Origin of the sequence: Streptomyces sp. NPDC044984 (assembly GCF_040646935.1) — a bacterium.
In the GTDB taxonomy this organism is placed as follows: domain Bacteria; phylum Actinomycetota; class Actinomycetes; order Streptomycetales; family Streptomycetaceae; genus Streptomyces.
Genome location: NZ_JBEZBE010000009.1, coordinates 1 through 57202, shown reverse-complemented (window position 1 = coordinate 57202; position 57202 = coordinate 1). Strand labels below are relative to the sequence as shown.

At 72.1% G+C, this 57202-nt stretch carries 48 protein-coding genes and 1 pseudogene (1 of these 49 cut by a window edge); 28 read left to right on the top strand and 21 right to left on the bottom strand.

What is annotated here, in order from left to right; all coding sequences use genetic code 11:
• Positions 1–291 carry the 3' portion of an STAS domain-containing protein gene (locus AB0A94_RS12310; protein ID WP_030870057.1) on the top strand. It extends 87 nt beyond the left edge of the window, so only the last 291 of its 378 coding nucleotides appear in the window; its start codon lies beyond the left edge, outside the window; it ends in the stop codon at positions 289–291.
• A gap of 242 nt (positions 292–533) precedes the next feature.
• The gene (locus AB0A94_RS12305; protein ID WP_361742780.1) at positions 534–1118 is read left to right on the top strand and encodes an ATP-binding protein; all 585 of its coding nucleotides are present in this window, start codon (positions 534–536) and stop codon (positions 1116–1118) included.
• Positions 1119–1349: 231 nt separating this feature from the next.
• On the opposite strand, the gene AB0A94_RS12300 is transcribed toward AB0A94_RS12305, so the two are convergent.
• Positions 1350–2846 carry an oligopeptide:H+ symporter gene (locus AB0A94_RS12300; RefSeq protein ID WP_361742777.1) on the bottom strand — a complete coding sequence of 499 codons (1497 nt, stop codon included), beginning with the start codon at positions 2844–2846 and terminating at the stop codon, positions 1350–1352.
• 512 nt (positions 2847–3358) lie between these two features.
• Between AB0A94_RS12300 and AB0A94_RS12295 the strand changes: the two genes are divergently transcribed.
• Both AB0A94_RS12295 and AB0A94_RS12290 read left to right on the top strand, forming a co-directional pair.
• Positions 3359–4036, top strand: coding sequence for a response regulator transcription factor (locus AB0A94_RS12295; protein WP_217129845.1), 678 nt, complete (start codon positions 3359–3361; stop codon positions 4034–4036).
• A gap of 39 nt (positions 4037–4075) precedes the next feature.
• Positions 4076–5350 (top strand): ATP-binding protein, encoded by a 1275-nt coding sequence (locus tag AB0A94_RS12290; RefSeq protein WP_361742774.1) that lies wholly within the window; start codon positions 4076–4078, stop codon positions 5348–5350.
• Positions 5351–5371: 21 nt separating this feature from the next.
• Here AB0A94_RS12290 and AB0A94_RS12285 read toward each other — a convergent pair whose 3' ends face one another.
• Positions 5372–5911, bottom strand: coding sequence for a GtrA family protein (locus tag AB0A94_RS12285; protein ID WP_361742771.1), 540 nt, complete (start codon positions 5909–5911; stop codon positions 5372–5374).
• Positions 5912–6064: 153 nt separating this feature from the next.
• On the opposite strand from AB0A94_RS12285, the gene AB0A94_RS12280 reads away from it, so the two are divergent.
• The 4 genes from AB0A94_RS12280 to AB0A94_RS12265 all read left to right on the top strand — a co-directional run bounded on the left by AB0A94_RS12280 (position 6065) and on the right by AB0A94_RS12265 (position 10267).
• Positions 6065–7204, top strand: coding sequence for a 5-(carboxyamino)imidazole ribonucleotide synthase (locus AB0A94_RS12280; RefSeq protein WP_361742768.1), 1140 nt, complete (start codon positions 6065–6067; stop codon positions 7202–7204).
• A complete protein-coding gene (gene purE / locus AB0A94_RS12275) occupies positions 7201–7725 on the top strand; it encodes a 5-(carboxyamino)imidazole ribonucleotide mutase (protein ID WP_361742765.1) in 525 nt (174 codons plus the stop codon). The genes AB0A94_RS12280 and purE overlap by 4 nt, the downstream gene beginning before the upstream one ends.
• Before the next feature lie 5 nt (positions 7726–7730).
• Positions 7731–8921 (top strand): dipeptidase, encoded by a 1191-nt coding sequence (locus AB0A94_RS12270; RefSeq protein ID WP_361742762.1) that lies wholly within the window; start codon positions 7731–7733, stop codon positions 8919–8921.
• Between the two features lie 218 nt (positions 8922–9139).
• Positions 9140–10267, top strand: coding sequence for a dipeptidase (locus tag AB0A94_RS12265; protein ID WP_361742759.1), 1128 nt, complete (start codon positions 9140–9142; stop codon positions 10265–10267).
• 12 nt (positions 10268–10279) lie between these two features.
• Here AB0A94_RS12265 and AB0A94_RS12260 read toward each other — a convergent pair whose 3' ends face one another.
• Both AB0A94_RS12260 and AB0A94_RS12255 read right to left on the bottom strand, forming a co-directional pair.
• Positions 10280–10672 carry a VOC family protein gene (locus AB0A94_RS12260; RefSeq protein ID WP_361742756.1) on the bottom strand — a complete coding sequence of 131 codons (393 nt, stop codon included), beginning with the start codon at positions 10670–10672 and terminating at the stop codon, positions 10280–10282.
• 22 nt (positions 10673–10694) lie between these two features.
• Positions 10695–11054 (bottom strand): VOC family protein, encoded by a 360-nt coding sequence (locus tag AB0A94_RS12255; RefSeq protein WP_217129853.1) that lies wholly within the window; start codon positions 11052–11054, stop codon positions 10695–10697.
• 109 nt (positions 11055–11163) lie between these two features.
• Here AB0A94_RS12255 and AB0A94_RS12250 point away from each other — a divergent pair, with 109 nt between their 5' ends.
• Positions 11164–11670 carry a CGNR zinc finger domain-containing protein gene (locus AB0A94_RS12250; protein WP_361742753.1) on the top strand — a complete coding sequence of 169 codons (507 nt, stop codon included), beginning with the start codon at positions 11164–11166 and terminating at the stop codon, positions 11668–11670.
• Between the two features lie 208 nt (positions 11671–11878).
• On the opposite strand, the gene AB0A94_RS12245 is transcribed toward AB0A94_RS12250, so the two are convergent.
• Positions 11879–13222, bottom strand: a complete 1344-nt coding sequence (locus AB0A94_RS12245; RefSeq protein ID WP_361742750.1) for a UDP-glucose/GDP-mannose dehydrogenase family protein — start codon at positions 13220–13222, stop codon at positions 11879–11881.
• A 181-nt stretch (positions 13223–13403) separates the two neighbouring features.
• Here AB0A94_RS12245 and AB0A94_RS12240 point away from each other — a divergent pair, with 181 nt between their 5' ends.
• A complete protein-coding gene (locus AB0A94_RS12240; RefSeq protein WP_361742747.1) occupies positions 13404–14561 on the top strand; it encodes an acyl-CoA dehydrogenase in 1158 nt (385 codons plus the stop codon).
• Positions 14562–14633: 72 nt separating this feature from the next.
• Here the strand turns inward: AB0A94_RS12240 and AB0A94_RS12235 are convergent, their stop codons facing one another.
• The gene (locus AB0A94_RS12235) at positions 14634–15797 is read right to left on the bottom strand and encodes a phospholipase D-like domain-containing protein (protein ID WP_361742744.1); all 1164 of its coding nucleotides are present in this window, start codon (positions 15795–15797) and stop codon (positions 14634–14636) included.
• A gap of 168 nt (positions 15798–15965) precedes the next feature.
• Between AB0A94_RS12235 and AB0A94_RS12230 the strand changes: the two genes are divergently transcribed.
• Complete coding sequence (locus tag AB0A94_RS12230) at positions 15966–16334, top strand: four-helix bundle copper-binding protein (RefSeq protein WP_217129857.1); 369 nt, start codon at positions 15966–15968, stop codon at positions 16332–16334.
• Positions 16335–16383: 49 nt separating this feature from the next.
• On the opposite strand, the gene AB0A94_RS12225 is transcribed toward AB0A94_RS12230, so the two are convergent.
• Entirely contained in the window at positions 16384–17646 is a 1263-nt protein-coding gene (locus tag AB0A94_RS12225) for an LCP family protein (protein WP_361742740.1), read from the bottom strand.
• 119 nt (positions 17647–17765) lie between these two features.
• Between AB0A94_RS12225 and AB0A94_RS12220 the strand changes: the two genes are divergently transcribed.
• Complete coding sequence (locus AB0A94_RS12220) at positions 17766–18323, top strand: acyl-CoA thioesterase (protein ID WP_361742737.1); 558 nt, start codon at positions 17766–17768, stop codon at positions 18321–18323.
• 19 nt (positions 18324–18342) lie between these two features.
• Here the strand turns inward: AB0A94_RS12220 and AB0A94_RS12215 are convergent, their stop codons facing one another.
• Entirely contained in the window at positions 18343–19704 is a 1362-nt protein-coding gene (locus AB0A94_RS12215) for an LCP family protein (RefSeq protein WP_361742734.1), read from the bottom strand.
• Positions 19705–19926: 222 nt separating this feature from the next.
• Here AB0A94_RS12215 and AB0A94_RS12210 point away from each other — a divergent pair, with 222 nt between their 5' ends.
• Positions 19927–20964, top strand: a complete 1038-nt coding sequence (locus AB0A94_RS12210; protein ID WP_361742731.1) for a glycosyltransferase family 2 protein — start codon at positions 19927–19929, stop codon at positions 20962–20964.
• 265 nt (positions 20965–21229) lie between these two features.
• Here the strand turns inward: AB0A94_RS12210 and AB0A94_RS12205 are convergent, their stop codons facing one another.
• The 6 genes and pseudogenes from AB0A94_RS12205 to AB0A94_RS12180 all read right to left on the bottom strand — a co-directional run bounded on the left by AB0A94_RS12205 (position 21230) and on the right by AB0A94_RS12180 (position 29129).
• On the bottom strand, positions 21230–21649 hold the full coding sequence (locus tag AB0A94_RS12205; RefSeq protein ID WP_361742728.1) for a spore-associated protein A: 420 nt from the start codon (positions 21647–21649) through the stop codon (positions 21230–21232).
• A 460-nt stretch (positions 21650–22109) separates the two neighbouring features.
• Positions 22110–23660 (bottom strand): LCP family protein, encoded by a 1551-nt coding sequence (locus tag AB0A94_RS12200; protein WP_361743223.1) that lies wholly within the window; start codon positions 23658–23660, stop codon positions 22110–22112.
• Between the two features lie 227 nt (positions 23661–23887).
• Positions 23888–24826 (bottom strand): annotated as a pseudogene (locus AB0A94_RS12195) (LCP family protein); the annotation flags it as partial.
• Between the two features lie 86 nt (positions 24827–24912).
• On the bottom strand, positions 24913–26682 hold the full coding sequence (locus AB0A94_RS12190; protein ID WP_361742725.1) for an LCP family protein: 1770 nt from the start codon (positions 26680–26682) through the stop codon (positions 24913–24915).
• Positions 26683–26914: 232 nt separating this feature from the next.
• Complete coding sequence (locus tag AB0A94_RS12185; RefSeq protein ID WP_361742722.1) at positions 26915–28120, bottom strand: LCP family protein; 1206 nt, start codon at positions 28118–28120, stop codon at positions 26915–26917.
• 247 nt (positions 28121–28367) lie between these two features.
• Positions 28368–29129, bottom strand: a complete 762-nt coding sequence (locus AB0A94_RS12180; protein WP_361742719.1) for a TIGR03089 family protein — start codon at positions 29127–29129, stop codon at positions 28368–28370.
• Positions 29130–29258: 129 nt separating this feature from the next.
• Between AB0A94_RS12180 and AB0A94_RS12175 the strand changes: the two genes are divergently transcribed.
• Together AB0A94_RS12175 and AB0A94_RS12170 are read left to right on the top strand one after the other, a co-directional pair.
• The gene (locus AB0A94_RS12175; protein ID WP_361742716.1) at positions 29259–30683 is read left to right on the top strand and encodes a peptidoglycan recognition protein; all 1425 of its coding nucleotides are present in this window, start codon (positions 29259–29261) and stop codon (positions 30681–30683) included.
• A gap of 96 nt (positions 30684–30779) precedes the next feature.
• On the top strand, positions 30780–31862 hold the full coding sequence (locus AB0A94_RS12170) for an NDP-sugar synthase (protein ID WP_361742713.1): 1083 nt from the start codon (positions 30780–30782) through the stop codon (positions 31860–31862).
• Between the two features lie 470 nt (positions 31863–32332).
• On the opposite strand, the gene AB0A94_RS12165 is transcribed toward AB0A94_RS12170, so the two are convergent.
• The 4 genes from AB0A94_RS12165 to AB0A94_RS12150 are packed head-to-tail and all read right to left on the bottom strand — an operon-like array spanning position 32333 to position 36187.
• Positions 32333–33334, bottom strand: coding sequence for a DNA-3-methyladenine glycosylase 2 family protein (locus AB0A94_RS12165; protein WP_361742710.1), 1002 nt, complete (start codon positions 33332–33334; stop codon positions 32333–32335).
• Between the two features lie 55 nt (positions 33335–33389).
• Positions 33390–34691: a coenzyme F420-0:L-glutamate ligase gene (locus AB0A94_RS12160; RefSeq protein WP_361742707.1), complete on the bottom strand. Its 1302-nt coding sequence runs from the start codon at positions 34689–34691 to the stop codon at positions 33390–33392.
• A complete protein-coding gene (gene cofD, locus AB0A94_RS12155; RefSeq protein WP_217129871.1) occupies positions 34688–35647 on the bottom strand; it encodes a 2-phospho-L-lactate transferase in 960 nt (319 codons plus the stop codon). The genes AB0A94_RS12160 and cofD overlap by 4 nt, the downstream gene beginning before the upstream one ends.
• 33 nt (positions 35648–35680) lie before the next feature.
• A complete protein-coding gene (locus tag AB0A94_RS12150; protein ID WP_361742704.1) occupies positions 35681–36187 on the bottom strand; it encodes a cysteine dioxygenase family protein in 507 nt (168 codons plus the stop codon).
• 716 nt (positions 36188–36903) lie between these two features.
• Here AB0A94_RS12150 and AB0A94_RS12145 point away from each other — a divergent pair.
• The 3 genes from AB0A94_RS12145 (at position 36904) to AB0A94_RS12135 (ending at position 42706) form a co-directional block, all read left to right on the top strand.
• Entirely contained in the window at positions 36904–37167 is a 264-nt protein-coding gene (locus AB0A94_RS12145) for a WhiB family transcriptional regulator (RefSeq protein ID WP_003975777.1), read from the top strand.
• A 392-nt stretch (positions 37168–37559) separates the two neighbouring features.
• The gene (locus AB0A94_RS12140) at positions 37560–41207 is read left to right on the top strand and encodes a glycosyltransferase (RefSeq protein ID WP_361742701.1); all 3648 of its coding nucleotides are present in this window, start codon (positions 37560–37562) and stop codon (positions 41205–41207) included.
• On the top strand, positions 41204–42706 hold the full coding sequence (locus AB0A94_RS12135) for a DUF5719 family protein (protein WP_361742698.1): 1503 nt from the start codon (positions 41204–41206) through the stop codon (positions 42704–42706). The genes AB0A94_RS12140 and AB0A94_RS12135 overlap by 4 nt, the downstream gene beginning before the upstream one ends.
• Positions 42707–42909: 203 nt before the next feature.
• Here the strand turns inward: AB0A94_RS12135 and AB0A94_RS12130 are convergent, their stop codons facing one another.
• Complete coding sequence (locus tag AB0A94_RS12130) at positions 42910–43359, bottom strand: metallopeptidase family protein (protein WP_217129875.1); 450 nt, start codon at positions 43357–43359, stop codon at positions 42910–42912.
• Between the two features lie 283 nt (positions 43360–43642).
• Between AB0A94_RS12130 and AB0A94_RS12125 the strand changes: the two genes are divergently transcribed.
• The 7 genes from AB0A94_RS12125 to AB0A94_RS12095 all read left to right on the top strand — a co-directional run bounded on the left by AB0A94_RS12125 (position 43643) and on the right by AB0A94_RS12095 (position 51408).
• Complete coding sequence (locus AB0A94_RS12125) at positions 43643–44065, top strand: DUF3499 domain-containing protein (RefSeq protein ID WP_040907000.1); 423 nt, start codon at positions 43643–43645, stop codon at positions 44063–44065.
• Between the two features lie 140 nt (positions 44066–44205).
• Entirely contained in the window at positions 44206–45822 is a 1617-nt protein-coding gene (locus AB0A94_RS12120) for an L-lactate permease (protein ID WP_361742695.1), read from the top strand.
• Positions 45823–45922: 100 nt separating this feature from the next.
• Positions 45923–47290 carry a phosphomannomutase/phosphoglucomutase gene (locus AB0A94_RS12115; protein ID WP_361742692.1) on the top strand — a complete coding sequence of 456 codons (1368 nt, stop codon included), beginning with the start codon at positions 45923–45925 and terminating at the stop codon, positions 47288–47290.
• Between the two features lie 345 nt (positions 47291–47635).
• Positions 47636–47806, top strand: a complete 171-nt coding sequence (locus AB0A94_RS12110) for a Trm112 family protein (protein WP_217131152.1) — start codon at positions 47636–47638, stop codon at positions 47804–47806.
• Between the two features lie 96 nt (positions 47807–47902).
• Complete coding sequence (locus tag AB0A94_RS12105; protein WP_361742689.1) at positions 47903–49030, top strand: SIS domain-containing protein; 1128 nt, start codon at positions 47903–47905, stop codon at positions 49028–49030.
• 100 nt (positions 49031–49130) lie between these two features.
• Positions 49131–50282, top strand: coding sequence for a mannose-6-phosphate isomerase, class I (manA, locus tag AB0A94_RS12100; protein ID WP_361742686.1), 1152 nt, complete (start codon positions 49131–49133; stop codon positions 50280–50282).
• A 145-nt stretch (positions 50283–50427) separates the two neighbouring features.
• Entirely contained in the window at positions 50428–51408 is a 981-nt protein-coding gene (locus tag AB0A94_RS12095; RefSeq protein WP_361742683.1) for a cation diffusion facilitator family transporter, read from the top strand.
• Positions 51409–51493: 85 nt separating this feature from the next.
• Here AB0A94_RS12095 and lepB read toward each other — a convergent pair whose 3' ends face one another.
• Complete coding sequence (lepB, locus tag AB0A94_RS12090) at positions 51494–52168, bottom strand: signal peptidase I (RefSeq protein WP_361742680.1); 675 nt, start codon at positions 52166–52168, stop codon at positions 51494–51496.
• 346 nt (positions 52169–52514) lie between these two features.
• On the opposite strand from lepB, the gene ahcY reads away from it, so the two are divergent.
• Positions 52515–53972, top strand: a complete 1458-nt coding sequence (gene ahcY, locus AB0A94_RS12085; RefSeq protein WP_361742677.1) for an adenosylhomocysteinase — start codon at positions 52515–52517, stop codon at positions 53970–53972.
• A 150-nt stretch (positions 53973–54122) separates the two neighbouring features.
• On the top strand, positions 54123–54737 hold the full coding sequence (locus AB0A94_RS12080; RefSeq protein WP_217131158.1) for a hypothetical protein: 615 nt from the start codon (positions 54123–54125) through the stop codon (positions 54735–54737).
• A 20-nt stretch (positions 54738–54757) separates the two neighbouring features.
• On the opposite strand, the gene AB0A94_RS12075 is transcribed toward AB0A94_RS12080, so the two are convergent.
• Positions 54758–55723: an RDD family protein gene (locus AB0A94_RS12075; RefSeq protein WP_361743220.1), complete on the bottom strand. Its 966-nt coding sequence runs from the start codon at positions 55721–55723 to the stop codon at positions 54758–54760.
• Positions 55724–55872: 149 nt separating this feature from the next.
• Between AB0A94_RS12075 and AB0A94_RS12070 the strand changes: the two genes are divergently transcribed.
• The gene (locus tag AB0A94_RS12070; RefSeq protein ID WP_361742674.1) at positions 55873–56880 is read left to right on the top strand and encodes a stage II sporulation protein M; all 1008 of its coding nucleotides are present in this window, start codon (positions 55873–55875) and stop codon (positions 56878–56880) included.
• Positions 56881–57202 lie beyond the last annotated feature (322 nt).

Sequence of the window (57202 nt, the reverse complement as noted above, 5' to 3'; positions counted from 1 at the left end):
GCGGGTGAGTTGGATCACCACACCGCCGATCTGTTGCGGGAGCCACTGGAGGACTGCCTCGCCAAGGGTTTCAAGCGGCTTGTCATCGACTGCTCCCGGCTGGAGTTCTGTGACTCCACGGGGCTGAACGTGCTGCTCGGTGCCCGGTTGAAGGCCGAGGCGGCCGGGGGTGGGGTCCATCTCGTGGGGATGCAGCCCGTCGTCGCGCGCGTCTTCGAGATCACGGGAGCGGACGCGGTGTTCACGGTCCACGACACTCTCGAGGCGGCACTGGCCGACGATTCCGCGTGACGCGCGCGGGCAGGCCCGGCCGGGCTCTCGCGCCGCCCCCGCCGCCGGAGGGCCGCTTCCGTCGCGCTTTTTCGTGCGAATACGGGGGTGTCCCCTCGGTCCGCCCGGGCAGGAGACACCCTGAACGTGCGGGACGCGGTGGTCGCGAGGGCGCCGGGAACCGAACGCGTCGTCCGCGCGTGACCGATTGAGTACGAAAATTTTTGAATCGTGAACTGGTGACACGGTGAGGTGAAGCGCTGATGAGCACCACCCGGCCCTACTCGCCGGGCGACCGCGGTCCGGAGCCCGGCGGCGCTTCCGGGACGCCCGGGGGCGACGCGCCGGCGGGGGGCGTGTCCGACGGGGGCGTCGCCGTGCCCACCGCGTCATCGGGGTCTTCCGGGCCGTCGGGGTCTTCCGGGCCGTCGGGCGACGGCGGCCAGGTCCGTCGGCTGAGCTTCGACGGCGAGAGCGGCGTCGTACCGCTCGCCCGTGACTTCACCCGTCAGGCGCTGTACGCGTGGGGCTGGCTGCCCGCCGCCACCGCCGACCAGCGGGCCGCCGCCGAGGACGTCCTGCTCGTCGTCTCCGAGCTGGTCACCAACGCCTGTCTGCACGCCGAGGGGCCGGATCATCTGGCCATCACCTGCGACAAGAAGGTGATCCGGATCGAGGTCACCGACCGGGGCACGGGCCAGCCGGCCCCGCGCACCCCGCACCGGGCGGGCCGTCCCGGCGGCCACGGCATGTTCATCGTGCAGCGGCTCTGCCTGGACTGGGGGGTCGTACGGGCCCCGGACGTCGCGGGCAAGACGGTCTGGGCGGAACTCGGGGCACCCGCGTAGTTCCCCCCGCTCGCCGCCGCGCCCGGAGTCCCGCACCGGTCCGCGCTGCTCCTGACCGGAGGGTTCTCGCCCCGCCGCCCCTTCCCATTCCCGTCCCCCCGGGGGCGCCGCCCCCGGACCCCCGCTCCTCGAACGCCGGAGAGGCTCCTTTCCAGCCCCTCCCCGTGAACGCCCGAAGGGCCCCGCATCCACCGGATGCGGGGCCCCTCGTACCGAGCCGTGGGGGAAGGCTCAGTGCACGTCGCCCATGAGGGCCTTGACCTTGTTGCGGTACATCCACACCGCGACACCGGCGACCACCGCGAGGGTCGCCTCCATCGCGACGATGCCCGTCTTGTTCAGGTCGACGCCGGCGATGGAGAGCAGACCGGTCGTGGCGTCACCGGCGGTGACGGCCAGGAACCAGACGCCCATCATCTGCGAGGCGTACTTCGCGGGCGCCATCTTCGTGGTGACCGACAGGCCGACCGGGGAGAGCAGCAGCTCACCGACGGTCTGCGTGAAGTAGATCGCCACCAGCCACAGCGCCGCGGCCTTGTGGCCGCCCTCGGCGATCGACAGCGGGGCCAGGAAGAGGAAGAAGGACGCGCCGACCAGCACCAGACCGGACGCGAACTTCACGATCGTGCTCGGCTCCTTGCCGCGCCGGTTCAGCGCCAGCCAGAACCAGGCGAAGACCGGGGCCAGCGCCATGATCAGGACCGGGTTGACCGACTGGTACCAGGAGACCGGGAAGTCCCAGCCGAGGACGCTGTTCTCGGCCGACGAGTCGGCGAAGATCGACAGGGTCGAGCCGCCCTGGTCGTAGATCATCCAGAAGATCGCGGCGGCGACGAAGAACCAGACGTACGCGGACATCTTCGACTGCTCGGCGCGGTCCAGGTCCTTGTCGCGCTTGATGCGGACGATCACCATCACCGGGACGATCACACCGAGCAGCGTCAGCGGGACCAGGACCCAGTTCAGGGTGTAGTTGCCGGTGAGGCCGATGGCGGCGTACGCGACGACGGCGATGCCCGCCCAGAACGCGGCCTTGCGCAGCGTCGAGGACTTCTCCTCGGCCGACAGCGGCTTCGGGACGACGTTGGAACGCGCGTCCAGGTGGCGGCTGCCCAGCAGGAACTGCGCGACGCCCAGACCCATGCCCAGCGCGGCGAGCGCGAAGCCCAGGTGCCAGTCGACGCTCTCACCGATGGTGCCGATGATCAGCGGCGCGGCGAAGGCACCCAGGTTGATGCCCATGTAGAAGACGGTGAAGCCGCCGTCCCGGCGCGGGTCGTCCGGGCCCTGGTAGAGCTGGCCGACCATCGTGGAGATGTTGGCCTTCAGCAGACCGGAGCCGATGGCGACCAGGCCGAGCCCCGCGTAGAAGGTGCCGGAGGACGGCAGGGCCAGCGTCAGGTGGCCCAGCATGATGATGCCGCCGGCGACGGCGACGGTCTTGCGGGGACCCCAGACGCGGTCGCCGAACCAGCCGCCCGGCATGGTGAGCAGGTACACCAGCGAGAGGTACACCGAGTAGATCGCGGTCGCGGTGCCCGCGCTCAGACCCAGGCCGCCCGGCGCGACGAGGTACAGCGGGAGCAGAGCCCTCATGCCGTAGTAGGAGAAACGCTCCCACATCTCGGTCATGAAGAGAGTGGCCAGTCCGCGGGGGTGGCCGAAGAAGGTCTTCTCGGAGCCGGGGGTTCCCGGAGTGACCGAGTCCTTCGTCAGGCTGGACGCCATGGTCGTTCCTTGCTGGTCGGGACGCGTCGCGCGAGCGTGTACGCGCCCGGTGGGGGGCGGCCGGCACCGGCGGGGCCCACCGTCCACCCCACGCCCGGGGGAGGCCGCCCCGGGTCTCGGAACGACGGACGGCGACCACCGGGATCCACGCCCCGCCGTGCGTCTGCGCGCGACGGGGCCCGGCCACAGGTCATTCCTTCCGGGGCCGGCGCACAGGCCGGCCCGCACACAAAAGAGACCCTCGGCGTCGACTGCGCCAAAGGTCCCCGCGGTGCAACAGGCGTTGATTCACCATACGGCAGGACAGTGCCGGATATGGAAGGACTTGAGACACGGATCACAGGTTTTACTGGAACCGCGATCACCCATTCGAAGGTCCCTCCCAGGTTCGCACCCCACACCCGCAGGCGCGAATCAGGACCGCCGTAGGTGAGAAACGGGTGTGCCGGAGGTAAGAGGCAACGCTCGCGATCACACCCCGGGCCCCGTGGCGGCGGGACTACCATCACTCCATGACCCGTGTACTGCTCGCCGAGGACGACGCGTCCATCTCGGAGCCGCTGGCCCGCGCCCTGCGCCGGGAGGGCTACGAAGTCGAGGTGCGCGAGGACGGACCCACCGCGCTCGAAGCCGGCATGCAGGGCGGCGTCGACCTGGTGGTGCTGGACCTCGGACTGCCCGGCATGGACGGCCTTGAGGTCGCCCGCCGACTCCGCGCCGAGGGGCACACGGTTCCCCTGCTGATCCTGACCGCGCGCGCCGACGAGGTCGACACGGTCGTCGGCCTGGACGCGGGCGCCGACGACTACGTCACCAAGCCGTTCCGGCTCGCCGAGCTGCTGGCCCGGGTCCGGGCCCTGCTGCGGCGCGGTTCCGCCGAGCCCCAGCAGCCGCCCGCCACCCACGGGGTGCGCATCGACGTCGAGTCGCACCGGGCCTGGATGGGCGACGAGGAGCTCCAGCTCACCGCGAAGGAGTTCGACCTGCTGCGGGTCCTGGTGCGGGACGCGGGCCGGGTCGTCACCCGCGACCAGCTGATGCGCGAGGTCTGGGACACCACCTGGTGGTCCTCCACCAAGACCCTCGACATGCACATCTCCTGGCTGCGCAAGAAGCTGGGCGACGACGCCGCCAACCCCCGCTACATCGCGACCGTGCGCGGCGTGGGCTTCCGCTTCGAGAAGAGCTAGCCGAAACCCCGTGGGGTCTTCCGTCTTGGGTAAGAGGACATGCGCCGCCGCCTGATCCAGTCCACGCTCGCCGTGGTGCTCGTCGTGATCGCCGTCTTCGGCGTCTCCCTGGTGATCGTCGAGACCCGCACCATCAGCGAGAGCGCCAGGGAGCGGGTGGAGTCCGAGGCGGTGCGGCTGGCCAGCATCGTCGACAGCCGGCTGATCGTCGAGGACCAGGTCACCGCGGAGATCCTCAGCGACCAGGTCACCGAGGACCGGTATGCCGTCATCCGGATCCCCGGCAAGCCGCCCATCGAGGTCGGCACCGAGCCGGACGGCGACGTCATCAGCGCCTCGGCACCCGGTGAGGAGGGCGAGACGGTCACCGTCCAGGAGCCGCGCTCCTCGGTGACCCGGGAGGTCGCCCGTACGCTGCTGATCATCGGCCTGGTGGCGCTCCTCGCGGTGATCGCGGCGGTGCTGCTGGCAGTGCGCCAGGCCAACCGGCTCGCCTCCCCGCTGACGGACCTCGCGGAGACCGCCGAACGCCTCGGCTCCGGCGACCCCCGCCCCCGCCACCGCCGCTACGGCGTTCCCGAGCTGGACCGGGTCGCGGACGTGCTGGACCGCTCCGCCGAGCGCATCGCCCGCATGCTGACCGCGGAGCGGCGGCTCGCCGCCGACGCCTCCCACCAGCTGCGCACCCCCCTCACCGCCCTGTCCATGCGGCTGGAGGAGATCACCCTCACCGACGACCCGGAGACGGTGAAGGAGGAGGCCACGATCGCGCTGGCGCAGGTGGAGCGGCTGACGGACGTGGTGGAGCGGCTGCTGACCAACTCCCGCGACCCGCGCACCGGCTCCGCGGTCACCTTCGACCTCGACGAGGTGATCCAGCAGCAGCTCGCCGAGTGGCGCCCCGCCTACCGCAGCGCGGGCCGCGCGATCGTCACCTCGGGCAAGCGGCAGCTGCGGGCGGTGGGCACGCCGGGCGCGGTCGCCCAGGTGCTGGCGGCGCTGATCGAGAACTCGCTGATGCACGGGGGCGGCACGGTCGCCCTGCGCACCAGGGTCACCGGCAACCAGGTCGTCGTCGAGGTCACGGACGAGGGCCCGGGCGTCCCCGCCGACCTGGGCGCGCGGATCTTCGAACGGGCGATCAGCGGCCGCAACTCCACCGGCATCGGTCTCGCCGTCGCCCGCGACCTGGCGGAGGCGGACGGCGGCCGGCTGGAGATGCTCCAGGCCACCCCGGCCGTCTTCGGTCTGTTCCTCTCCCGGACGCCACCGCAGAAGTCCCCGGACGACGAGTCCCGCCGGACGGTGCGCTGACGGCTACGGCTACGGCTACGGCTACGGCACGCGCTGTGTCGCGCGGGAGCCGTCGGAGGGCGCGCCCCGCGTCGCCGGCTCCCGGACCGGCAGCGCGCGGAACACCCAGGTGCGGTACGACCAGAAGCGGAACAGGGTCGCCACGGCGATGCCGAAGAACTTGAAGATGTTGCTCTGCAGCGGGCTGTCCCAGCCGAAGCCGTACGTGGCCGTGTACAGCACGCCGTTCTCGATCACCAGGCCGACCGCGCTGAACAGCAGGAACAGCGTCATCTCCCGGGTGCGCCGGGACTTGTCGCGGTCCCGGTAGGTGAAGTAGCGGAAGCCGACGTAGTTGAAGATGATCGCCACGACGGTGGCGATGACGCTCGCCCGCACCACCTGGAGGTCCGTCACCTGCCGCACCAGGTTGAACACGAGGAGATTGACCAGCAGACCGGCTCCGCCGACCGCGCCGAACTTCATGGCCTCACCGACCAGCCGGTCGATCCGCTCCCGCAGGGTGCCACGCGGGGCCGGAGCCGGGGCCGTGGTCGGAGGCCCTGAGGAACCGTGTCCCATGGTCGTGCTGGCCCCCGTCCGTCGTTCGGCGTCAACCAGACCATGCTAACCACCCGTCCTCACGATCTTCCTGCGGACGGAGACCGCGGCCGTGGATCGTCCGGGAAGGGGCCCGTAAACCGGCCACGGTGGCTCGGCCGATACCCTGGGGGCGTGACGTTCCCGGTAGTCGGCATGGTCGGCGGTGGCCAGCTCGCTCGTATGACACACGAGGCGGGCATCCCGCTCGGCATCAGGTTCAAGCTCCTCAGTGACACTCCGCAGGATTCCGCGGCGCAGGTCGTCGGCGATGTCGTCGTCGGCGACTACCGCGACCTGGAGACGCTGCGCGCGTTCGCGCGCGGCTGCGACGTGATCACCTTCGACCACGAGCACGTGCCCACCGAGCACCTCAGGGCCCTGGAGGCGGACGGCATCCCCGTCCGCCCGGGCCCCGACGCGCTGGTGCACGCCCAGGACAAGGGCGTGATGCGCGCGAAGCTCGACGCGATCGGGGTGCCGTGTCCGCGGCACCGCATCGTCGACGGTCCCGAGGACGTGGTGGCGTTCGCGGCGGAGGGCGACGGCTTCCCCGTCGTGCTCAAGACGGTCCGCGGCGGTTACGACGGCAAGGGCGTGTGGGTCGTCGGCTCCGTCGAGGAGGCCGCCGAGCCGTTCAAGGCCGGTGTCCCCGTCCTCGCCGAGGAGAAGGTCGACTTCGTGCGCGAGCTGGCCGCCAACGTGGTCCGCTCCCCGCACGGGCAGGCCGTCGCCTACCCCGTCGTCGAGTCGCGGCAGGTCGACGGCGTCTGCGACACGGTGATCGCGCCCGCGCCCGACCTCGACGAGACCCTCGCCCTCAAGGCCGAGGAGATGGCGTTGAACATCGCCAAGGAGCTCGGGGTCGTCGGCCACCTCGCGGTGGAGCTGTTCCAGACCCGCGACGGCCGCATCCTCGTCAACGAGCTCGCGATGCGCCCGCACAACTCGGGCCACTGGTCCATGGACGGCGCGGTCACCTCGCAGTTCGCCAACCACGTCCGCGCCGTGCTCGACCTGCCCCTCGGCGACCCCCGCCCGCGCGCGAAGTGGACGGTCATGGTCAACGTCCTCGGCGGCGACTACCCGGACATGTACTCCGCGTACCTGCACTGCATGGCCCGCGACCCCCAGCTGAAGATCCACATGTACGGCAAGGACGTGAAGCCCGGCCGCAAGGTGGGCCACGTCAACACCTACGGCGACGACCTGGACGACGTGCTGGAGCGCGCCCGTCACGCAGCCGGCTACCTGAGAGGCACGATCACCGAATGAGCCCAGTTGTCGGCATCGTCATGGGGTCGGACTCCGACTGGCCCGTCATGGAGGCGGCGGCCAAGGCCCTCGACGAGTTCGAGGTCGCCTACGAGGTCGACGTCGTCTCCGCGCACCGCATGCCCCGCGAGATGATCGCGTACGGCGAGCAGGCCGCGGACCGGGGACTGAAGGTGATCATCGCGGGCGCGGGCGGCGCCGCCCACCTGCCCGGCATGCTCGCCTCCGTGACCCCGCTGCCCGTCATCGGCGTGCCCGTGCCGCTGAAGTACCTCGACGGCATGGACTCCCTGCTGTCCATCGTGCAGATGCCGGCCGGAGTCCCGGTCGCCACCGTCTCCGTGGCCGGCGCGCGCAACGCGGGCCTGCTCGCGGCCCGGATCCTCGCCGCCCACGACGAGGAACTCCTCGGCCGGATGCGGGAGTTCCAGCAGGAGCTGAACGACCAGGCCACCGAGAAGGGCAAGCGGCTGCGCGCCAAGGCCGAGGGGTCCGGCGCCGGCTTCGGCTTCGGGAAGTGACACGGATGACCTCGCTGGACCGGGCCCGGGAGCTGCTGCGCGAGTTCCCCGTCGTCGACGGGCACAACGACCTGCCGTGGGCGCTGCGCGAACAGGTCCGTTACGACCTCGGCGCCCGGGACATCGCCGGCGACCAGTCCGCCCACCTGCACACCGACCTCCCCCGGCTGCGCGCGGGCGGGGTCGGCGCGCAGTTCTGGTCGGTGTACGTCCGCGCGGACCTGCCCGACGCGGTGCCGGCCACCCTGGAACAGATCGACTGCGTACGGCAGTTGCTGGCGCGTCACCCCGAGGACCTGGCGCCCGCGCTGACCGCCGCCGACATGGAGGCGGCGCGCGGTCAGGGCCGTATCGCCTCCCTCATGGGGGCGGAGGGCGGCCACTCCATCGCCAACTCCCTGGGCACGCTCCGCGGGTTGTACGACCTCGGCGTGCGCTATCTGACCCTCACCCACAACTTCAACGTGGCGTGGGCGGACTCGGCGACCGACGAGCCCGGCGTGGGCGGGCTGTCGGCCTTCGGCCGCGAGGTGGTGCGGGAGATGAACCGGCTCGGCATGCTGGTCGACCTCTCCCACGTCGCCGCCACGACCATGCGGGACGCGCTGGACGCCACCTCGGCGCCGGTGATCTTCTCCCACTCCTCCGCCCGCGCGGTCTGCGACCACCCGCGCAACATCCCCGACGACGTGCTGGAGCGGCTGCCCGCCAACGGCGGTGTCGCGATGGTGACGTTCGTGCCGAAGTTCGTGCTCCAGGCGGCCGTCGACTGGACGGCAGAGGCCGACGAGAACATGCGCGCCCACGGCTTCCACCACCTCGACACCACCGCCGAGGGGATGAAGGTGCACCGCGCCTTCGAGGAGGCCCACCCGCGTCCGGTCGCCACCGTCTCCACCGTGGCGGACCACCTGGACCACATGCGCGAGGTCGCCGGCGTCGACCACCTGGGCATCGGCGGCGACTACGACGGCACGGCCTTCACCCCCGACGGCCTGAACGACGTCTCCGGCTACCCGAACCTGATCGCCGAGCTCCTCGACCGCGGCTGGTCGAAGGCCGACCTGGCCAAGCTCACGTGGAAGAACGCGGTACGGGTCCTGGGCGCCGCGGAGGACGTGGCCCGGCACCTCCAGGAGACCCGGGCCCCGTCCAACGCCACCCTGGACTCCCTGGACGCCCGGCCCGCCCACTGAATCCAGTCCCTCCGGCGCGATCCAGCCCCTCCGGCGTTCGAGGAGCGGGGTCCGGGGCGGAGCCCCGGGACGGGACGGGAAGGGGCGGAGGGAGCGGATCGAACAATCGCACGCCCCGGGGTGGGCCGTACCCCCGAACGCCGCGTCCACCAGGAAGCCCGCGGCCGCTCCGTGCGACGGTGACCGTACCGCCGAGGTCACGACGTACGGAGCCCGTGATGGCCGATCTCCAGGACGATCTGCACTCCGCCGCCGAGGTCGGCCGCATCGACGAGCCGTACCCCCAGGAGGCGGCCGTCGTCGCGCCGGAGACGTACGAGCCCGTCTCCGATCCGGACGCCGAGCCCCTGACCCGGGCCCGCGCCGTCCTCGCCGCCCACCCCGTCGCCGACGGCTACAGCGGACTGCCGGGGGCGCTGCGCCGGCTGCCCTGGTACGACCTCGACCTCGGGGAGAGCGCCGTCGACGCGGACGTGCCCCGGCTGCGCAAGGGGCAGGTCGGCGCGGTGTTCTGGTCGCTGGACCTGCCCGGGGCCGACGACGGCGACCGGGCCGTCGGCGCCACCCTGGAGCAACTGGACCTGGCGAAGGCGGTGGTCGCCGCCCACGACCGGGGCCTGCGCCCGGCCCGCACCGCCGGAGAGGTCGCCGACGCCCGCAACTGCGGCCAGGTCGCCGTCCTGTTCGGCCCCGCCGGTGCCGCCGCCCTCGGCGACTCCCTCGGCGTCCTGCGCTCGCTGCACGCCCTCGGCCTGCGCGTGCTCACCCTGACCGGCGCCTCCTGGGCGGACGCCGCGGGACTGACCCGGTTCGGCGAGGAGGTCGTCCGCGAGATGAACCGGGTCGGCATGATCGCCGACCTCTCGTACGCCTCGGCTCCGACGGTCCGCCGCGTCCTGACCGTCTCCAGGGCGCCCGTGCTGTTCAGCCGCTCCGCCGCCCGCGCCCTGCGCCCCCACCCGGCCAACCTCCCCGACGAGCTGCTCGCCGACGTGGGGCGGGCCAAGGGCCTGTGCATGGTGCCGCTGACCGCCGAGCAGTCCGGCCCGACCGTCCGTGACGTCGCCGACCACCTCGGCCACGTCCGCACGGTCGCCGGGCCGGAGTGTGTCGGCCTGTCCGGCACCTACGACACCGGCGGCACCCGTCCGCAGGAGCTCGGCGACACCTCCTGCTACCCGAGGCTGATCGCCGAGCTGCTGCGGCGCGGCTGGGACGAGTCCGAGGTGGCCCTGCTGACCTGGGGCAACGTCCAGCGGGTGCTGCGCGAGGCGCACTTCACCGCGCGCGTGGCCCAGCAGCGCCGCCCCCCGTCGACGGCGACCCTCGCCGGCCTGGACGGGTGAGCGGCGGGGCGGTCAGGGCTGTTCGATCCGGCAGAGGCAGAACGGATGCCCCGCCGGATCGGCGTACACCCGGAAGTCCTTGCTTTCGTAGTCCTCCCGGTCCAGCACCCGGGCCCCCAGCGCCAGCACCTTCGCCTCGGCCGCGTCGATCTCCTCCCAGGTCCCGCCGGCGTCGAAGTCGAGGTGGAACTGCTGGGAGTCGTGGTCGGCGCGCGGCCACTGCGGCGGGGTGTACCCCGGCGCCCGCTGGAAGGCGAGCCGGGGTCCCGAGGGGATCTGCAGCACCACCCAGTCCGGGTCCTCCTCCACGGGTGTGCCGCCGCCGACGGCCGCGTAGAAGACGGCCAGTTCACGCGGGTCGGGGCAGTCGAGGACGACGGAACGGAAACGGGCCACGGGGGCCATGGAACCTCCAGGGATCAGTGGGTCAGCAGGCGCAGAGGCAGAACGGGTGCCCGGCCGGATCCGCGTAAACCCGGAAGGTCCGCGAGCGGTCGTCCGCGTCCAGCGGCCTCGCGCCCAGCGCCAGCACCTCCTTCTCGGCCGCGTCCAGGTCCTCGACCGTCAGGTCCAGGTGGAACTGCTGCGAACCGTCGGCCGACGGCCATCGCGGCGGTACGTACTCCGGGGACGCCTGGAAGGCGAGGACCGGGCCGCCGGGCACCTTCAGGTCCACCCACTCGCCCTCGTCCACCATCGTGCCGCCCACGATCCCGGCGTAGAAACCGGCCAGCGCGCGCGGGTCCGGACAGTCCAGGACGACGGAGCCCACCTTGGCAACGGACATGACTTCCTCCTCGTTGTTACCGGCAGAGCCGGTCAACCGGTAGCCGTTACTGCATGCTGCCGCATTGGGGGTAACGTCGCAAGGGAATAGCGGGAGGTACGGTCCAGGCATGAGTGAGAGAGCGGCCCCGCCCGGGAGGCTGGCCCTGGTCCAGGCCCTGGTCAACACGCTGGACATCGAGTCGGGCGCCGACGCGCTGGACACGGCGGACGGCCGCGCGCCCTTCGGGCTCACCGAGGACACCGCCGCCTCCGCCCGCGAACTGCGCGAGTCCCTGCGCGCCACCCTGCTCGCCCACGCCGGTCACCCGCCGCACCGCGCGGTCCCCCCGCTCGGCGAACTGCTGGCCCGGGCGCCCCTGGTGGTCACGGTCGACCCGGCGGACGGCTCCGCCGCACTCGCCCCCGTCGACGACGGCCCCCTGCTCTCCCGCGTGGCCGCCGCCGTCGCCGAAGCGGTCACGGCGGGCACCTGGAACCGGCTGAAGGCGTGCGAGGCCGCCGACTGCCACTGGGCGTACTACGACCGCAGCCCCGCCGGACGCGGCCGCTGGTGCTCCATGCAGGTGTGCGGGGCCCGCGCGAAGATGCGCCGGTACCGAGCGAAGGGTGCCTGAGCGCTCCGCCGGAGGTGCGGCGGTGTGTCGTCGGTCGTGTGCGGCGCCTTCGTGGCCGGTCGCGCCCACGCGGCGGCAGCCGCACGCCGGTACGGTCCCGCGCCCCTTCGGGGCGCTGTCGCATCGCGCCCGGGTCCGGTTTGGCAGAATGCGACGGGACGCCGGTTCGGCCGACTGAGCCTCGGCCGAACCGGCGTCACCCTTTCCGTCAGGCGGTGGGACGTCCCATCGCGCGGTAGCGCCAGCCGGCCCGCCGCCACGCCTCCGGGTCGAGCGCGTTGCGCCCGTCGAGGATCAGCCGCTGGGCCGCCACCTCGCCCAGCGCCGCGGTGTCCAGCTCGCGGAACTCCCGCCACTCCGTCAGGTGCAGCACGACGTCCGCGCCGCGCACCGCCTCCAGCGCCGAGTCGGCGTACCCCAGGGTCGGGAAGAGGCCCCGGGCGTTGTCCATGCCCTTCGGGTCGTACACCGTGACCTGGCCGCCCTGCAGGTGGATCTGCCCGGCCACGTTCAGCGCCGGCGAGTCCCGGACGTCGTCCGAGTCCGGCTTGAAGGTCGCGCCCAGCACCGCCACCCGCCTGCCGAGGAAGGAACCCCCGCCCAGCGCCTGCCGGGTCAGCTCCACCATCCGGCCGCGCTGGCGCATGTTGATCGAGTCGATCTCCCGCAGGAACGTCAGCGCCTGGTCCGCGCCCAGCTCACCGGCGCGCGCCATGAACGCCCGGATGTCCTTCGGCAGGCAGCCGCCGCCGAAACCGATCCCGGACCGCAGGAACTTCGCGCCGATCCGGTCGTCGTAGCCGATCGCCTCCGCCAGCTTGGCGACGTCGCCGTCCGCGGCCTCGCAGACCTCGGCCATCGCGTTGATGAACGAGATCTTGGTGGCCAGGAAGGAGTTCGCGGAGGTCTTCACCAGCTCCGCGGTCGCGAAGTCGGTCACCACGAACGGCGAGCCCTCCTCGACCGGCGTGGCGTACACCTCCCGCAGCAGCTTCTCCGCCCGCTCGCTGCGCACGCCCACCACGACCCGGTCCGGGTGCAGCGTGTCCTGCACGGCGAAGCCCTCGCGCAGGAACTCCGGGTTCCACGCCAGCTCCGCGTCCTCGCCGGCCGGGGCGTGCTCGGCCAGGTAGGCGGCCAGCCGGTCGGCCGAGCCGACGGGCACCGTCGACTTGCCCACGACCAGCGCGGGACCCTTCAGGTGCGGCGCGAGGGAGGCGATCGCGGAGTCGACGTACGACATGTCGCAGGCGTACTCGCCGTGCCGCTGCGGGGTGTTCACGCACACGAAGTGGACGTCGCCGAACTCACCGAGCTCGGCCCAGTCCATCGTGAACCGCAGCCGCCCGCTGGACCCCTCGATCCCGGCCACGTGCCTGCGCAGCAGCTCCTCGAGTCCCGGCTCGTACATCGGGACCTCACCGCGCCGGAGCTTGTCGATCTTCTCCGGTACGACGTCGAGGCCCAGCACCTCGAACCCCAGCTCCGCCATGGCCGCCGCGTGGGTCGCGCCGAGATAACCGGTGCCGATCACGGTGATCTTGAGGGCCATGAGTGCTCCAGGGGTCTACGGCATGCAGTGCGGGCCCGAGCATAACCGGGGGCCCGGGGACACCGGTGACGGCCTGTCGCCCAGCTCACCTATCCACGACCGCGGCCGACGCTCTAAAATTTGAGTTACTTAACGGTAGTTAGCGTGACCAGCATCGCAGCGTTTTGGAGCGTGAGAGACCTTGGCCGGATCGGCTGACTTCGACCTGTACCGCCCGTCCGAGGAGCACGACATGCTCCGCGACGCCGTCCGCTCGCTGGCCGAGGCGAAGATCGCGCCGTACGCCGCCGCGGTCGACGAGGAGGCCCGCTTCCCGCGGGAGGCCCTCGACGCCCTGACCGCGAACGACCTGCACGCCGTCCACGTGCCCGAGGAGTACGGCGGCGCCGGCGCGGACGCCCTCGCCACGGTCATCGTGATCGAGGAGGTGGCCCGCGTCTGCGCCTCCTCCTCGCTGATCCCGGCCGTCAACAAGCTGGGCTCCCTGCCGGTGATCCTCTCCGGCTCCGAGGCGCTGAAGAAGAAGTACCTGGCCCCGCTCGCCAAGGGCGACGCGATGTTCTCGTACTGCCTCTCCGAGCCCGACGCCGGCTCCGACGCGGCCGGCATGAAGACCAGGGCGGTCCGCGACGGCGACACCTGGGTCCTCAACGGCGTGAAGCGCTGGATCACCAACGCCGGCGAGTCCGAGTACTACACGGTGATGGCCGTCACGGACCCGGAGAAGCGCTCCAAGGGCATCTCCGCCTTCGTCGTGGAGAAGTCCGACGAGGGCGTGTCCTTCGGCGCCCCCGAGAAGAAGCTCGGCATCAAGGGCTCGCCGACCCGCGAGGTGTACCTGGACGACGTCCGCATCCCGGCCGACCGCATGATCGGCGAGGAGGGCACCGGCTTCGCCACCGCGATGAGGACCCTGGACCACACCCGCATCACCATCGCCGCCCAGGCCCTCGGCATCGCCCAGGGCGCCCTCGACTACGCCAAGGGCTACGTGAAGGAGCGCAAGCAGTTCGGCAAGCCGATCGCCGACTTCCAGGGCATCCAGTTCATGCTCGCCGACATGGCCATGAAGATCGAGGCCGCCCGCCAGCTCACCTACGCCGCCGCGGCCAAGTCCGAGCGCGGCGACAGCGACCTCACCTTCCAGGGCGCCGCCGCCAAGTGCTTCGCCTCCGACGTCGCCATGGAGGTCACCACCGACGCCGTCCAGCTCCTCGGCGGCTACGGCTACACCCGCGACTACCCGGTCGAGCGCATGATGCGCGACGCGAAGATCACCCAGATCTACGAGGGCACCAACCAGGTCCAGCGCATCGTCATGGCCCGCAACCTGCCGTAACGGCGGGCGGACCGGGCAGCGGAGGGCGTCCGGGGCCGGGCGCCCTCCGCTCCTTCCGGCCGGCGCGCGCCGTCACAGGAAGCGGCGGATCGGGGTGACCGCGGCCTCGGCGAGGCGTTCGGTCAGGGGGCGGCGCCTCCAGCGGGCCGGGTCGATGGGCTCGCTCAGCTTGCGGTCGGCGTCGAAGTCGGCGTCCAGCTCGGCCGTGAAGTCCTCGTCGAGGACGGCCAGCATGACCTCCTCGTCGTGCTCCAGGGAGCGGCGGTTGAAGTTGGTGGAGCCGATGAGGGAGCAGACGCCGTCCACGGTGATGACCTTCGTGTGCAGCATGGTCGGCTGGTACTCCCGCACCTCCACACCCGCGTCGACCAGGGTCTGGTAGTGCTGCCTGCCGGCCAGCCGGCAGGCCCGCTGGTCGGTGTGCGGCCCCGGCAGCAGGATCTCCACCCGCACGCCCCGGCGGGCGGTGGCGGCCAGGAGGTCGATGAAGTAGGTGTCGGGCGCGAAGTAGGCCGTGGACAGCCGGAAGCGCTCCCGCGCCGAGGTGATCATGACGCGCAGCAGCGTCTGCATGTCCTGCCAGCCGAAGCTGGCCGAGCCCCGTACCACCTGGACCGTGGCGTTCCCCGGCTGTTCCTGGGGGGTGAAGCGGTCGTGCTCGTCGTACAGCTCGTCGTGGCACTCGGCCCAGTTCTGAGCGAAGGCCGCGGCGATCCCGTCCACGGCGGGCCCCCGGACCCGTACGTGGGTGTCGCGCCACTCGCCGGGGCCTCGGGCGTCGCCGCACCACTCCTGGGCGATGCCGACGCCCCCGGTGAACGCGGTGTGCTCGTCGGTCACCAGGACCTTGCGGTGGCAGCGGTGGTTCTGCCGCATCGGTGACAGATGGAGGGGCTTGCGGAACCAGGCCACCTGGACGCCGGCGTCGTCCATGGCGTTCAGCAGCTCCGGCTCTATCTCCTTGGCGCCGAAACCGTCCAGCAGCAGCCGTACCCGGACCCCCGAGCGGGCCCGCTCGGCCAGGGCGTCGGCGAACTCCCGCGCGATGTCCCCGCGCCAGTACACGAACGTCATCATGTCGACGGTGTGCTCCGCGGCGCGGATGGCCTCCAGCATCGCGGGGAAGATCCGGTCGCCGTTGCGCAGCGGCACGAGCTCGTTGCCCTCGGTCGCGGCGATGCCGAGGAGCCGCTCCAGCCGTCTGCGCAGCCGCTGTCTCTCCGCCTGTGGTGTCATGCGCTCTCTCCCCTGAGCCGTTCGTTCCCGCCCCACCCCTTTTTTCCGCTGCCGGTGCTTCCAAGCAGGGACGTGACCCATCCCTCCTGTGGTGGTCATGGGGTCGGGGGCGTAGGACGGAGAGGGCGGGGGCCTGCTCCCGGCCCCCTCCGTCCCCCGGGAGGAACCATGACCCAGCAGCAGCCGACCACCACGGAACCGATGAGCAAGGAGATGCAGGACTGCGTCCAGGCGTGCATGGCCTGCCACGGTGTGTGCGAGGAGACCATGAGCTCCTGTCTGCAGATGGGCGGCCAGGCCCAGATGCGGATCATGCGGGCGCTCATGGACTGCTCGGAGATGACCCGCATGTGCGCGGACATGATGATGCGCCGCTCGCCGCTGGCGAACGAGATGTGCATGATGTGCGCGCAGGCCTGCGACATGTGTGCCGAGGCGTGCATGTCCATGCCGGACGACGAGAGGATGACGCGCTGCGCGGAGTCCTGTCGCCGCTGCTCCGAGATGTGCCGCGCCATGGCGGGCGCCACCATGTGACGCCGCCGGACACGCTCGTGGGCACCCCGCGGGGTGCCCACGAGCCGGTTCAGTTGCCCTTGACGGTGACCTTCTCGTCGTTGTTCAGCTGGGTCACCAGCTGCTTCACCTTCGCCTTGTCCCAGAGCAGGTTGCCGCCGGTGGAGCCCGCGATCGGCATGTTCATGGACGTGCCCTCGCCGCCGCTGACGCCCTTCATCGACCAGAACATGTCGGCGAGGTCGAACAGGCCCATCTCCTTGTCGACGATCAGGGAGTCCAGGCCGGCGCCCATGGTGGGGTAGAGCGTGAAGGGGTTGAGGACCGTGCCCGGCGTGGCCACCTGGTTGGCGAGGGCGGAGAGGAACTTCTGCTGGTTCTTCGTACGGTCCAGGTCGGAGCCGGCCAGCGCGTAGCGGGTGCGGACGAAGGCGAGGGCCTCCTCGCCGTTCAGGGTCTGCTTGCCCTTCTTGAGGTCGGCGCCGGACTTGGTGTCCTTGATGTCCTGCGGGATGTCCATCTCGACGCCGCCGACCGCGTCCACGATGTTCGCGAAGCCGGCGAAGCCGATCTCCACGTAGTGGTCGATGTGCAGGCCGGTGTTGAACTCGACCGTGCGGACCAGCAGCTCGGGCCCGTCCTCGGCGTAGGCGGCGTTGAGCTTCACCTGCCGGCCGGCCCCGGGGTAGGTCTTGCCCGAATCGGAGCCCACGAAGGACGGGATCTCGACGTTGGAGTCCCGGGGCAGCGAGATCAGGGTGGGGCCGTTGTCACCGGTGTGCAGGATCATCATCGAGTCCGTGCGCTTGCCGTCGGCGGACCCGGTGTGCAGCTTCTTCTTGTCCTCGTCGGTCATGCCCTCGCGGCTGTCGGAGCCGACGATCAGGTAGTTGGTGCCCTCGCCCTTCTCGGGCCGCTCGATCACCTTCGACAGGTCGACCTCGCGGTTGAGCTTGGAGTCGGCCCAGAAGTACGTGCCGACGGTCGTCACGACCAGCACCGTCGCCACGGTGATCGCCGTCCACTTGACGCGGCGGCGCCAGTCCGGCGCGGGGCGCTGCGGGCCATGGCCGCCACCGCCCGGCCCGCCGCCACCGGGCGTTCCGTAGACCTGGCCGGTGTTGTAGCCGCTGTCGTAGCCGCCGTGGCCTTGGCCGTCCACGTACGACGGCTGCTGCGGGACGCCGCCGTACGCGCCCTGCCCGGGAGGGGCCGCCGGGCCGCGGCGGACCTGCCGCATGACGCGGGCGCCCTCGGGCTGCGCGCTCGCGCTGCCGCGTCCATAGCGTCCGTCGCGGTTGTCGCCGGACCGTGCCTCGGGCCAATCAGTCATGGAAGACAGTGTGCAGGTCCGGGCTGTGCGCCATACAAGGGTCGTCGGAAAATCAGGGCACCGCTGTTGCGAAGCTGACACAAATTTCGCAGATGTGACCTCGGCATAAGGTAGAGGCCATGACAGATCAGGCCCCCGCCGCAGCCACGGAGAGTCCGGACATCCCGGGCAAGCCCACCTCGGCGTCCCGTACGACCCTCAGCCACATCATGACCCACAACGACACCAACCTCCTGGGCACGGTGCACGGCGGGGTGATCATGAAGCTGGTCGACGACGCCGCGGGCGCCGTCGCCGGACGGCACTCCGGAGGGCCTGCCGTCACCGCCTCCATGGACGAGATGGCCTTTCTGGAGCCGGTCCGCGTCGGTGATCTGGTCCATGTGAAGGCCCAGGTCAACTGGACCGGACGGACCTCGATGGAGGTCGGGGTGCGGGTGCTGGCCGAGCGCTGGAACGAGTCCGCGCCGCCCACCCAGGTCGGCTCGGCGTACCTCGTCTTCGCGGCCGTCGACGCCGACGGCAAGCCGCGCCGGGTGCCGCCGGTGATGCCGGAGACCGAGCGGGACCGGCGCCGCTACCAGGAGGCCCAGATCCGCCGCGCCCACCGCCTGGCCCGCCGCCGGGCGATCGTGGAACTGCGGGAGAAGCGGGCCGCCGAGGGGTTCGAGGACTAGTCCGAGGACGGGACGGAGCTCAGGAGCAGCCCACCTGGTCGCCCCGCACCACCCCGAACTCGCCCTGCCCCGGGTCCTGCGCCCGCACCGCGCGGACCTCCTCGAAGTCGGCGCCCGTGATCACCTTCAGCGTGGCGCCCTGGCCCTTCACCGCGCGCAGCTCGCTGCCGGGAAGGGCCGCCGCGAGGGACTTCGCGGAGCGGTCCCAGCGGGGGTCGTAGGCGACGACCGTCCGCCGCACGTCCTGGTCCGCCGCGTTGACCGGGGCACGGGTGGTGGCGAAGCCGGCCGCCGCCAGCGCGGCGTCCACCCGCCGGCCGAGGCCCGCGGTGCGGGTGCCGTTCTCGACCTGGACGCGGACCTGCCGGGGGTCCACCGGGACGCGGGGCCTCGGGTCGGGGGTGAGGTGCGCGGAGAGCGGCTCGTCCCGGCGCAGCGCGTCGAAGATGCGCCCGGACTTCTCGGCGTCCCACTTCAGCGTCGAGCCGACGCCCTCCACGGAGTGCTTCATGTCGGCGATCGGCACGGTGGTGAACTCGGAGGAGGAGGGCGAGAAGTTCCGCATCGCCCGGCCGAGGTCCAGGAGTTCGCCGGTGCCGAAGCCCTTGTCGGCGCGGACCGAGCCGAGCACCGCCCGGGTCACGTCCCGGAACCTCATCGGGTGCAGCAGGATGCCGGAGGAGGTGACCCGGTCCACCAGCGCCGCCATGAAGTGCTGCTGGCGCCTCATCCGGCTGAGGTCGGAGGTGCCGTCGACGTGCCGGGCGCGGACGTACTGCAGGGCCTGGCCGCCTTCGAGGGTGTGCCGGCCGGCGGGCAGGTCGAGGCCGGTGCGGCGGTCTTTCAGCGGCTCGCCGGTGCAGATCTCGACGCCGCCGACCACGTCCACGGTCTTCATGAAGCTGGTGAAGTCGACCTCCAGGTAGTGGTCGATCTTCACCCGGGTCATCTTCTCGACCGTGCGCACGGTCAGCCGGGGGCCGCCCTCCGCGTACGCCGCGTTCAGCTTGAGCGGGTGCCCCTCGTGCCGCTCGCCGCTCACGCGGTCGGTGTGCGGGGGCGTCACGGCGTACGAGTCGCGGGGCAGGCTGACCACGGTGGCACGGTCGCGGTCCGCCGAGATGTGCACGATCATGATCGTGTCGGTGCAGTGGCAGGGTGTCCCGCCGAGCCGGTACTTCTCCCGCTCCTTCGCGCCGATCCTCTCCCGGCCGTCGGTGCCGACCAGCAGGATGTTCATGCCGTGACCGGCCTCGGGCCGGTTCTTCATGTCGTGGAACGGGTCGACCCGGGCGATGTCCTCGTCGAGGCCGCTCATCACCGCGTGTCCGATCCCCGCCGCGGCGAGCACCACGACCGACAGCGTGGTGACGGTGCGCACGACCCAGCGCGGCTTCCCGCGCGGCGGCGCGGGGGGCCGCGACGGACGCTGCGGTGCGGTGCGGGGCCGGGGGGACCGCGGCGGCGTGGGCAAGGGGGGACACCTCCGGACGACGGCCGTGCGTGGGATCGTGAGCACGGTAGGCCGATACGATCTGCGGCCCGGCACATCGCCCCCGGCGCGCGCGGCGGTGTCCCCCGTTCGCGGTAACGTGAGCCTCCTATGAACGCCAATCCCGACGTGCGGCTCCCCGCCGTTTCCGTGATCATGCCCGTCCTCAACGAGGAGCGGCACCTGCGTGGCGCCGTCCGCGCGATCCTCGCCCAGGAGTACGCCGGCGAGATGGAGGTCGTGATCGCCCTCGGTCCGTCCACGGACCGCACGGACGAGATCGCCGCCGAGCTCGTGGCCGAGGACCCGCGGGTGCACACCGTGCCCAATCCGACCGGCCGCACCCCGGCCGCCCTCAACGCCGCGATCCAGGCCTCGCGCCACCCCATCGTGGTCCGCGTCGACGGGCACGGGATGCTCTCCCCGAACTACATCGCGACCGCCGTGCGGCTCCTGGAGGAGACCGGCGCGCAGAACGTCGGCGGCATCATGCACGCCGAGGGGGAGAACGACTGGGAGCACGCCGTCGCGGCCGCGATGACGTCGAAGATAGGAGTGGGCAACGCCGCCTTCCACACTGGTGGCGAGGCCGCTCCCGCCGAGACGGTGTACCTGGGCGTGTTCCGGCGCGAGGCGCTGGAGCAGCAGGGCGGGTACAACGTGGAGTTCATCCGCGCCCAGGACTGGGAACTGAACTTCCGCATCCGTGAGGCCGGCGGGCTGATCTGGTTCTCGCCGGAGCTGAAGGTGTCGTACCGGCCCCGGCCGAGCGTGCGGGCGCTGGCCAAGCAGTACAAGGACTACGGCCGCTGGCGGCACGTCGTGGCCCGCTACCACTCCGGTTCCATCAACCTGCGCTACCTCGCCCCGCCGACCGCGGTGTGCGCGATCGCGGCCGGGATCGTGGTGGGCGCCGTGCTGACGCCGTGGGGCTTCGTGGTGCCCGGCGGTTACCTCGCGGCGATCGCGCTGGGGTCCGTACCGGCCGGCAGGGGACTGCCGCTCAAGGCGCGGCTGCAGATCCCGGTGGCGCTGGCCACCATGCACATGTCGTGGGGCTGGGGCTTCCTGACCAGCCCGCGTGCGCTGGCGAAGAAGGTCATCGCCTCGCGGCGGCCCGCCGTCCACGCGGACGCGCCGACCGCCTGACGTCGTCGCATGCCGAGGGGGAACCGGTGAGGGCGGCGTGAGAAGGCGTGCGATCGGCCCGCTGCCGGCGCTCGTCGGGCCGATCGCACAGGGGCTCCCACCGCCGGAGTGGGGCGCCGGCGGAGTCCCGGGCGTGCGCCCACAGCCGGCAGGGGGCGGAACCATGGCGGCGCGGGTCCCTGGAAGCCTTTTCGTGGGCCGTCGATCAGGCGACGGCCCACGAATCGCGACGGGCGAGGCTCCCTGAACTGTCGGGCGAGTGCCGTCAGCCGCAGTGGACGCCGTAGTTGATGCGCGTGTAGTTGGACTCGGCGCGGCCGCCCCAGTCGATGCAGGCCCCCGGGGCGTAGAGGTAGAGGGGTCCCGCGTAGTAGTTGTAGACCCCGTCGTCCTGCGTACCGGTCGGCCACGAGGTGGACGTGCTGTGGCGCCGGAGATTGGCTCCCAGGATCTGGCGCGTTCCCGGCGCGTCGCCCACGGTCACGACGCAGTTGTATCCGGTGGAGCTGTTGTAGGTCAGGAACGTGTTGCCCTCGCCCACATCCATCGAGTCGATCACTTTGTAACCTGAACCACAGGCGCTGTTGTACGAGGCCGCCTCGGCGGTGCCGGTCGTGAGGGCCGTTCCGGTGACAGCGAGGCCGAGGACTGCCGCGGCGGACATGAGTCGTCTTGGAATGTGCATGACATTCTCCTGTGTCGGGCTTGTCGTGATGGCGAAGGCGACGGCCTGGAAGAGCCAGTTGTCGCCTGGGACGGCCGACAGGGAAGCCGCGGCCCCGCGACCGCACCGGTGCGAGTCCGATCACTGATGGGCCCTTGCGGGAACCCTGCCGGAGGAACTGGGCCTGGATCCGCCCAAGATCATTATATGGCGGAACCGAACCGGGAACACCCGTACAGGGAGAGGGCCGGATAGGCAGGGTCGATGGCCGACAAGTGCATCACCGGTGTGGAACTGCCTGCCCGTCCGGGACCCTCCCAGCCGGAGCCGCTCCTTCCTGCAGACCATGGTGTGCCCTGCAGACCATGGTCTGCGCGACAGCGGCCGGGATCCTGAGGGTGCGGTGCTCGCCCGTGGGGCTTCGTACCGAGGGCCCCCTCCGGCCAGGAAGGCGCTCGTCGCGTTCCTGCTCGTCGCAGGTTCACCAGGTGAAGCCCGGACTGACGTGCATGCACGCCTTGTCGTCGGCCCCGTTGAGCGCCTGTGCGGTCTTGGGGGTGGTGTTGTCCTTCTCGGGTGCCTCGTACCTCGTCCCCTCGCGCCAGTCGGCGCCCACCACGAGCGTGACGCCGGACACGTCGGTGGACCGCTTCACCGAGCTCGCCGGAATGCCGAGGGCGTCGGCGACGCGCCGGGCGTCGCCCTCCAGGTCGGCGCTCGGGTACTGCACCACCGTCCGCTTCTCGCTGAGGGCACCGGTGGTGTCGGCGGTCGCTCCGGTGAAGCCCTTCTCCTGCAGCGCACCGGCGACCGTGCTGGTCCGCCCCGGGGCGGCGGCGAGGGTGTCGGTGAGGGTGCCGTTGCGGACCTGTACGGCGATGTCGGCGTCGTCGGCGGCCGGGTCCGCCGGGGTCTTCGGCTCGGCCTTCACCGGCTTGGCGTCCTTGCCGTCGAGGGCGATGTCCTCACGCACCAGGCGGAACAACTGCTCGGCGTCCTCGGTCGGTTCCACGCGAGCGCCCACGTACCGGTTGGGCATCGTCGTCATGGTGATGCGCTCCGGCTCCACCTTGCGCAGTTCGGTGCTCAGGTCGTACAGCTTCTTCACCGTGTCGAGGCCGGGGTCGACGGTGAGTGCCTCGGTGGCCTTTTCGGCCAGCCTGCGCAGTTTGTTGGGGTTGCTCAGGGTGGCGTTCTCACGCAGCTGCCGCACCAGCGAGTTCATGTACATGTGCTGCGCCTTGGCGCGGGCCAGGTCGCTGCCGTCCTCGAAGCCGTAGCGCGTGCGCAGCCACTGCAGGGCCTGCTCGCCCTTCACCGGGTGGGTGCCCTTCTCCAGCTTCAGTCCGGAGCCATGGCCCTGGCTGTCGCGCGAGTGGATGTTGGCGTCGACGCACACCGGGACACCGCCGACCGCGTCCGCCATGGACACCACGCCCGCGAAGTCGACCATGACGAAGTGGTCGATGTGGATGCCGGTGAGCTCCTGCCAGGTGGCCACGGTGCAGCCGGGACCACCGTGCCCGAGGCTCTGGTTGGTCATCGTGCGCCCGTTGCTCGCCGGGTACACCGTCCCGTCGTCCGGGTCGGTGCACTTGGGGATCTCGACCAGGGTGTCGCGCGGCATGCTGACCACGGACATGTTGGACCGGTCGGCGGACAGGTGCACCAGCATCTGCACATCGGCGAGCGGGGTGGAGCCGAACGTCTCGCGGGCGCCGCCGAGCTGCTGGTTCTCCTCGGAGTCCCGCGCGTCGCTGCCGATGAGCAGGATGTTCAGCGGGGTCTGCCCGGCCGCGTTCGGCGTCGGCTCGGCGACCTTGCTGTCGCCCAGGTTCAGGGGGTCCTTCTTGATGTTGTGGTTCAGCTGCCGGTAGTAGAGGTAACCCGCCCCGGCCGTACCGACTATGAGCAGGGCGAGGACCGCCGCGGACCACTTGAGCAGCCGGCGTGCGCGGCGCGGGCGGGGGCCGTCCGCGCCCTTGCCCTTGCCTTCGTCCTCGCCCTCGGTCGGACTGTCGTCCGGGTCCACCTCACGCTCGCCGTCACCGAGCGTCTCCGGTGCGGCGTCCTGCGTCACTGCCGCCGTTCTCCCCACTCCTGGCAACCCCTCGCCTCGTGAAGCAGGCCCGTCCTGCGTCCTGTTAGACGCACGACGGGCCCGTCAGTTGCCCCGGTATTCCAACCGACTTCAACAAGTTACGCGGGGTCGGCGGCGGCCTTGCCCTTCTCGTCCTCGCCGCTCGTCTTGTTCCTGTCGCCCTTGCCGTCGAAGGGCACGTCGTCGCGGAGCATGGTCCACACCCGCTCGGCGTCGGCGCCGGCCGCGAGCAGGTGGTTGCGGTTCTGCGGGGCCTCGACCGTGGGCGGCGTCGTCATGGTGATGCGGTCCGGCGGCACCGTCTTCAGCCGCGTCCCCAGGCCGTACGGCTTCTTCACCGAGCCGATCTCCTCGGAGACCGTCAGTGAGCTGGTCGCCGCCTCCGCCAGGTCCATCAGCCTGCCCGTGTCGGTGAAGACGTTCTGGTTGACGCGGACCTCGACGCCGCCGACGGCGTCCGCCATCGGCACGACGCCCGCGAAGCCGATCGTCGTCCAGTGGTCGATGCAGACGCCGGTGAGGTTCTCCCAGGTGGTCAGGGTGCAGCCGGAACCGCCGCGGGCCGGTGAGGTGTTGACGAGGTCGTCAGTGGCCGGGCAGGTGTCCCCGGTCTTCGGGCCGGTGCACTCGGGGACGTCGACCCGGGTGTCGCGCGGGATGCTCACCACGGCCGCGCTCTCGCGGTCGGCGGCGAGATGGACCAGCATCTGCACATCGCCCAGCGGCGGATCGCCGCAGGTGTCCCGGCTGCCGCCGAGCGCGACGTTCCTGTCGGAGGCGCGGCTGTCGGAGCCGATCAGCAGGATCTTCAGTGGCGTCTGCCCGGCAGCGTTCGGCTCGGCCTTGTGCGCCTTGTGCGCCTTGGAGCCACCGCTGCCGCGCCCACCCTTCTCGATGTTGTCGTCCAGATGCTCGTAGTACGGATAACCGGCGTCGGCCGGCTCGAGTACCAGTACGGCCGGGGTCGTCGCCGACCAGCGCAGCGCGTGCCGGCCCCGCCCGGCGGACGGCCGTCGTCCGCCTTTCGACGGGCCGTCACCGCCCTCCGGGGCCCGAGGGCCGTCGTCCGGTAGGCCGGGCCCGGGTTCCTCCTGCACACCGCTCCGCGTCACTGCCTCCCCCGCGCCGCACCACGGAACGGGCCTGCCCCGCGCCCTGGAGGACGCGGAACAGGCCCGTCAGGTCACTTGGCGCACTCGACCTTGTCCGCCGTGGACTTCCGAGCGTCATCGGGCACGTCCGCGGCGGCCGCGTCGAGTTTGACGCCGGCACCCTTGAAGTCCTTGCCGAGGGTCAGCGTCATCGCGGGCACGCCCTGGGAGTTGGCGAGGCTCTCGCCGGGCTTCATCGCCGAACCGGACAGCCCCATGATGTCGGCCAGGCGGCGTGCCTGGTCGGCCTGGTCGGGGGCGTACTCCAGCGTCGTCTTGCTCAGTTCCTCGGGTGCGTTGCCCGCGTTCTCCGACTTGTCGACGCCCTGTTCGACCTGGAGCCAGCCGAGGACCTCCTGGGCGCTGCCGTCTTCGGCGCCGCCGTTGAGGATCCGCACGCGGACCTCGGAGGCCGGTGCCTTCTCGCCCTTCAGCCGGGCGGCGACGGCGGCCTTCTCCTGCTTCTTCTTCTTCTTGACCTCGGTGAAGGAGACGTCGTTCTTGACCATGTCGAAGACCTGCTGGGCGGACTCCTCCTTCAGCACGACGGTCACCGGCGTCTTCTCGGCCGGGTTGTCCTTGACCGGCACGGTGGCGAAGGTCAGGTTCTTGACGTTGAGCTTGCCCAGTTCCAGACCGAGGTCCTTGAGCTTGGTGATGCTGTCCAGCTGGGAGTCGACGGTGAGCGCCTCGGTGCCCGCCTCGGCCAGTTTGATCATCTTCGACGGGCTGGTGAGGGTGTCGTTCGACTTCAGCTTCCGCATCAGCGAGCTCAGGAACTGCTGCTGCAGCTCGATCCGGCTCAGGTCACCGCCCAGGCCGACCGAGTGCCGGGTGCGCACGAACGCCAGCGCCTCCTCGCCCTCGACGGTGTGCGTGCCCGCCGGCAGCTTCAGGTGGGAGTCCGGGTCGTCGATGTCCTTCGCCAGACACACCTCGACGCCGCCGACCGCCGAGGTCAGCGTCTTCACCGCGTTGAAGTCGGCCACCATGAAGTTGTCCGGCTTGATCCCGGTCAGCTCGGTCACCGTGCGCATGGTGCAGCTGGGGGTGCGGCCGCTCTGGCCGAGGCTGGTGTTGAAGCGGACGCCGACGGAGCCCGGGATGATCTCCTGGCTGCCGTCCTCCTGCTCGGTCGGGCAGTCGGGGATGTCGACTATCAGGTCACGCGGGATGCTGAGGGCGGTCGCGTTCGTACGGTCCTTCGAGACGTGCAGCAGGAGCGTGGTGTCGGCGTGACCGGCGCTGCCCTTGTCGCCGTAGCTGCCGTTGCCCTCGCCGGTGCGTTTGTCGGTGCCGATCAGCAGGATGTTGATCGCCTTGTCCTTGCTGAAGCCACCGGTGCTGGCGCCGTCGTCGGAGACGGACTGGATGTTGTCGTTCAGATGCTCCAGATAGAGGTAACCGGCCGTACCGGCGGCGAGCACCACGAACGCCATCGTGCCGCCGGTCCACAACAGGACCTTCTTCGCCTTCGACTTCTTCTTCACCGGCCGGCGCCCGCGCCGCCCCGGGGACGGTTCCTCGGGCGCACCCCGGCGTCCGCGCTGCGGCGGTACTTCCCGGCCGGGTGCCTCCGGCTCCGGCGTCCCGCGGCGGGACCGCTCGGGCGCACGGCCCGGTGACGCCGACCGGCCACGCGCGGTGCCCGTGCCCGGGAGGCGTGGTCCGCGCGGTCCGGGGACCGGCGACTGCGGTGCGGAAGGGCTCAGTCGCAGTTCGTATTCGCCGGTGCTCGGGTTGAGCACCCACTGGTCTGCGGGATCTACGTTCCCCGCCCGCCCACGCTCTTGCGAGTCCACGGTCGCTTGAATCCTCCGTCGGGCCACGCGGCGCCTTTTCCCCCCCGAGGCGCTCGGGTCTCGGTCACACAGTGCGGGACCTCAGGACAGGCCTGAAAGAACGGACGCACCGGAGCGCTCACACTAACGGTCCTGATCGAGTCGAAGCGACGCCGGTGACGAATTCCACGTCTTCACAAGCGGGCAATCCGCCCATTTCCCTGAACAAAGGCGTGCGGCTCCGGGGAGGGCTTTACTCACAGGTGTCCTCGGCGGCCGTGTTTCCCGAGAACGTCGGTGCGGGAGAGGTGACGCCGGACGGCTTTTCATGGTCCCTTTTCGTGGCCTTCGTGTCACTGCCCGTATCGATCCGCACAGGGGCGTCCCTGCGCAACCGCTCGAACAGTTTCTCCGCCGCGGGCTGTGCGAGTTGGTCCCGGTCGGCGTTCCCGGCGTACGGCTCCCGCGGAACGGTCAGGAATCGCACGCCTTCCGTGGGGATCTCCCGCAACCCGCGTGCGAGGTCGTACAGACTCCGCAGACTGGCCAGCCCCGGGTCGGTCGTGAGTGACGAGGTGGCCGCGTCCAGAACGGGATACAGCTTCACCGGATTCAGCAGGACGTCATTGCCGCTCACCTTGTTGACGAGTGCGCCGAGGAAGCGCTGCTGCCGTTCCATACGGCTGGTGTCGCTGCCGTCCCCGAGGGTCTTGCGGGCGCGGACGTAACCGAGCGCCTGCTCCCCGTTCAGGGTCACCCGGCCCGCCGGCAGCTTCAGCTCGGCGTCCTCGTCGTCGACGGGCTCGCGCAGGCACACCTCGACGCCGTCCACCGCGTCGACCATGTCCTTGAAACCGGCGAAGTCGACGACGACGTGGTGGTCGACCCGGATGTCCGTGAGTTTCTCCACCGTTCGGATGGTGCAGGCCGAACCGCCGAGCGCGAAGGCGGAGTTGAACATCGTGAACATCGGCTCGGAACGTGATCCGTCGGGGCGGCGGCAGCCGGGCACGTCCACCATCAGGTCCCGGGGGACGGACACCGCGGTGGCGCTGCGCCGGCCCGCCGACAGGTGCAGCAGGATCACGGTGTCCGAACGCTCGGTCCCCGCGTCCCGCCCGTAGCGGCGGTTCTCGTCCCCGGAGCGCGAGTCCGAGCCGATCAGCAGGATGTTCCGGGCGCCTTCGGCGAGCGCGGCGGGCCGCTCCTCCTCGTACCGCGCGAGTTCGGCGGCCGCCGCCTCGTCCGGGGTGATGTTCCCCTCCAGCTTCCTGTACACCGCCCACCCGGCGCCCGCGGCCGCGAGCAGCACGAGGACGACCGCGAGCCCGGTACCGCACGCCCAGCGCCGCCGCCGGCGTCGGGCCCGCCCCCGGCCGCTCGCCGAGGACCCCGTTCCCGGGCCGAGGGCACGCCCGCCCCCCGGTTGCGCGGAGGACGCGCCTGCGGAGTCACTCATGACCGGGTCCACCCCTCACTGCGTACGGCGTCTGGTGGTGCCGCTGCGTACGACGATGACGCGGGAGGGAGGTGCGGGGCGGGTGGTGGTGCGCCGGACGGGGGAGGGGGGCGGACGGGTGGGGGTGCGGGGGGCCGGTTCCGGTGGCGTGGAGTATGGGTTCCGGTGGAGTGGAGCGCCGGTTCCGGTGGGGTGGTGGACGGTGTCCTTCCGGGGGTCTTTCGCGGCGCGGTGGGCGGCGGTGCCGTCACCGGGCGATGGCCGTCACCCGTTCGCTCTCCACCCGCTTGTCCAGGGCGTCGTCCCCCAGGCGGTCCAGGTTCCGGCACAGCACCACGGAGCCGCCGGTCGCCAGCGGCCCGTACAGGCCCGTGTTCAGGCCCTCCCACGTGTCGTACGGCCGCCCCGACAGGATCCGCGAGCCGGGCCCGGTCAGGCCGAGCTCCGGAGCCTCGGCCCGGGCCCGCTCGACCACCTCCGCCCCGGTGAACTCCCGGCCCGCCACGATCAGCGCCGGAGCCTCGGGGTCGACGGGCGCGTACGGCACGAAGCGGTCGCCCTGCCCCGGCACCTCTACGGCGTAGTCGGCGAAGCCCTCCGGCGGCTGCGGGAAGCGCCCGCCGAGCGGCCTGAGCGCCAGCGCGATCCTGGCCCCCGAGCAGGCCCGCGCGGTCTCCAGTGACTCCGGCTCCGGACCGCTCACGGCCACGTCCGCCGCCGCCGGGTCCCCGGCCACGTCCGCGACCGCGCCCACCGACGCGCACGCCAGCAGCCAGACCGCCGTCTGCCAGTGCGCGGGCAGCAGCAGGGCCACCCGGTCGCCGGGTTCCACGGACAGCTCGTCCTGGAGGAGGTTGGCGGTCTTGGCCACCCAATTGGCGAAGGTGGCCACGGACAATTCGACGCGTTCGCCCGTGGCGTCGTCGTAGAAGGTCACCAGGGGGCGTCCCGGGTCCGCGGCGAGCGCGGAACCCAGCAGGTCGGCAGGGGTGCGGTCGGTGGCGTTCACCCGCGCAAGCGTACGCGGACCCGTCCGCGCGCACCGCCTGCCGGGGGCACCGGTTCGGGGGAACCGGCCCCGACGGGTCGTCAAATCCCCGATGGACAGATTTGTCTGATTATGTCAAAGATCAGGGGCATGCGTGGAATTCTTGCTTCCTCAATCGGTGTCACCTGCGCCGCCGCCCTCGCCCTCCCGCTCGCTCCGCCCGCCACCGCGGCGGACGCGAGACCGGCGTCGACGGCAGGAGCGGCCACGCGCGCAGCGGGGGCGGCCCGACCCGACGTGCCCGGCAGCACCCAGTCGTTGTCCCTGGGACCCCTCACCCGTGACCGCGCCTCCGGCGCCGCCGTCCTCGGCCTCGCCCCGCGGGCCGTACGGCCCTTCTCCCTCCTCGGCGTCGTCTGGGACGACCCCGCCGCCGAACTCCACGGCCGCGTCCGGGTCCGCACCCGGGCGGCGGGCACCGGCGCCTGGTCCGGCTGGCGGGACGTCGAGACGCACTACGCCGACCACGTGGCCGACCCGGGCAGTGCGGAGGGCGCCGCGGACGGGGTCCGCGGCGCCACGGCGCCGCTGTGGGTGGGGGAGTCGGACGGGGTGGAGATCCGGGTTCAGCCGGAGCCCGGGGAGGGGGAGGACGAGGGGGCCGGGGCGGACGGGTTCGGGGGCGGGGAGTCCGGGGCCGGTGAGTTCGGGGTCGGTGAGCCCGGGGTCGGCGACGACTCGGTGTTGCCCTCCGGGCTGCGGCTCGAGCTCGTCGACCCGGGTGACGAGGCCCCGGAGGGGCCGCGCATCGGCGTCATGAGCGCCGAGGCGACCGCCGCCTCCGCGGCCAACTCCGCACTCGCACCGCTCGGCGCACTGGAGATCCCCGCGCTGGACGGCGAGCGGACCCGGCAGGAGTACCTCACCCTGTACGGGGCCGAACTGACCGCGCAGCAGCGGGCCGAGCCGTACATCGGACCGCGCCCCGCCATCGTCACCCGACGCGGCTGGGGGGCCGACGAGAGCCTGCGGAAGAAGCGGTTCGTGTACACCGGCAAGGTCAAGGCGGCCTTCGTGCACCACACCGCCTCCGGCAACAACTACGAGTGCGCGCAGGCCCCTTCGCTCGTCCGCGGGTTCTACCGCTATCACGTGCGGAGCCTGGGCTGGCGGGACGTTGGCTACAACTTCCTCGTCGACAGGTGCGGCAGGATCTACGAGGGCCGGGCCGGGGGAGTGGCGAAGCCGGTCAAGGGGGCCCACACCATGGGCTTCAACACCGACACCATGGGCATCGCGGTGATCGGTTCCTACGGCTCCAGGAAGCCGTCCTCCTCCGCCGTGAAGGCCGTCGCCCGGCTCACCGCGTGGAAACTCGGACTGCACGGGATGAATCCACGCGCCAAGACATATCTGAAGTCCGCCGGTGGCAATCTCTACCGAAAAGGCAAGAAGGTACGACTGAACGTGATCTCCGGTCACCGGGACGGGTTCAACACCTCGTGCCCAGGGGGGAAGCTGTACAAGAAGCTCGGCACCGCGCGTGCCACGGCAGCTCGTTACCAGGGCCGCTGAGGCGGGCCGGGCGCTCCTTCCTGCCGGAGGCGGTCTGCATACACTGGCCGGCCGAAAGACAGATCGGCCGGTCCCGGCAGGAAGCAGAGACGACAGGTGACAGAAGCGATCCTCCTGGTCGGCGGCAAGGGCACGCGGCTGCGACCGCTCACGGTGCACACGCCCAAGCCCATGGTTCCGGCGGCCGGGGTGCCCTTCCTCACGCACCAGCTGGCGAGGGCGAGAGCGGCGGGCGTCGAGCACATCGTCCTGGCCACGTCCTATCTGGCCGAGGTCTTCGAGCCGTACTTCGGCGACGGGGCGGACCTGGGACTGCACATCGAGTACATGACGGAGGAGGAGCCGCTCGGCACGGGCGGCGCCATCCGGAACGCCGCGTCCCGGCTGCACTCGGGGCCGGACGAGCCGGTGCTGGTCTTCAACGGGGACATCCTGACGGGGCTGGACATCCGGGCGCTGGTGCGGACGCACGGGACGACCGGCGCGGACGTCTCGCTGCATCTGACGAAGGTGACGGACCCGCGGGCGTACGGGCTGGTGCCGACGGACGAGTCGGGGCGGGTACGGGCGTTCCTGGAGAAGCCGCAGACGCCGGAGGAGATCGTCACCGACCAGATCAACGCGGGGGCGTACGTCTTCCGCCGGTCGGTGATCGACACGATCCCGACGGGGCGGGTGGTGTCGGTGGAACGGGAGACGTTCCCGGGGCTGCTGGCGGCGGGGGCGCATCTGCAGGGGATGGTCGACTCCACGTACTGGCTGGACCTGGGGACCCCGGCGGCCTTCGTACGGGGCTCGGCGGATCTGGTGCTGGGCCGTGCGCCGTCGCCGGCGGTGCCCGGGCGCTGCGGGGACCGGCTGGTGCTGCCCACGGCGACCGTGGCACCGGACGCGAAGCTGGCGGGCGGGACGGTGGTGGGCGAGGGCGCGTTCGTGGCGGAGGGCGCGCGCGTCTTCGGCAGCACGATCCTGCCGGGGGCGGTGATCGAGCCGGGCGCGGTCATCACGGACTCGCTGATCGGTACGCGGGCACGGGTGGGCGAACGCTCGGTCCTCACCGGCACGGTCATAGGCGACGGGGCGGTCATCGGCCCCCGCAACGAACTCCGCGAGGGTGCCCGCGTCTGGTGCGACGCGACGATCCCGGCGGGCGCGGTCCGCTTCTCGTCCGACCAGTAGACGCCCGGGGCGGGTGAGGGCTTGCGTCCTGTGCCTGCGGCGCAGGTGGACATGCGCGGAGCGCCTGCGGTGCGCGGCTGGGTCGGGGGTGTCCGCCCTCGGACCGGCGCGGATCACGTTGCCCGGTGGGGCTGCGGGGCGCGGACGCGCCGGCCACTGCGGTCACCCCCGCCCCGTCCTCTCCCGCCGTACGCGGCTGCCGCTGCCGCGCTTCCGCTTCCGCGGGCAGTCGTGCCTCCCCCCGCTCGAGCGAAGCCGAGAGTGGGGGAGGGGGGCGCGACGGCACCCCGCAAGCGCCGGGCCGCGCGAACACCTCCCGGCCCGCGGCAACAGGGGGCGTCCCATAAAACGCACCGGCCCGCGCAGGCCCCAAAACGCACCGGCCCGCGCAGGCCCTCGGGCCCGCACCAACAAGGCACACCCGCAACGCGCCGGGCCGCGCCCGACCCGAACACCGGCCCAGCCGAACCTCAAAGCCGCCCGATGTCCCCGTACGGCATCCGCGGCGCCCGCCGCCCCGGCACCTTCCCGCTCAACAGAATCAACCGCGCGGCCCGATGCCGCTGCCCCGCATACGGCTCCAGCAGCGACAACATCACCGCGTCATCCGCATACCGGTCCCCCGCGAGCGCCCACCCCACGATCCCCGGCAGATGCAGATCCCCCACGGTCACCGCGTCCACCGCCCCGTGACTCCGCTGCACCGTCTCCGCCGACGTCCACGGCCCGATCCCCGACACCAGCTCCAACCGCGCCCGCGCCGCCTCCGGATCCGTCCCCACCGCCTCCTCCAGCCGCGCGGCGACCCGCACGGCCCGCAGAACCGTCGACGCCCGCTTGTCGTCGACCCCGGCCCGGTGCCACTCCCAGGAGGGGATCAGCGACCACGTCCGCGGCGCCGGCATCACCGACATCCGCTCCGGCGCGGGTCCGGGCGCCGGCTCCCCGTACTTCCGTACCAGCAGCCGCCACGCCCGGTACGCCTCCCCCGTCGTGACCTTCTGCTCCAGAATCGACGGAATCAGCGACTCCAGCACCAGCCCGGTCCGCGTCAGCCGCAGTCCCGGGCGCCGGTGCCGGGTCAGCGCCAGCAGCCTGTGCCGGGGCACGAAGGCGGACGGGTCGTCGGCGGCACCGAGCATCTCCGGCAGCTTGTCCAGGAGCCAGTCGGCGCCGGGCCCCCACGCCTCGCCCCGGATCTCGCCGGAACGCCCCGTCACCCGGAGCGTCCCCGGACCCGCCGGCGTCAGGCTGGCCCGCCAGACGGAACCGTCCGGCAGCGCCCGGAACGTCGGATCACCCGGCCCTCGTCGCAGCGGCCCGAGGACCAGCCCGAGGTCCAGGGGCCCCTCCGGCACCCACGTCCGTACGCGGGCCGGAGCCGGTGCCCGGCGGGGGATCACCCCGGGCACGGCGACCTGCCCGCCGCGCACTGTCGTACGGGTCGGGCGGGGAGCGAAACGTCCTGCCACGAGAGCTCCCAGGGGTGGAGGTGAAGCGGGGGCCGCTACGAGGGTAGACGCAGGCTCACCGCACCTCGATGAAACCGTCCGCGTCCCGCTCCGGCCGCGGGCGCGGGTCCTCCGCCGGGCGGCCGATCGCCACCGCGCCCATCGGGTCCCAGTCCGCCGGCAGGTCCAGGACCTCGCGGACCACCTCGCGGCAGAACATCGTCGACGACACCCACGCCGAGCCCAGCCGCTCCCCGGCCAGCGCGACCAGGAAGTTCTGCACGCCGGCGCCCGTGGCGACCACGAACATCTCCCGCTCCGCGCCGTCCCGCCGCGCGTCCCCGTAGGTGTGCGAGCCGTCCATGACCAGGCAGGGGACGACCAGGTACGGCGCGTTGCGCAGGACGTCGCCGCGGCGGACGCGCTTGGCGATCGCCTCCTCCGTCTTTCCGTCGCGGCGCAGGTCCGCGATCCAGGCCTCGCGCATGGCGTCCAGGAGACGGGTGCGGGACTCGGGCGACTCCAGCAGCACGAACCGCCACGGTGCGGTGTGGTGCGGGGCCGGTGCCGTGACCGCGGCGGCCACCGCGCGGCGTACGGCTCCGGGGTCGACCGGATCGTCCGTGAAGGCCCGCACCGTACGGCGCTGGGTCACCGCCTGGCGCACCGCCTCGGACGTGCCGAGGCGGAACATGTCGTCGCGCGCGCCGCGGACCATCGCCCGCGCGCCCTCGCCGTCGTCGGCCGCCACCACGTGCGGCAGTCCGCGGACCACGGCCACCGGCAGGCCGGACGCCTTGCCCTTGACCAGATCGCCCGCCGCGGCGAGCTCGTCGGCCGTGGCGACGACCGTGGCGCTGAGCGGATTGCCGTACGCGTCGGTGCCGCCGCGCAGGTCGTCCAGCACGCGGACGCCCGCCGCGCCGATCGCCACATCGGTCAGCCCCGCGCGCCAGGGGCGGCCGAAGGTGTCGGTGACGATCACGCCGACCTCGACGCCGAGGGCGTCGCGCAGGCCCTCGCGGACCGCCCGCGCGGAGGCGTCCGGGTCCTCGGGCAGCAGCAGGACCGTACCGGCGGGGGTGTTGGAGGCGTCGACTCCGGCCGCGGCCATGACCAGGCCCTGCCGGTTCTCGACGATGCGCAGGGAGCCGCGCCGGGCCACCACGCGCACCGTCTCCGCGTCGATCGCGGCCTCCCGGTCCGCCGCCTCGACGATCCGGCCCTCCGCCTTGGAGACGATCTTCGAGGTGACGAGGAGGACGTCGCCGTCGGACAGGTCCGGTGCGGCGGCCGCGATCAGCTTGGCCAGGTCGTCGCCCTCGCGGATCTCGGGCAGGCCCGCCACGGGCCAGACCCGGTAGCCCGTGCCGCTCATACCGCCCGGACCTCCTCCGCCAGCGTCAGCGCCTCCCGCGCCATCCGCGCGGCCGCGTCGACGTCGGTCATCATCAGCGGCACGGCCCGGCAGCGGATCCCGGCCGCCTCGACGCGCTCCACGCAGGCTGCGTCGACCGTGTCGACCAGCCAGCCGTCCAGCAGGCCCGAGCCGTAGTGCTCGGCCACCGCCGGGGCCGTGGACTCCACGCCGACGGCCGCCAGCACCTTGTCGGCCATGCCGCGCACGGGCGCGTCCCCGACGATCGGGGACAGGCCGATCACCGGCACGCCCGCGTCGGCGATCGCCTCCCGGATGCCGGGGACGGCGAGGATGGTGCCGACGGAGACCACGGGGTTGGACGGCGGGAAGAGGATCACGTCCGCCCCGGCGATCGCCTCCAGGACGCCCGGCGCCGGCTTCGCCTGCTCCGCGCCGACCGGCACGACCGCCTCGGCCGGCACCGAGGCCCGCAGCCGCACCCAGTACTCCTGGAAGTGGACCGCCTTGCGCTCGCCGTCCAGCTCCACGGCCACGTGCGTCTCCACGCGGTCGTCGGTCATCGGGATGAGGCGCACGCCGGGCTTCCAGCGGTCGCAGAGCGCCTCGGTCACCGCGCTGAGCGGGAATCCGGCGCCGAGCATCTGCGTCCGCACGATGTGTGTGGCGAAGTCCCGGTCGCCGAGCCCGAACCACTCCGGGCCGACGCCGTACGCCGCGAGCTCCTCCTTGAGGTGGAAGGTCTCGTCGGCCCGCCCCCAGCCCTGCTCCTCGTCGATGCCGCCGCCGAGCGTGTACATCACCGTGTCGAGGTCCGGGCAGACCTTCAGCCCGAAGAGGTGGATGTCGTCCCCGGTGTTGCCGATGACCGTGATGTCCGCGTCCGGCACGGCCCGCTTCAGACCGCGCAGGAAACGGGCACCGCCGATGCCGCCTGCCAGAACCACAATGCGCATGGGGCCATCCTTGCAGGCGGCTACGACATCGCGTCAGGCAGTCACCGGGCCGGGCGCCGTGCGCGCCTCGCAGTGGGGGGTGGTGTGCATGGGCATCTCGGTCAGGCCCGGGTGGTAGATGTGCAGGCTGACCGCGGGTTCCAGCGCGTCGTTGACGACCTCGTGCACGTAGCCCGGCGCGAACACGCGCTGCGCGCCGGCCGTCAACGCGCGCGTGCCGCGCGCGGTGCGCTCGGTCAGGGTGCCGTCCAGGACGGTGAGCACGCCGGAGGAGCGGCCGTGGCCGTGCGGTCCGCTGCCCTGGCCGGGCACCCAGGACAGCAGCCACACCTCGTAGCCGGGGCCGGTGCGCAGCCGGTGGTACCAGCGGCTGGTGGCGTCGTACTCGACGAGGTGCTCCCACTGGGAGCGGTCGGCGGCGATGGAGCGGGCCAGGCCGGCGAACTCGGCGACGGTGGCCGGGTGCTCGCGCGGGGGCTGGAGCAGGTGCGGGACTTCGAGGATGTCGCCGGCGATCTGGAGGTCGCTGTCGCTGTTCATGGATGCGGAGGTTCCTTGGCGGAGAAGCGGTGGGGGTGAGGGTGTCGCGTCGCGTGCGCCCGGGTCGCGGGCGGCGGCGAGGGGGCCCTGGTGGGAGCGAAGGAAACGAAAGGCCGGATCTGTGGCCCGGCGGGGCTGGAGCTACGGGAGGGAGCTCAACAGCCGGAACAGCGACAGCTACAGCGAGCGCGGGCAGCACCGAGGAACCCGGCGGAGCGGGTCGAGGTGAGTGCCGAATTCGCGAGCATGCCCACTAGGACAGCGGTTCACTCCTCCACTGTCAACTCGACGCCCGATATGTGGGACATGGTTCACCTCATCCGGTTCATCTCGCAGGTGAAAGGTTTGCTCAGTCGTTTACCGGGACACATGGTGCCCACGACCGGGCGCCCGTACGCCGTTGCGATCCCGTGATCCGACTGTGATCCGGTTCGCTCCGGTGCGGGTGTCGGAACGAGATCGATCCCCCGGGCGTCCTCCCCATGGAGGCTCCGTGTGGGGACGGAAGCCCTCGCGGGACCCACGCGTGTGTCAAGGTTTAGGACGATTTGAACACTTTCCGCTCGGCCTTGGTTCCGCAGAGTGAATAAGGGGCCCAATAGCAGATCTCGGCTTGACTCGCCCGGAGCAGCACACTTGTAATTTCACTCGTGTCGTTCAGCCGGGATCGGTAACGGCTGGATCACGGGGACGCGAAGGACGGACGAGGGGCGCACATGACCGAGCTGGTGCAGCAACTGCTGGTCGACGACGCGGACGAGGAGCTCGGCTGGCAGGAGCGCGCGCTGTGCGCCCAGACCGACCCCGAGTCCTTCTTCCCCGAGAAGGGCGGCTCGACCCGGGAGGCGAAGAAGGTCTGCCTCGCGTGCGAGGTCCGCTCCGAGTGCCTCGAGTACGCCCTCGCCAACGACGAGCGCTTCGGCATCTGGGGGGGACTGTCCGAGCGCGAACGCCGCCGGCTCAAGAAGGCCGCCGTCTGACCGACGGCGCGTCACAGCTGTACGCGTTTCTCCCGTCGTGCGCGTACACCGTGCTGATCGAGGGCCGGGACGGCGCGCGAACCTCCGTGCCCTGCCGTGTCGAACCGGGCCGGGTTCGACACGGCTGGTGCCGGCCGTCGGTCGTCGGCCGCGGAAGTCCTGCCGGGGCGCTGATCCCCAGGCGGTGTGAGCCGTGAATCCCCCTCCCCCGGCCGGGGGAGGATCCAATTCGTACATACGTCACTTCCCAGGCTCGTCGCAGGTGGGTTGTCCACAGGCGGCGGGCCGTTGTGTTGGCCAGCCGATAGTGTGGTCGCTCGTCCGAGACGCCCCGCTGCCCCCATCGGGCACAGGCGTTCCCCCCAGACCACCGAACCGGGGCCCGTACCTCGATGTCCGTGCACAGCCACACGGCAGCCCGGCAAGACCTCGCTGCCACACCTGAGTTCCCGCGTCACGTGGTGACCGCGGTCCTCGTCTCCCACGACGGCGCCCGCTGGCTGCCCGACGCGCTCGCCGGGCTGCTCGGCCAGGAGCGCCCCGTCCAGTTCGCCATGGGTGCCGACACCGGCAGCGCGGACGACTCCGCCCGGCTGGTCACCGAGGCCCTCGGTGACGAGCACGTGCTGCACCTCGCCCGGCGCACCGGCTTCGGCCAGGCGGTCGAGGAGTGCAACCGCAACGCCCCGCACCTCACGCCGGACGACCTGCCGTACCTGAAGCGGCCGAGCGGCTGGGACCCGGTCACCCGCAGCTGGCGCGACGACGCCTACGACCTGCCGGACCTCCCGCACGGGGAGCCGGTGCAGTGGCTGTGGCTGCTGCACGACGACTGCGCGCCCGAACCCGACGCGCTGGCCCAGATGCTGCGCGTCGTGGAGAACGAGTACGAGCTCGGCCGTGACGACGTCGCCGTCGTCGGCCCCAAGCTCCGCGGCTGGTACGACCGCAGGCAGCTCCTCGAGGTCGGCGTCTCCATCGCCAACTCCGGGCGCCGCTGGACCGGCCTGGACCGCCGCGAACAGGACCAGGGCCAGCACGACCACGTACGGACCGTGCTGTCGGTGTCCACCGCCGGCATGCTCGTCCGCCGCGACGTCTTCGACCGGCTCGGCGGGTTCGACCGGCACCTGCCCCTCATGCGCGACGACGTCGACCTGTGCTGGCGCGCCCACTCCGCGGGATACCGGGTCCTGATCGCCCCCGACGCGGTCGTCCGGCACGCCGAGGCCGCCTCCCGCGAGCGCCGCACCGTCGACTGCGTGGGCCGCACCGCCGCCTCCCCGCACAAGGTGGACAAGGCGGGCGCCGTCTACACCCTGCTCGTCAACGCCCGCACGGCCGCCCTGCCCTGGGTACTGCTGCGCGTCGTCCTCGGCACCCTGCTCCGCACCCTCGCCTACCTCGTCGGCAAGGTCCCCGGACAGGCCGTCGACGAGATCCGCGGCCTCATGGGCACCCTGCTGAGGCCCGAACGGATCCTCGCCGGGCGGCGTCACCGCGGCAGCCCGGGGACCGACAAGGGCGAGATGCGGCCGCTGTTTCCGCCGCCCGGCGCGACCGTCCGCGTCACCGTGGAACAGGTCGCGGGCAGTCTCGTCGGCCGCTCCGACCCCGAAGCCGCCTCCGGCGCGGGACGCCACGGCGGCACCGCCGAGCCGGGACCCGGCGGCGACGACGCCGACTTCCTGGAGGTCGAGCAGTTCGCCCGCCTCAAGCGCATCGCCCGCAAGCCCGGCCCGGTGCTCTTCCTGGTGCTGCTGCTCGTCTCCCTCGCGGCCTGCCGCCAGCTCCTCGGCGGTGACGCGCTCGCCGGCGGCGCCCTGCTCCCCGCGCCCGCCGATGCCGGTGAGCTGTGGGCCCGCTACACCGACGCCTGGCACACCGTGGGCGCCGGCGGCACCGGATCCGCACCGCCCTACCTGGCGATCGTCGCGGCCTTCGCCTCCCTCCTGCTCGGCTCCACCGGCCTCGCCGTCACGATCCTCCTGGTCTGCTCGGTACCGCTGGCCGGCCTCACCGCGTACTTCGCCTCCCGCCCGCTCGTCGAGTCCCGGCTGCTGCGCGCGTGGGCGGCCGTCGCCTACGCCTTCCTGCCCGCCGCGACCGGCGCCCTGGCCGGCGGCCGCATCGGCACCGCCGTACTCGCCGTGCTGCTGCCGCTGATCGCCCGCGCGGGCATCGCCGCGAGCGGCCTCACGCAACCCGGGGGCACCCGCGGCAGTTGGCGCGCCACCTGGGCGTACGCCCTGCTGCTGACGGTCACCACGGCGTTCACCCCGATCGTGTGGCCCATCGCCCTCGTCCTCGGCGTCGGCGTACTGGCCCTGCGCAGGAGTGACATCCCGGCCTACGGACTGCGCTTCCTGGCCCAGCTGGGCACCCCCCTGCTGGTCCTCGCCCCGTGGTCGCTCTCCCTCCTCCCGCTCGGCTTCTTCCGGGAAGCGGGCCTGGAGTACGGCCCCTCCGCCGCCTCCGCCCTCGACCTGCTCGGCGCGAGCCCGGGCGGCCCGGGCACCGTCGGCGGCCTGGTGCTCATCGGCCTGGTGCTCGCCGCACTCGCGGCCCTGCTCCGCTCCGAACGCCGGACGGCGATCCTCACCGCGTGGGCGGCCGCCCTGGTGGGCCTCGTCTTCGCGGTCCTGTCCAACAACTCCACCTGGGCGGGCCCCGCGACCCTCGTCTACGGCATCGCCGTCCTGGCCGCCGCCACGCTCGGCGCCGACGGGGCACGCGCGCGTGTCGCCGAGCAGAGCTTCGGCTGGCGCCAGCCGGTCGCCGCGCTGATCGCCCTCGCCTGCGCGGTCGGCCCGCTGGTCGCCGTCGCCGGCTGGATGATCCGCGGCGCCGACGGGCCCGTGGAACGGCGCGACCCCGTCCAGGTGCCCGCGTTCGTCGCCGAGGAGAGCGGCACCCGGGACCAGGCGCGCACCCTTGTCCTCGACAGCGACTCCACCGCACAGGTCGACTACGTCCTGGTCCGCGGCTCCGGCGCCCGCATGGGCGACGCGGAGATCGCCGCGGTGGACGGCGAGAACACCGGGCTCGACAAGGTCGTCGCCAACCTCGTCGCCGGCTCCGGCGCCGACCAGGCCGACCAGCTCGGCGGCTTCGCCGTCCGCTACGTCCTCGTCCACCCGGGCGCACCGCGCGAGGTCACCCGCGTCCTGGACGCCACCCCGGGCCTGTCCCGGCTCAGCCAGCAGGCGGGCGGCGCGCTGTGGCGGGTGGACCGGCAGGTCTCCCGCGCGAGCATCGTCCCCGCCGAGGACGGCGACGCCGAGCCCGTGCCCGTCGCCGCCGGGCCGGTCGACATCCACACCGAGATCCCGGACGGCGCGGAGGGCCGCGTCCTCCGCCTCGCCGACACCGCCGCCGACGGCTGGACCGCCACCCTCGACGGCAAACCGCTGACCCGCGTCACGGTCGACGGCTGGGCCCAGGGCTTCCAGCTCCCCGCCTCCGGCGGCACGCTGGACGTCACCTACGACGACCCGGTCACCCGCACCGCCTGGCTGTGGGCCCAGGGCCTGCTCGCCGTCGTCCTCGTCGTCATGGCCCTGCCGGGCCGCCGCCGCGACATCGACGACGACCTGCCCGAGGAACCGGCCGTCCCCGCCGAGGCCATGGCCGGCGAGGGCCGCCGCGCCCGCCGCCTGCGCGCCCAGGCCGAGGCCGAGGCGGAGTCCGCCGCCGGAGGACCGGGCGCCGACGAGGGCTTCCCCGCCCCGCCCGGGCAGCCGCCCGCCACCGTCCCGCAACAGCCCGACCACGGCGACTGGGACGCGGCGGCGCAGTACCCGAACGCCTACCCGGACGAGCAGTACCAGCAGTACCCGGCGGACGCCTACGGCCGGCCCTACCCTGCGGAGGCCTACCCCCAGGGCGGCGAGTACGACCCGTACGCCTACGGCACCCAGCAGACGCCGTACGACCAGACCTACGCACAGGGCTACGACCAGAACTACACCCAGGGCTACGACACGTCGTACGACCCCCACGGCACGGGCAGTGAGCGTCCCGACGGGAGCCAGCAGTGAACCGCACCACCCTGTCCCTGATCGCGGGCGTGACCGCGCTCGCCGCCGTCACCGGCTTCGCCGCGGTGTCCTCACCGGACGCCAAGGCCACGGACGGGACGGCGGAGGCGGCGGCCCACCTCCCCGTGGAACGCACGAGCCTGGTGTGCCCCCCGCCGAGCACCTCCGACCTGGCCGAGACGACGTACACGTCCTTCACCCCGGTCACGAAGGGCGCGGAGGCCGAAGGCAGGGCCGGACTCCAGCCCGTCACGGAGCAGAAGCCGGACGGGTCGAAGACCGAGGACGACAAGGACGCCAAGTCCGAGAAGCCCCTCCTGGAGCCCGAGGACCCCGGCAAGCCGGTCACCGGGGAGACGACCGGCGGCGAGTCCCCCGCCCTCCTCGGCACCGCCGAGGGCCGCTTCGCGCCGGGCTGGACCGTGCAGGAGACGACCACAGTCACCGCGGGCACGGGCCGGGGCATGCACGGCGTCACCTGCACGGCTCCGGACACGGAGTTCTGGTTCCCCGGCGCGAGCACCGACGCCGACCGCACCGACTACGTCCACCTGACCAACCCCGACGACTCGGCGGCGGTCGTGGACATCGAGCTCTACGGCAAGGACGGTGCGCTCAAGACGACGGTGGGGGAGGACATCACGGTCCAGCCGCACTCCGCCGAGCCGGTCCTGCTCTCGACGCTCACCGACGAGAAGCAGACCGATGTGACCGTGCACGTGGTGGTCCGCAGCGGCCGGGTCGGCGCCGCCGTGCAGGCCCTGGACGCCAAGCGGGGCGGCGACTGGCTGCCCGCGTCGGCCGAGCCGTCCGGCAGCCTGGTCCTGCCCGGCATCCCGAAGGACGCCACCGCCGTACGCCTGGTCGCCTTCACCCCCGGTGACGCCGACGTCGACCTGAAGGTGCGCCTCGCCTCCCCCTCCGGCCTGATCACGCCAGCCGGCCACGACACCCTCCACGTGAAGGGCGGCATGACGACGGCCGTCGACCTGGACGACCTCACGCGTGGTGAGGCGGGTTCCCTGGTCCTGACGACGGCGGACGACTCCGTCCCGGTCGTGGCGGCGGCACGGGTGCTGCGCGGCGAGGGCGACGACCAGGAGTCGGCCTTCGTCCCGGCCGCACGACCGGTCGGCACGCGTGCCACGTCCGTGGACAACACGGCCAAGGGCACGACGCTCTCGGTGACGGCTCCCGGGGGCACGGCGAAGATCAAGGTCACGGCCTCGGCGGGCACCGAGGGCGGCACGGAGGCCGTGAAGACGTACACGATCAAGTCGGGCACGACGCAGGACATCGAGGCTCCGCTGCCGGAGGGGGCGAAGGGCACGTACGCCCTCACGGTGGAACCCCAGTCGGGCGCACCGGTCTACGCGTCCCGGACGCTGACGGCGACGGAGAACGACGTTCCGTTCTTCACGGTCCAGCTCCTCCCGGACGACCGGGGCATGGTCGCGGTACCGAAGTCGACCGAGGACCTGTCGATCCTGCAGAGGTAACCGCCGCTCCCGCGGGCAGTCGTGCCGCTGAGGCGGCACGGGTGGGCGGTGGGGTACCTCCCGCTCGAGCGAAGTCGAGAGCGGGGGAGGCACCCCGCCAACGCCGGGCTGTGTGTCACCCCCCGGCCCGCCCCGACGCGCGGCACGCTGCAGGAGCCGGGTGCGTAACCCCACGCACGCCCGCGCCCGCTCCCAATCCCCGGTCAGTCCTCCCCGTACCGTGGATCCACCGTCTCCGGCGTCAGCCCCAACAACTCCGCCACCTGCTCGACCACGACCTCGTGCACGAGAGCCGCCCGCTCGTCCCGCCCCTTGGTGCGGATCTCCACCGGCCGCCGGTACACCACCACCCGCGCCGACCGCCCCTCACGAGCGGCCACGGTCCCACCCAGCGGCACCGGCTCGTCGCTCCAGGCGCTTCCGTCCAGCCTCGGCACGTCCAGCACCAGGAAATCGATGTCGGCCAACTGCGGCCACCGTCGTTCCAGCCGCTCCACGGAGTCCTGCACGAGATCCGCGAACGTCTCCGCACGGCTCGCGGCGAGCGGCACCTGAGGAGGTGCGATCGGGCCGCGCATGCCCCGGCCGTGGCGGTCACGACGTCGGGGCCCGGGGCCGGGTCCGGCGGCACGGGGCGTCACAGAGCTGTCCATCACTGCGAAGCGTAGTCGTCACGTCGCCACCCCGCCCGACCCCCGTACGCCTTCCGGCCGACCCGCACGGCATGTCACAACATGACCATTCCAGCCAAGGTTGAGATCGATTCCGCATCTCTCCGAGACCGGTGACCTCAAGGCAATTGACGGTGTTTGTACCAACTGGTGACCGAAATCAGTACCGGCGAATCCCCCGAACCTCCGCGTCGAACCAGGTCAGCAAGGTACCCCCAAAGGGGCATGTGAGGCATTTCATGCCGCGACACGGTGGAGTGACCTGATGGAGAGTCGTCGCGGCCCGCTCAAGAGTGCGGTACCGTCCAACATCGTGAGCCCTGTACGTCGCTGTTCGCGCACCGCCTGCGGCCGTCCCGCCGTCGCGACGCTGACGTACGTCTACGCCGACTCGACCGCGGTCCTCGGCCCGCTCGCCACCTACGCCGAACCCCACTGCTACGACCTGTGCGCGGAACACTCCGAGCGCCTCACCGCGCCGCGCGGCTGGGAGGTCGTCCGTCTGCTCGACGGTTCGGCCCCGGCCCAGCCCAGCGGAGACGACCTGGAAGCGCTTGCGAACGCGGTGCGAGAGGCGGCCCGTCCCCAGGAGCGGGCGGCGGGAGCGGGCGGCGGGTCCCGCACCGCGGACCCCATGGAGGTCGCACGCCGCGGCCACCTGCGCGTACTCCGTTCCCCGGACAACTGACCGGACGGGTCTCCCGCCCCGCACCTCGAGCACCCCGTGAACCCCCCGCACGCCCATTGACGCCTACTTGTCGCGGACACGACCATTTCTTGGAACGCGGCGAGAAATCGCTTTCGCATGGCGGAATCCGGGAGGCGCCCGTGTACGTCCAGGAACTGGAACCCGTCGCCGGCTCGCTCGGCCTCTCCGCCCTGGTGGCGGCCCTGCCACTCGTGATCGTCCTGGTCCTGCTCGGCGGCGTCCGGATGAAGGCGCACCTCGCGGGCCTGACCGGCCTGCTGGCGGCCGTCCTGGTGGCCTGTCTGGCGTACGGCATGCCGCTGGGCCAGACGCTCTCCGGCGGCGTCCAGGGCGCCTTCTTCGGCGTCTTCCCCATCATGTGGATCGTCATCAACGCCCTGTGGGTCTACCGGATGACCGTCCGCACCCGCCACTTCGACATCCTCCGCCGTTCCTTCGGCCGCCTCTCCGACGACCCCCGCATCCAGGCACTCGTCATCGCGTTCTGCTTCGGCGCCCTCCTGGAGGCCCTCGCCGGGTTCGGCGCCCCCGTCGCGATCTCCGCCGTGATGCTGGTGGCCCTCGGCTTCGACCCCGTGCGCGCCGCCGTGGTCGCGCTGGTCGCCAACACCGCGCCGGTGGCGTTCGGCGCCATGGGCACACCGGTCGTCACGCTCGCCCAGGTCACCGGCCTGCCGCTGGACTCCGTGGCGTCCGTCGTCGGCCGTCAGACCCCGTTGCTGGCCCTGGTGGTGCCCCTCGTGCTGGTCTGGCTGGTGGACGGACGCCGCGGCCTGCGCGAGACCTGGATCCCCGCACTGGTCTGCGGAGCCGCCTTCGCCGTGGCGCAGTTCGCCGCCTCCAACTACGTCTCCGCGCAGCTCGCCGACATCGGCGCCGCCCTGGCCGGCGCGGGCGCCCTGGTCGCCGTACCGCACGCGCGCGTGCCCGCCACCGAGTCCGTACGAACCTCCGTACTGACCGGCGCGCGCAGCGAGGAACTGGACGAGGAGGACCCGCGCGGCGAGGTGGTACGGGCCTACGCCCCGTACGCGCTGATCGTCGCGGTCTTCTCCGTCGCCCAGATCCCGGCGGTGAAGGACTGGCTCGCCGGTGCCACCCGGACCTACGACTGGCCCTTCCTGCACGTGGCGGGCCCGGACGGAGAGCCCGTCGGCGGCAACGTGTTCACCTGGCCGATCGTCTCCACCGGCGGCACCCTCGTCCTGTTCGCGGGGGTGCTCACGACGGCGGTGATCGGGGTGCACGCGCGCGCGGCGGTCAAGGAGTGGCTGGCGACGGTCCACGAACTGCGGTTCGCGATCCTCACGGTGACGTCCGTCCTGGCCCTGGCCTACGTCATGAACCTCTCGGGCCAGGCGGCGACCATCGGCCACTTCGTGGCCGCGGCCGGGGCCGGCCTCGCCTTCCTGTCCCCGGTCCTCGGCTGGTTCGGGGTCGCCGTCTCCGGCTCGGACACCTCCTCCAACGCCCTCTTCGGCGCCCTCCAGGTGACCGCCGCCCAGCAGTCCGGCCTCTCCCCCGACCTGCTCGCCGCCGCCAACAGCTCCGGCGGTGTCCTCGGCAAGATGATCTCGCCGCAGAACCTCACCATCGCCTGCGCGGCCGTCGGACTGGCGGGCCGCGAGGGCGACCTGCTGCGCAAGGTGCTGCCCTGGAGCCTCGGCCTGCTGCTCGTGATGTGCCTGATCGTGGTGGGCCAGAGCACGGCGGTACTCGACTGGATGCTGCCCTGAGCGTCCGCGACGTGCGGAAGTCCGTTCGGTGGCCCCGACCGGAGTGTCACCCTCTACGGGTAGTTTGTGGTGACCGACAGGACTTCCGGAAGGGTTGGCCGTGGCTGCTGATCTGTCGCAGATCGTCAAGGCGTACGACGTGCGCGGAGTCGTCCCCGACCAGTGGGACGAGTCCCTGGCCGAACTCTTCGGCGCCGCCTTCGTCCGGGTGACCGGCGCGAGCGCCGTCGTCACCGGCCACGACATGCGGCCGTCGTCCCCCGGGCTGTCGGGCGCCTTCGCGCGCGGGGCCGCCGCCCAGGGCGCCGACGTCACCGAGATCGGCCTGTGCTCCACGGACCAGCTCTACTACGCCTCGGGCGCCCTGGACCTCCCCGGCGCGATGTTCACCGCGTCCCACAACCCGGCGCGGTACAACGGCATCAAGCTGTGCCGCGCGGGCGCGGCGCCGGTCGGCCAGGACACGGGCCTGGCGGAGATCCGGGAACTCGTCGAGCGGTGGAGCGGGTCGGGCGTCCCGGAGCCGACGGCCGGCACCCGGGGAACGATCACCCGGCGCGACACGTTGGACGACTACGCGGCCCACCTGCGCTCGCTCGTCGACCTCACCTCGATCCGCCCCCTGAAGGTCGTCGTCGACGCGGGCAACGGCATGGGCGGGCACACGGTCCCGACGGTCTTCGCCGGACTGCCGCTCACCCTCGTCCCGATGTACTTCGAACTCGACGGCACCTTCCCCAACCACGAGGCCAACCCCCTCGACCCGGCCAACCTCGTCGACCTGCAGAGGCGGGTCCGTGAGGAGGGCGCCGACCTCGGCCTCGCCTTCGACGGCGACGCCGACCGCTGCTTCGTCGTCGACGAGCGGGGCGAACCGGTCTCCCCGTCCGCGATCACCGCCCTGGTCGCCTCCCGCGAGCTGGCGCGCAACGGCGGCAAGGGCACGATCATCCACAACCTGATCACGTCCTGGTCGGTCCCCGAGGTCGTACGGGAGAACGGCGGCACCCCCGAGCGCACCCGCGTGGGCCACTCCTTCATCAAGGCCGAGATGGCCAGGACCGGAGCGATCTTCGGCGGCGAGCACTCCGCGCACTACTACTTCCGCGACTTCTGGAACGCCGACACGGGCATGCTGGCCGCCCTGCACGTCCTCGCCGCCCTCGGCGGCCAGCAGGGCACGCTTTCGGCCCTGGTCGCCCAGTACGACCGCTACGCGGGCTCCGGCGAGATCAACTCCACGGTCGACGACCAGACCGCCCGCCTCGCCGCGATCAGGGCCGCGTACGAGGGCCGCGACGGCATCACCCTCGACGAACTGGACGGCCTCACCGTCACCTCCACCGACTGGTGGTTCAACGTCCGCCCCTCCAACACGGAACCCCTCCTCCGCCTGAACGCGGAGGCCCGGGACGAGGCGACGATGACCAAGATCAGGGACGAGGCCCTGACGATCATCAGGTCATAACCACACCGACCGCGGGCAGCCACCCCGCGCCCCGCGATCCGTGCCGCCCCCTCGCCCTCCGCGGGCAGTCGTGCCGCCCCTTCGCCCTCCGCGGGCAGCCGCGCCGCATTCCTCGCCCTCCGCGGGCAGTCGTGCCGCTGGGGCGGCACGGGTGGGCGCGACGGCACCCCGCAAGCGCCGGGCCGCGCAACCCCACCCCCGGCCCACACCAACGCGGCGCGCCCACCAAACGCCGGGCCGCGAGCCCCACCCCGGCGCCGATCACCGCATCACCCCGCCCACCCCGCCACCCACCCCCCACCGGCGGTACCCTGACCAGCACATCCACCCAGCGAAGGGACCCCCATGCCACTCGAAGCCGGCCTCCTGGAGATCCTCGCCTGCCCGGCCTGCCACTCCCCCCTCAAGGAGCAGGACACCGAGCTGATCTGCACCGGCCAGAACTGCGGCCTGGCCTACCCCGTCCGCGACGGCATCCCCGTACTCCTCGTCGACGAGGCTCGCCGCCCCGCGTAACCGCCGCCCGCGCACCCGGCACCTCGCGCACCCCGCGCACCCGGCGCCCCACGCACCGACGACGCCCCGCCGATCGGATATCGGAGCCTGCCGCCCATGCTCGACGAATCGCTGCTCGACTCACCGGAGGGCCTCGCCGAGGCCGACCGCCGCGCCCTGCTCCGCGGCGCCGCCGAAGCCGGCGCCCGCGTCCGCACCGCCGCACGGTACGCCGCCGAGGCCGGCGTCAACGACCTGAAGCCCGACGGCCGTCCCCGCGCCGTACTCATCGCCGGCCCCGGCGCCGCCGCCACCCAGACCGCCGACCTCCTCGGCACCCTGGCCGGCGCCGGCAGTCCCGTCACCCGCCTCGCACCCACCGGCGTCGCCCCCGCGGCAGGCGCCCTGCGCTGGGAACTGCCCGGCTGGGCCGGTTCCGTGGACCTGCTCCTCATCGCCACCCCGGACGGCACCGAACCGGGCCTGTCCCTGCTCTCCGAGCAGGCCTACCGCCGCGGCTGCACCGTCGTCGCCGTCGCCCCCGCCCGCACCCCGCTCGCCGAGACGGTGAACGGCTCCGTCGGCCTGTTCGTCCCCATGGCCACCGCGCCCTACGACCAGGACGAACCCCTCGCCGCCTCCGCCCCCGGCGTCCTGTGGGCGCTGCTCACCCCGCTGCTCGCGCTCCTGGACCGCACCGGCCTGCTCACCGCCCCGCCGGACGCCCTGGAGAAGATCGCCGACCGCCTCGACGGAATCGCCGAACGCTGCGGACCGGCCATCGCGACGTACAGCAACCCCGCCAAGACCCTGGCCGCCGAAATCGCCGACGCGCTCCCCGTCGTATGGACCGAAGGGGTCTCAGCCGGGCCGGCAGGCCGCCGCTTCGCCGCCGCCCTCGCCGAACTCTCCGGCACCCCCGCCGTCGTCGCCGAACTCCCCGAGGCGCTCGCCGCGCACAGTGCCCTGCTGGCCGGCCGGCTCGCCGCCGGCGCGGACCCGGACGACTTCTTCCGCGACCGCGTGGAGGAAGCACCCGCCCTGCACGCGCGCGTGGTGCTGCTCCGCGACCGGCCCGCCGGCGGCCTCACCGCCGCCCCCGCCGCCCGTGACCTGGCGCTCACCCACGACACGCCGATCAGCGAGCTGGAACCGGAGGCGGGCGGTGAACTGGAGACCCTCGCGGAACTGATCGCCGTCACGGATTTCGCCGCCGTTTACCTGGCGCTCGCCTCGGGAGCCTGATCATGCCCGGGACCCCCTGATCCTCCCTCCGCGCAGACGCACGACACGCACCACACCGCGCGCCCGCACGAGAACCGGCAGAAGGAACGCAGAGAACCCCATGGACCGCCTCGACAACACCATCCGCCCCTACGCCTGGGGTTCCACCACCGCCCTCCCGCGGCTGCTCGGCACCGAACCGACCGGCGAGCCGCAGGCGGAGATGTGGATGGGCGCCCACCCCGGCGCGCCCTCGCGCACCGACCGGGGCACGCTCGTCGAGGTCATCGACGCCGACCCGGAGCGGGAACTCGGCCCGGACGCGGTCGCCAAGTTCGGCCCCCGCCTGCCCTTCCTGCTCAAACTCCTCGCCGCCGGAGCCCCGCTCTCCCTCCAGGTCCACCCCGACCTGGCCCAGGCGAAGGAGGGCCACGCGGACGAGGAGCGCCGCGGCGTCCCCGTCACCGCCCCGCACCGCAACTACAAGGACGCCAACCACAAGCCCGAACTGATCTGCGCCCTCACCGAGTTCGACGGCCTGTGCGGCTTCCGCGACCCGCAGCGCGCCGCGGAACTCCTCGACGGCCTCGGCGTCGACTCCCTCAAGCCGTACGTCGACCTGCTGCACGCCCACCCCGAAGAGGCGGCCCTGCGCGAGGTCCTCACCGCGATCCTCACCGCCGACCCCGAGGCGATGGCCCGCACGGTCGCCGAGACCGCCGCCGCCTGCGACCGCCTCGGCGGCGACTACGCCCCGTACGCCGACATCGCCCACCACTACCCGGGCGACCCCGGTGTCATCGCCGCGATGCTCCTCAACCACGTCCGGCTCCAGCCCGGCGAGGCGCTCTTCCTCGGCGCCGGCGTCCCGCACGCCTACCTCGACGGCCTCGGCGTCGAGATCATGGCCAACTCCGACAACGTCCTGCGCTGCGGCCTGACCCCCAAGCACGTCGACGTCCCCGAACTCCTGCGCATCGTCCGCTTCGAGGCCGGCGACCCCGGCGTGCTGCGCCCGGAGGCGGGCCCGGACGGCGAGGAGGTCTACGAGACCCCCATCGACGAGTTCCGCCTCTCCCGCTACGTCCTCCCCGCGGGCGGCGCCGGCCACGACCTCACGCTGACCACCCCGCAGATCCTGCTCTGCACCGCCGGCTCCGTACGAGCGGGCGAGCACGAACTGACGCCCGGCACCTCCGTGTTCGTCCCTTCGGGTGAAAAGGCCGAAGTGTCGGGTACCGGAACCCTGTTCAGGGCCACCGTCGTCGCCTGATCACCCCGTGACGGCGACCTGACACACCGTCGCCGAACCGGGCTGCAACAATGGCCCACCGTCAAAGGACGGGCGAAGTCCCGGGCAGGCGTGCACCCACCCCTGTCCGGGCCCCACACGGCGTACGAAGGGACAACGCGAACACATGAGCGCGTCAGGCGGCACCAAGGCGATCGTGGCGGCACTCGCCGCCAACCTCGCGATCGCGGTAGCGAAGTTCGTGGCGTTCATCTTCAGCGGCTCGTCATCGATGCTCGCTGAGTCCGTCCACTCGCTCGCCGACTCCGGCAACCAGGCCCTGCTCCTCGTCGGAGGCAAGAAGGCACAGCGCCGGGCCACCCCGCAGCACCCCTTCGGCTACGGCCGGGAGCGCTACATCTACGCCTTCCTCGTCTCCATCGTGCTGTTCTCGGTCGGTGGCATGTTCGCCCTCTACGAGGGCTACGAGAAGATCAAGCACCCGCACGAGCTGGAGCACTGGTACTGGCCGGTCGGCGTCCTGGTCTTCGCGATCATCGCCGAGTGCTTCTCCTTCCGCACCGCCATCAAGGAGTCCAACGTCCTGCGCGGCCAGCGCTCCTGGAAGGAGTTCGTCCGCCACGCCAAGGCGCCCGAGCTGCCGGTCGTCCTCCTGGAGGACCTCGGCGCGCTCGTCGGCCTGATCCTCGCCCTCGGCGGTGTCGGCATGGCCCTGGCCACCGGCGACAGCGTCTGGGACGGCATCGGCACCCTCTGCATCGGCGTCCTGCTCATCCTGATCGCCCTGGTCCTCGCCGCCGAGACGAAGTCGCTGCTGCTCGGGGAGGCCGCGGGCGCCGAGGAGACCCAGAAGATCGAGGCCGCCGTCGTCGACGGCGACACCGTCACCCGCATCATCCACATGCGCACCCTCCACATCGGCCCTGAGGAGCTGCTGGTCGCCGCGAAGATCGGCGTCCGGCACGACGGCACGGCCACCGAGATCGCCTCCGCCATCGACGCCGCCGAGTCCCGCATCCGCGACGCCGTCCCGATCGCCCGGGTGATCTACCTCGAGCCCGACATCTACAGCGAGACCGAAGCCGCCAAGGGCGCCGACCCCGAGGCCACCCCCGGCGGCCCCACCTCGGCCGACACCGCTCACTGAGTCCCGCCCCGCCGGGACCCGCAGGACCTCACGACGGAGGGGCCCGCCACCACGGCGGGCCCCTCCGTCGTGTCCGGGGCGGGGCTCAGAGGTGCGCGGGCCACAACTCCGTGTCGAACTCCGCAGGCCGCCGTCGCCTGGTCCGCCCCGCGAACACACCGATCAGACCCGCGATCGCCAGCAGCAGCCCGAACAGCGTCGCCCCGGCGAGCAGCACCACACCCAGGCGGTCCTCCGTCACCCGGCCCCGCACCGCCTCCGCGGGCACCGCGCCCCCGTGGTCGTCGGCGAAGAAGCGGGAGTCCCGCGCGTTCAGACGGTGGTCGCCCAGCAGGAACAGCCGCCCCTGCGGCACCCGGACCTCGTACCGCTGCGGAACGGGACCGTTGGCGTCCCCGTCCTTGACGTACGGCTCCTCCGACGTCCTGCCGTTCACCGTGAGCCGCCGCGCGGACCCCTCGCCCTCGCAGCACACGATCCGGTCACCGCCCACCCCGATGACCCGCTGCATGACGAGCCCGCCTCCCGGATAGCGGTCGGGCGCCGAGAACAGCACCACGTCACCGCGCCGCACCTCGTCCCCGTCCACACGCGCGTAGACGACGTCGTCACCGAGCCGGTACGTCGGCGCCATGCTCTCGCCCCGCACGTCGGCCATCCCGTAGTTCAGCCGCAGAGCCCCCAGGGACGCCACCACCGACAGCAGCCCCGCCGCGAGCATCACCCATCCCGCGACCAGCGTTCCCCGCCCCGTGTCCATGCCCGAACCCCTCCCCGCACGGCCCGTCCGCGCGGGGTGAGGCTAGCGGCCCACTCGGACGACGGCCGCGGGGGACCGGGGACGGGACGCTCGCCAGATCGGCCTGATGTGTACGCGGACGGACTGGGGCCGGCCGGGCCCGGCGGTGTAGCTTGGGACGGAGCCAGACGTCGCTGCTGATGGCGGTCGGGCGGTCCACCGCGGACCGGCCGAGGGAGAGAGGGCCTCCGACGGACTGCGCTGCGCGCACGCGGGCATGCCTGTGTCCTCCTCGGGCACCCCTGTGTCCGCCGCCGCGCAGACCAGCCGTACCCACCTCGACCCACACCCCGAGGAGCAGCCCGTAATGACGACTGTCGACAACCGACAGGACTTCAAGGTCGCCGACCTCTCCCTGGCCGAGTTCGGCCGCAAGGAGATCACCCTCGCCGAGCACGAGATGCCCGGCCTGATGGCGATCCGCAAGGAGTACGCCGACGCCCAGCCCCTGGCCGGCGCCCGTGTCACCGGCTCCCTGCACATGACCGTGCAGACCGCCGTCCTCATCGAGACCCTGGTCGCCCTCGGCGCCCGGGTCCGCTGGGCGTCCTGCAACATCTTCTCCACCCAGGACCACGCCGCGGCCGCCATCGCCGTCGGCCCGGACGGCACGCCCGACAACCCGCAGGGCGTCCCGGTCTTCGCCTGGAAGGGCGAGACCCTCGAGGAGTACTGGTGGTGCACCGAGCAGGCGCTGACCTGGCCGGACAGCCCCACCGGCGGCCCCAACATGATCCTCGACGACGGTGGTGACGCCACCCTCCTCGTCCACAAGGGCGTCGAGTACGAGAAGGACGGCAAGGCCCCCTCGCCCGACACCGCCGAGTCCGACGAGCACCGCGTCATCCTCGAGCTGCTCAACCGCACCCTGGGCGAGAACCCGCAGAAGTGGACCCAGCTCTCCTCCGAGATCCGCGGCGTCACCGAGGAGACCACGACCGGCGTCCACCGCCTGTACGAGATGCAGCGCGACGGCACCCTCCTGTTCCCGGCGATCAACGTCAACGACGCCGTCACCAAGTCGAAGTTCGACAACAAGTACGGCTGCCGCCACTCCCTGATCGACGGCATCAACCGCGCCACCGACACCCTGATCGGCGGCAAGACCGCGGTCGTGTGCGGCTACGGCGACGTGGGCAAGGGCTGCGCGGAGTCCCTGCGCGGCCAGGGCGCCCGCGTGATCATCACCGAGATCGACCCGATCTGCGCCCTGCAGGCCGCGATGGACGGCTACCAGGTCACGACGCTCGACGAGGTCGTCGACAAGGCCGACATCTTCGTCACCACGACCGGCAACAAGGACATCATCATGGCCACCGACATGGCCAAGATGAAGCACCAGGCCATCGTCGGCAACATCGGCCACTTCGACAACGAGATCGACATGGCCGGCCTCGCCAAGATCCCCGGCATCGTCAAGGACGAGATCAAGCCGCAGGTCCACACCTGGACCTTCCCCGACGGCAAGAAGATCATCGTCCTCTCCGAGGGCCGCCTGCTGAACCTGGGCAACGCCACCGGCCACCCGTCGTTCGTGATGTCCAACTCCTTCGCGGACCAGACCCTGGCCCAGATCGAGCTGTTCACCAAGCCCGACGAGTACCCGACCGGCGTCTACGTGCTGCCCAAGCACCTCGACGAGAAGGTCGCCCGCCTCCACCTCGACGCGCTCGGCGTCAAGCTGACCACGCTCCGCCCGGAGCAGGCCGAGTACATCGGCGTGCAGGTCGAGGGCCCGTTCAAGTCGGACCACTACCGCTACTGAGCCCACGCTCCCACCGCGGGGAGTCCGTCCGCGCACGGACGGACTCCCCGGCAGCAGGTCCTCCGAGGCAGGCCCCCGCACCCCCGTGTCGGGGGCCTGCCCCATGCGCGGACCGGCGACCGGCCCAGCCCGTCACGACCCAGGACCCCCATGCCCCGCGGCCGCTATTCGCTCCACGATCCGCACGATCACACCCCCCTCGCGGAAGAGCACTTCCACTGCGCCCCCGGCCCCTCCGGCTGGCGCTACGTCTCCCAGCTCACCGCCCCCTCAGGCGATCACCTGGGCTCGGTCGACCTCGCCCTCGACGAACTCGGCCGCCCCATCCGCCTCGAACTCCACGCCGCGAGCTGGCAGGTCCGCGGCGCCGCCCTCGACGGCGTCACCTGGGTCCGTACCGACCCCACCGGGACCCACGCCACCGAAGGCAATGTGCGCGCCCACGCCTTCACCGGCTCGTCCCCCGCCTTCCTCGTCGCCACCGCCCGCCTCCTGCGCCTCACCCCCTCGGCCCCCGCCACCCGCGTACGCCTCGTCGCCTTCACGGACCCGGTCCTCGCCCCGCGCACCCTGGACCAGTCCTGGGCGCTGGTGAAAAGAGAAGCACACGCCACTGACAACGGCCCCCTGACCGTGGACGAATACCAGGTCACAGCCCTGGACACGGGCGAGCAGCACTCCGTGCACCTCGCCGGGGACGTGGTCCTCGCGGCCCCCGGCATCGAACTGGAGGACCTCGAATCACCACCGTCGGTCTTCGACTGACCGGCGCCCGCCGAAGGCACCTACGCCGGCGGGGCGAACCCCGTCGACGGCCGATCGGCCGTCGATCCCCCCTGCTGCGGCGGGACGGCCCGCTCCCCGCGCACCACGGCTCCCGGACCCGCCGACGGATACGCAGCCGACCGCACATCCGGCGCGACGGCCGCGGCGGGATGCACCGGCGGGGCAGGGGAACCCGCCGGACCAGCCGTACCCATGGGTCCGCCACCCCCGGCCGGCCCGTGCCCGAACGCCCGCCGGGCCTCCCGGGCCTGCCGCTCCTGCACCACCGCCGCGAGATACGCCGCAGGCGGCACCCCCGGCGGCACCGGCGCCCCCGTGCGCTCGGCCAGGTCCGCGGCCAGCCGCTCCGCCATCGACCAGCCGACCTGCGGATCGAGCTGCCCCATCCGCGTCAGGTACTGCCGGACGGCGAGCCACAGACCATCGGGCACCGCCGACAGGTCGAGCCCCGAGAAACGCCCGGCCAACCACGGCGGAGGCGGCGGCACGAACCCCGCCTGCCCGACCGGCACCCGCTCCCGCACGACGAGAGCCCCCGCGAACACATCCCCGAGCCGTCGTCCCCGCGCCGAAACCAGAGAAGCGATACAGGCCACGACCCCGAGCGTCATCAGGATCTCGATCACACCGATCAGGCCCCGCACCAACGCGTGCCGGAACCGGATCGGCCCCCCGTCGTCCCGCACCACCCGCAGCCCGCAGGCCATCTTCCCGAGCGACCGCCCATGGCTGAGCGTCTCGACCAGGATCGGCCCACCGACCAGCACGAGGACGAACAAGGCGATCGAGATCGCCGTCTGCGCCGCCTCGTCCAACGAAGCCGTGGCAGCCACCAGAGCGATGGTCACCGCGACATAGGCGGCCACGGCCACCACCAGATCGAGCAGCACGGCCAGTGCCCTGCTGGGCAGCCTCGCGGGGCGCAGCTCCAACGCCACCGCCTCGCCCGTCACCAGCTCACTCACGCCCGCCGCCCTTCCCTGGCCTGCCCCGAACACCGCCAGTCTGCCAAGCTGATGACACATCGCGCCGCAGTACGACCAGCCGATCAAGCAGATCATCCATCCACCGGTCGGGCCGACCGCCGACGAACAGCCGAGGAGCAGGCACACCGATGGACCTCGACGTCTTCGTCTCCGCCCACCGCGCGGAGTGGGACCGCCTCGACGCCCTGCTCCGGCGCCAGCGCCGCCTCACCGGGGCGGAGGCCGACGAACTCGTCGTCCTCTACCAGCGCACGGCCACCCATCTCTCCCTGATCCGGTCGGCCGCTCCCGACCCGCAGCTGACCGGCCGGCTCAGCCAACTGGTGGCACGCGCGCGCAGTGCCGTGACCGGCGCCCGCCGCGCCTCCTGGCGGGACGTCACGCGCTTCCTGTCCCACAGCTTCCCGGCCGCCGTCTACAAGTCACGCCACTGGTGGGTGCCCACGGCGCTCCTCTCCACAGCCGTCGCGGCACTCCTCGGCTGGTGGATAGGCACCCACCCCGAAGTGCAGGCGTCCATAGCGGCCCCCAGCGAGCTGCGTGAGCTCACCCGTCCCGGCGGCCAGTACGAGACGTACTACTCGAGCCATCCCGCGACTTCCTTCGCCGCCCAGGTCTGGACGAACAACGCGTGGGCCGCGGCCCTCTGCCTGATCCTGGGTGTCTTCCTGGGCCTGCCGGTCCTCTGGATCCTCTTCCAGAACATGCTCAACCTGGGCGTCGGCTTCGGTCTGATGTCCTCCGCCGGCCGTCTCGACACCTTCCTCGGCCTCGTCCTGCCGCACGGCCTCCTGGAACTCACCGCGGTCTTCGTCGCAGCCGGAACCGGCCTCCGCCTCGGTTGGACCGTCATCGACCCGGGTCCCCGCACCCGACGCACGGCCTTGGCGGCGGAAGGCCGGGCGGCCCTGGCCATGGCGATCGGCCTCGCCCTGGTCCTCTTCGTCTCCGGCGCCATCGAAGGCTTCGTCACCCCATCGGGCCTGCCCACCTGGGCGCGCATCACCATCGGAGTCCTCGCCGAGCTGGCCTTCCTGGCCTACGTCTATGTCCTGGGCGGCCGTGCGGCGCGGGCCGGCGAGACCGGCGACCTGGAGGCGACCGAACGCAGCGCCGACGTGCCCACGGCTGCCTGATGTGCGTGAGGGGCCGCTGAGCTGCTAGTCTTCTCTTCGCCCCGCAGGAGCCGTTGACACGGAGCAGGCGGGGAGGTAGATTCAAACAGTTGCCTGGAGACGGGGTCTGACCCGGAAGGCGACAGTGAGCATCTGTCAGCTTCTCATCGAAACGCTGATTTCGAAGAAGCACCTCCCGATAAATCGGAAAACGAAGGCCGGTCAATCCGCCCTGAAACTTCTGATAAAGTCGGAACCGCCGGAAAGGGAAACGCGGAAGCGGGAACCCGGAAAGCACCGAGGAAATCGGATCGGAAAGATCTGATAGAGTCGAAAACGCAAG

Coding starts and splice junctions, on each gene's coding strand:
- AB0A94_RS12305 (WP_361742780.1), top strand. CDS start 534: ATGAGCACCACCCGGCCCTACTCGCCGGGCGACCGCGGTCCGGAGCCC.
- AB0A94_RS12300 (WP_361742777.1), bottom strand. CDS start 2,846: ATGGCGTCCAGCCTGACGAAGGACTCGGTCACTCCGGGAACCCCCGGC.
- AB0A94_RS12295 (WP_217129845.1), top strand. CDS start 3,359: ATGACCCGTGTACTGCTCGCCGAGGACGACGCGTCCATCTCGGAGCCG.
- AB0A94_RS12290 (WP_361742774.1), top strand. CDS start 4,076: ATGCGCCGCCGCCTGATCCAGTCCACGCTCGCCGTGGTGCTCGTCGTG.
- AB0A94_RS12285 (WP_361742771.1), bottom strand. CDS start 5,911: ATGGGACACGGTTCCTCAGGGCCTCCGACCACGGCCCCGGCTCCGGCC.
- purE (WP_361742765.1), top strand. CDS start 7,201: ATGAGCCCAGTTGTCGGCATCGTCATGGGGTCGGACTCCGACTGGCCC.
- AB0A94_RS12270 (WP_361742762.1), top strand. CDS start 7,731: ATGACCTCGCTGGACCGGGCCCGGGAGCTGCTGCGCGAGTTCCCCGTC.
- AB0A94_RS12265 (WP_361742759.1), top strand. CDS start 9,140: ATGGCCGATCTCCAGGACGATCTGCACTCCGCCGCCGAGGTCGGCCGC.
- AB0A94_RS12260 (WP_361742756.1), bottom strand. CDS start 10,672: ATGGCCCCCGTGGCCCGTTTCCGTTCCGTCGTCCTCGACTGCCCCGAC.
- AB0A94_RS12255 (WP_217129853.1), bottom strand. CDS start 11,054: ATGTCCGTTGCCAAGGTGGGCTCCGTCGTCCTGGACTGTCCGGACCCG.
- AB0A94_RS12250 (WP_361742753.1), top strand. CDS start 11,164: ATGAGTGAGAGAGCGGCCCCGCCCGGGAGGCTGGCCCTGGTCCAGGCC.
- AB0A94_RS12245 (WP_361742750.1), bottom strand. CDS start 13,222: ATGGCCCTCAAGATCACCGTGATCGGCACCGGTTATCTCGGCGCGACC.
- AB0A94_RS12235 (WP_361742744.1), bottom strand. CDS start 15,797: ATGACACCACAGGCGGAGAGACAGCGGCTGCGCAGACGGCTGGAGCGG.
- AB0A94_RS12230 (WP_217129857.1), top strand. CDS start 15,966: ATGACCCAGCAGCAGCCGACCACCACGGAACCGATGAGCAAGGAGATG.
- AB0A94_RS12225 (WP_361742740.1), bottom strand. CDS start 17,646: ATGACTGATTGGCCCGAGGCACGGTCCGGCGACAACCGCGACGGACGC.
- AB0A94_RS12220 (WP_361742737.1), top strand. CDS start 17,766: ATGACAGATCAGGCCCCCGCCGCAGCCACGGAGAGTCCGGACATCCCG.
- AB0A94_RS12210 (WP_361742731.1), top strand. CDS start 19,927: ATGAACGCCAATCCCGACGTGCGGCTCCCCGCCGTTTCCGTGATCATG.
- AB0A94_RS12205 (WP_361742728.1), bottom strand. CDS start 21,649: ATGCACATTCCAAGACGACTCATGTCCGCCGCGGCAGTCCTCGGCCTC.
- AB0A94_RS12185 (WP_361742722.1), bottom strand. CDS start 28,120: ATGAGTGACTCCGCAGGCGCGTCCTCCGCGCAACCGGGGGGCGGGCGT.
- AB0A94_RS12175 (WP_361742716.1), top strand. CDS start 29,259: ATGCGTGGAATTCTTGCTTCCTCAATCGGTGTCACCTGCGCCGCCGCC.
- AB0A94_RS12160 (WP_361742707.1), bottom strand. CDS start 34,691: ATGAGCGGCACGGGCTACCGGGTCTGGCCCGTGGCGGGCCTGCCCGAG.
- cofD (WP_217129871.1), bottom strand. CDS start 35,647: ATGCGCATTGTGGTTCTGGCAGGCGGCATCGGCGGTGCCCGTTTCCTG.
- AB0A94_RS12150 (WP_361742704.1), bottom strand. CDS start 36,187: ATGAACAGCGACAGCGACCTCCAGATCGCCGGCGACATCCTCGAAGTC.
- AB0A94_RS12145 (WP_003975777.1), top strand. CDS start 36,904: ATGACCGAGCTGGTGCAGCAACTGCTGGTCGACGACGCGGACGAGGAG.
- AB0A94_RS12140 (WP_361742701.1), top strand. CDS start 37,560: ATGTCCGTGCACAGCCACACGGCAGCCCGGCAAGACCTCGCTGCCACA.
- AB0A94_RS12130 (WP_217129875.1), bottom strand. CDS start 43,359: ATGGACAGCTCTGTGACGCCCCGTGCCGCCGGACCCGGCCCCGGGCCC.
- AB0A94_RS12125 (WP_040907000.1), top strand. CDS start 43,643: ATGGAGAGTCGTCGCGGCCCGCTCAAGAGTGCGGTACCGTCCAACATC.
- AB0A94_RS12110 (WP_217131152.1), top strand. CDS start 47,636: ATGCCACTCGAAGCCGGCCTCCTGGAGATCCTCGCCTGCCCGGCCTGC.
- AB0A94_RS12105 (WP_361742689.1), top strand. CDS start 47,903: ATGCTCGACGAATCGCTGCTCGACTCACCGGAGGGCCTCGCCGAGGCC.
- manA (WP_361742686.1), top strand. CDS start 49,131: ATGGACCGCCTCGACAACACCATCCGCCCCTACGCCTGGGGTTCCACC.
- AB0A94_RS12095 (WP_361742683.1), top strand. CDS start 50,428: ATGAGCGCGTCAGGCGGCACCAAGGCGATCGTGGCGGCACTCGCCGCC.
- lepB (WP_361742680.1), bottom strand. CDS start 52,168: ATGGACACGGGGCGGGGAACGCTGGTCGCGGGATGGGTGATGCTCGCG.
- ahcY (WP_361742677.1), top strand. CDS start 52,515: ATGACGACTGTCGACAACCGACAGGACTTCAAGGTCGCCGACCTCTCC.
- AB0A94_RS12080 (WP_217131158.1), top strand. CDS start 54,123: ATGCCCCGCGGCCGCTATTCGCTCCACGATCCGCACGATCACACCCCC.
- AB0A94_RS12070 (WP_361742674.1), top strand. CDS start 55,873: ATGGACCTCGACGTCTTCGTCTCCGCCCACCGCGCGGAGTGGGACCGC.